Genomic DNA, 41,830 nt, shown 5'->3' on the forward strand with positions numbered 1-41,830 from the left:
GGCGAAGCGGGAGATGCCAGAGCGAAATCAGAGATCCTTCGCAAGCTCAGGATGATGGTGTTTTATCGTCGCTCCGCCTTCGGCGGCCACCCCCCAACCCCTCAGCGGTCGATCTTCAGCGGGGGCTCGATGCCTTCCGTGGTCGAGACGCGGGCATCCGGATTGTCGACGGGGGTGACGTTGAAATCACGCTCGGAGCCGTCGCGGGCGACGCGGATGAGCGTTTCATCCGTGGCGGTGAGGAAGAAGGAGGCGTCGAGGACGTCCTCGGGCGAAGTGATGCGATGGTTGCCGACCTGGACGATGACGTCGCCGACGAGGAGGCCGGCTTTTTCGCCGGGCGCATTGGGGAGAAGCTCCTCGATGCCGGCGGTGGAGCCATTCACCGGTTCCTCGAGGGGCTTGATACGGACACCGATCCAGCCGGGGCGCACATCGTGGAAACGCATGAAATCCTTGCGCACTTTTTCCGCAGCCTCGATGGGGAGAACGTAGGAAGCGTTGCCTGACTCGACGCGGCTGATGAGGACGCCGACGACTTCGCCGCGGGCGTTGACCAGTGGGGCGCCGCCTTCCCCGCGTTGCACGGGAATATTGGCGCGGATGTGGGTGGTGGCGAAGAAGCGGCCCTGGTACTTGAGATCGAAGCCGCCGACCGTGCCGAAAGCGGGGGTGAGCGGGAGATCCATCGGGTAGCCGATGGCGATGACCGGAGAGGCGACGGCGAGCTGGCGCGAATTGCCGGAGGTGAGGAAGGGCGTCTCGGCGTCGATCTTGAGGATGGCGATTCCGCTGCGGATATCGCTGACGAGCCGATGCGCGGGATAATGCGCGCCACCGAAAGCCACCTGGATGTCCTGGGTATCGCCGCCGACCGTATAGGAAGTGTAGAGCGTGCCGTTCGGATCGATAAAAAAGCCCGTGCCGGATAGATAACCGCGCTGGTCCGATGCCTCAATGCGGACGACCGCACTGCGGCACTTGCCGAAAATGGACTGCACCTCGCGCTGCAGGGCGTCGAAGACCGGTGCGGAGGTGGGAACGCCTGCGGGCGCGCCATCCGCAGCCCAAGCGCCGCTGCAGCCCAGCAATCCACCCGCCACCACCACGAACCAGGGACGCACGTGCTTAAAAGCTGTAAGCGGAAGACGGCTCATAAAGCACGGGGCGCGCGTCGATGATATAACGCGGCTGGTGAGCCACGGGCATATACCCGGGCTGAGCAGTCGGCAGGGACGGAGTATCGAGGTCGAACTGCGGCTTGGCGTTCTCGATGTTGAGCAGCTTGGGAGCGGCCGCGGCCACCAAGGTAGAACCACCGGCTTTCGCATAGCCGGGAGAGGGCGCCACGACGGTCCCACCGGAAGTCATCAAGCCAATCCCGGCGACGCCGACGACCATGACTGCGGCGAGTGCGCCTGCGTAAGAGAGATGCCCCATGCTGTGCTCGCTGAAGAAGGTCTGCAGGCGCTCGGCGGCGATCTTCCAGAGCGGGCGGCGGAGCAACTCGGAGCGCTGCCGGCGATGGATGTCTTGCAGGAGTCGATCGAAGTATTGCGGAGGCGGCTGTTCGAAGCGCTTGATCCGGAGCAGGGCAGAGAGTTGTTCTTCGGTCATGATGATGGCTCGGTTTTAGGAGTGAAACTCGGTGAGAAAATTTTGCAACTGGCGATGCGCGTAAAAAAGGCGTGAGCGAACGGTGCCCTCCGAGGTCCCAAGGATCTTCGCGATCTCCGCGTGAGGCATCCCCTGAATATCGAACATGGTGACCACTGCCCGGTGATCGTGAGACAGCTTTTGCATGGCCTCGTTCAACCTTTTCTGGAGTTCGCTGAGGTCGGCCTCGCGCACCGGGTCGCTGGTGGCGGTGAGCTCGATGAACTCCTTGTCGTTCTGCACGTTGGAATCGATGTCATCCAGGCTCAAGGTGTAGCGACGGCCGCGCTTCTTGAGGAAGTTGATGGTCATGTTCACCCCGATGGAGTGAATCCAGGTGTAGAAGGAAGATTTGCCGCGGAAACCGGCGATCGACCGGTAGGCCTTCGCCCAGATGTCCTGCATGAGGTCGTTGGTGTCCTCATGGTTGGAGGTCATGTTGTAGACCAAGCCGTAGAGACGCGGGCTGTACTTGACGACCAATTCGTCGAAAGCAGTCGCGTCGCCCGCTTGCGTGCGGGCGATCAGTTCGTCGTCTTGCTTGCGGCTCAGGTCATCCTGCATCGTCCGCCGCTTGGTATCAGGCTTCCCGGTCGAGGGGAATGCCGTTTCCGCAGGCGCGGGTGCTGGAGAAGGGCTGGCGGGCCACAGAGCCGAGTTGGGCAAAGCAGAAGCGAAGCTCATGAATGGGGGCGCCGCGAGGAGGCGCGGATGCGCACGGGGACCGGAGCCGGAGGAACGGGAACGGAAGCCGCCAGGACCAACAACACTGCGAGGAAGAGCAACGGGAGGATGGCAAGCATGCAGAGAGGGTAGACAGGCGGAGGGGTGCAGCGTTCAATATGAGGTGGGTTTACAGAGGGGAAGGGGCCCGTGGGAGGCTCCAACAACCGTCATCCTGAGCTTGCGAAGGACCTCTGATATCGCTCTGGCATCTGAAACGAGGATGGCAGAGAAACACTGCGCGTAGCCCGCCTTCACACGGGTGAGGAAAGGCAGAATTCAGAGGTCCTTCGCAGACTCAGGATGACGGGCTTTGGGGTCGCTCCGCTCCTTTCCTCCCTTCACACCTCCAGCACCTTCGGAAAGCTGGAGAGCAGGCGGTGGCCGGTCTTGGTGATGGTGATGACGTCTTCGTGACGCACGCCGCCGAGTCCGGGGATGTAGATGCCGGGTTCGACCGTGACGACCTGCCCGGGATGGAAGGTGGTGGCGGCGATGCGTGGGGATTCGTGGATCTCGAGCCCCAGGCCGTGGCCGAGGCCGTGAAAGAAGCCGCTCCAGCGGCCGTTGCGTTGTTCCGTGGGATAGCCCTGCGCGGTGAAGAATTCGCGGACGCTGTCCTGCACGGCTTTGCCGGGCTGGCCGGGCTTGATCGCGCCGAAAGCCCGCTTCTGGCCTTCGAGACAGGTGTCCCAGAGCTGGCGCTGGGCGTCGCTGGCCCGTCCGCGGACGACGGTGCGCGTGAGATCGCCATAGAAGCCGCTGGCCGCCGAGCGCGGGAAGATATCGAGGATGATGAGTTCGTGGGCGCGCAAGGGGCCGTGACCACGTTCGTGCGGGTCGCAGGCCTGTTCGCCCCCGGCGACGATGGTATTCGCGGGCACGCCGCCGGCGCGCAGGATGGCGGAGTCAATTTCGGCACGCAGGATCTCGGAGGTGAGCGGGCGGCCATTCCAGCGCAGGGCTTTCTTGGGGCCGATCTTGGAGGCACGCAGGACTTCGACGCCGCGCCCCATGCCCGCCTCGGTGATGGCGGTGGCCTGCCGCATCCACTTCAACTCATCGGCCGTCTTGTGCTCGCGCTCAGGCCAGAATAGACCGGGCTGCGGGACGAGCTTGATGCCGGCTTTTTCGAGGTCTCGGGCGAGGCCGAGCGGAAAGGAAGCAGGCACCGCGGCACGGCGGACCTTGCGCTCCTGGAGAAAGGCTACGGCGTGGGCGACGAAACTCGCACCTTTCTTCAAGCGCTTCGAGATGTCGGAGTAGGCGACGATCTTGTCGACCCGCGCCTCCTTGCGGCCGCGGTCGATCTCGAGGTCGCTGAGGACGATGGTGGTGCGCTGGCCCTGCTGGAGAAACAGGAACGCATCGGGCACGAAGAAACCGGTGGCGTAGAGCATATCGGCGTCGTGGTCGCTGGAGGCGATGATGAGTTTCGGGAGGGGTGCTTGGCTCATGGCGGTGGAAGATTAGGGGGCGCGCTCGCGACGGAGCTGGATGGCGACGAAGGCGGTGTCGGGCAGGATGAATTTGCGCAGTTCGAGCTCGACGGAACGCAGGGGAAAGCGGGCGAGTAACTCGGCGGCGATTTCCTGGGCGAGGGTTTCGAGGAGGTGCCGGGGGCGCGCGAGGCTCAGCGCTTTCACGCATTCGCAGACCGCGAAATAATCGACGGTGTTTTCGATACGGTCGTCGAGGAAGGGAATCGCGCGGATCGGCTCCAGAACAAGGCTGGCGGTGAGGCGCTGGGCCGCGGCGCGCTCTTCCTCGGGCACACCGATATGCGAGGAAAGCTCGAGGCTCTCGATGCGGATGCGGTCGGGCATGCAGGTCAGCCGAGGCGGAACTTGATCTCCCGCACGGTGCGCGTGCCGAAGCGTTTCTTGAGCTTGTCGAGGATGTCGCGCTTCCAGACGCGATCGAGTTCGAAATGGACGGTGGGTTGCAGGACGGAGATGTAGAGGACGCCGTCCTTGAGCTGATGCGGGGCGGAGTGCTTGGCGAAGAATTCGCCGACGATCTCGTGCCAGGCGGCGAGGACTTCGCTGGCCTTCAAGCGGTCGCCGAGGCCGAGGCTTTGCATGACCTTCTGCACGGCGTCCGCGGCGGAGACGGTGCGATCCGGGCGCTCGAACTTCACGGACTGCCCCCGCCATTCGGCGAGGGCACGGGCGCGGAGTTGCTCGGGTTTCATGGGGAGAAATTGTCTACCGGAGATTGGCAATTGCCAATCGGCAATAAAAAGCCCCCGCCTTGCGAGCGAGGGCTTTTGGGAAATGGGGTTGAGACCTCGGACTACTCGGCGCCGTTGCTGCCGATCGCTTCGACCGGGCAGCCTTCCATGGCTTCCTTGCAGAGGGCGGATTCGGCGTCGTTTTCCGGCTGTTTGTAGACGTAGCTATGGCCGCCGTCGTCGTTGCGGGTGAAATTGGCGGGCGCGGTCTCGCGGCACAGATCGCAGTCGATGCACTGGTCATCGACGTAAAAGCCGCCGGTGACGTTTTCGGGATATTTATTGGCAATGTCGGCCATAGTCTTTTTGTCCTTGGTTTTGGAGCGCGTGAAAATAGGGAGAGTGACCGGCAATGCAACGACTTTTTACGTACTTCCGCGCGGGGAAAGGGAGCGGAAAGGCAGAACATCCAACATCCAACGCCCAACATCCAACATCGAATGGTCGGAATGCCCACATCGCGGGTTGCCTTTCATTGGATGTTGGGCGTTCGATCTTGGGTGTTGGATGTTCTGTCTTTGCGACCAAACTCCGCCGTTGACCACCCCGGCGCAGCCTCGGATGCTAAGAACCTTATGACCGATAAATCTCCCGCCCCCTTGGTTGCCGCCGAGGGCTGGCACGTGTTGCACCTTTTTTATAAAGTCGAACAGGGCGCCTGGACGCTGCTGTCGCCGGAAGAGCAATTCACCGCCCGCACGCGGCTGAGCGATCTGGTGGCCGAAATCCGCGGCACGGAGGGCGCACAGGTGATGACCTTCGCCATGGTGACGCCGAAGGCCGACCTCGGCTTCATGCTGCTCTGCGCGGATTTGCACGCCGCGAACGCTTTTGAAAAGCGCCTGACCAATGCGCTCGGGGCGGATGTGCTTTCGCCGACCTACAGCTTCCTCTCGATGACCGAGCGCAGCGAATACACGACGAGCGAGGCGGAGTATGCGGAGACGCTGGTCAAGGAAGAGAACCTCGCGGCAGGCACGCCGGAGCACGACGCGAAGCTCACGGCCTTCCGCGAGCGGATGACTAAGTACATGAAGGATCGTCTCTATCCCGTGCTGCCGCCGTGGCCGGTGATGTGTTTTTACCCGATGAACAAACGGCGCGGGGAGCCCGGACAGAATTGGTACGCGCTATCCTTCGAGGAACGCAAGAAGCTCATGGGCGGCCATGCGAAAGTGGGGCGGACCTGGCACGGGAAGATTCTCCAGCTCATCACGGGCTCGACCGGGCTCGACGATTGGGAATGGGGCGTGACGCTGCTGGCGCACGATCCGCTGAACATCAAGGGCATCGTCTACGAGATGCGTTTCGATGAAGTGAGCGCGCAGTTCGCGGAGTTCGGGGAGTTCTTCATCGGGCTGCAATTGCCGCTGGAGGAGATCTTCGGGCGGTTGCAACTCTGACGCCTTTGGCGACGGTTGATTTTGCCAGCAGCGCGCCTTTGCGCGAGATTGCCTCCGATATGAAGACCGATCGCCCCCTTCGTCCGTATGTGCTCCTGGCACTGGCGTGGGTGGCGTTTGCCGTTTACGTGTGGTTGAGCGCGGGGCGGTTGCCGGATCGCGTGGCCACGCACTTCGGGGCGGACGGGATGCCGAACGGCTGGCAAACGCATGCCGGATACCTGGAGTTCACCCTGGTTTTCGGCGGGGTGCTTCCAGCGTTCGTGCTGGGGACATTCGCGCTCATCCGGCGCCTGAACGGCTGGGGGCTGAATATCCCGCACAAAGAGTATTGGCTCGCGCCGGAGCGGCGGCAGGAGACGTTTGATTTTGTGCAGCGCCAGGGCACCTGGCTGGCCTTGCAAATCATCGCGCTGATCGCGGGCATGCATTATTTCATCATCGCGGCGAATGCCCACGCGCCCGCACGATTGCCCACGGGATTCATCGTTTTGACCGGCGCCTTCCTGATCGCGACGATCGTGTGGGGCACGAAATTCATCCGTCATTTTTCCGGCAAGCCGCTATGAATGAAAAGCTCGCCCTGCTTCGTGCACAATTGCAGCAACATGCGCCGCTGGTGATCGCTTACAGCGGCGGGGTGGACAGCGCCTATCTGCTCGCGGAGGCGCATGAAACCTTGGGTTCGCAGGTGCTCGGGGTCATCGCGGACAGCGCGAGTCTGCCGCGGCAGGCGCTGGCCGAGGCGCTGGCGGTGGCGGAGAATATCGGCGCGCGGGTGGAAGTCGTGAAGACCGGGGAGCTCGACAACCCCGACTACGCGAGCAATCCGCCGAATCGCTGCTATTTCTGCAAAGCCGAGCTGTTCACAAATCTGGACGCGCTGGCCAGGGACCGTGGATTCCGCGCGATCGCCTATGGCGAAAATGCCGACGACATGAAGCACGATCGCCCGGGACGCAAGGCGGCGACCGAGTTTGCCGTGCTCGCGCCCTTGCGCGATGCGGGGCTCTCGAAGGCGGAGATTCGCGCGCTTTCGCGCGAGCTGGGCCTGCCCACCGCCGATGCTCCCGCCCAGCCGTGCCTGAGTTCGCGCATTCCGTGGGGCACGCCGGTGACGGCGGGCGCGCTGGACATGATCGAGCGCGGCGAGGCGAGCGTGCGTGCGCTGGGTTTTCGGGTGTTTCGGGTGCGGCATATCGTGAAGGAGAACGAGGCGGTTGCGCGGGTGCAGATTGCGCCGGAAGAGATGTCGCGCTTGCCCGCAATAGAACGCGATTTGACCACGGGGTTGCTGGCGGTCGGTTATGCAGGCGTGGAAATTGATCCGGCCGGCTATCGCTCGCCGGCGTAGCGGCGCAAGGTGATGGCCACTTTCGGAAGCCAGGGGCGCAACGAACCACCGACTCTGCGGGTGCGAACGCCGGCCGGCACGGCAGAGATCCTGCGCTCGCACCTTGGACGGCACAACCGGCGCGTGCTGGCATTCGCGGCAGCCACGTTGGTGGCGGCGCTGGCGGCGTGGGCGCTGCTCTATTTCGTGAGCTGTTGGATCATGGTGCTCGGATTCGCGGTATACGGCAGTCCGCGCACGCGCCTGCCGCATGGCTACTGGCTGCTCTATGCCGTGACGGCCTTGTGCGCGATCGGCTATGCGTGGATCGATCAACGACTCACGCCGAATGCCCGCCCGCGCGACAACAAGGGCCTCGTCGAAGTCGTGCTGGAATTTCTGCTCGCGGTCCCCAACATGACCCTCGCCGTGGGCGGCACACTGGCGGCCTGGCAGAGCTTAAGCGACGAGGATCTACTCGAGGCGGCGGATTTATTGCATCGCCTGGGTGAGGAGAAACGGGTGCCCATCTCGAGCGTCCGCCTGCAGATTCCCGACCCGGAGGCCGCGGTGCGGATTCTCTTCGCCCTCCAGATGACGGAAGTGATCGATGCGCACCGCGACGGGAATGAATTCTGGCTGCGGCTCAACGCCTTACGACCCGCCGGCTTGCGCATGGCTCCCGAGGGCCCGGCGGCCTCTTGAGCCCGGCTTACGCGCACGCGTAAGAGCCTTGCGCCACGTCGCACTTGCCAGTCGCCGCGCCCCCCGGCTACTCGTGTCCTCCCTCAACAAGCATTCCCCTCAATCTATGCCAGAAAAAATTGGTTTCGTCGGAGTCGGTCGCATGGGTGCAAACATGGCGCGGCGGCTGAAAGATGTCGGTTACACCATCGCCGCGGTCTATGACGTGCGCGCGGCGGCCGCCCAGGAACTCGCCAAGGAACTCGGCGCGGAAGCGACCGACAAACTGGCCCGGGTCACGGAGCTGAGCGACGTCATCATCACCGTCGTCACGGACGACAAGGCGCAGATCGCGATCTTCACGAACAAGAAGGACAACCTGCTCATGGGCGCGAAGGGGCGCGTGTTTGTGAACTGCGCGACGATCTCGCCGCAGACGCATATCGAGACGGAGAAGCTGGCCAAGAAAGCCGGAGCCGCTTCGCTCGAGGGCTGCATGGCGTCGTCCATCACCCAGGCGCGCAACGGGACGCTCTATCTCATGATCGGCGGCCATGAGGCGGTCTATGAAAAGGTGAAGCCGGTCCTGAACAAACTTACCGACGACGGCAAGCTGATGACCTACATCGGCAAGGCGGGCAAAGCCGCGCAAGTGAAGGCGCTGGTCAACATGGTGATGAATATCAACACTGCGGGTCTGGCCGAAGGCCTCGGCCTGGGCTCGTCGCTCGGCGTGGACCTGCCCATCCTCATGAAAGTCTTCTCGCAAACCGGCGCCAACTCGCGCGTGCTCGTGACCGACGGCGAGGACATGCTGAACCGCGACCATTCGTGCTTCTTCAGCGCCGCGCACGCGGCCAAGGACAGCGGCATCGCGCTCAAGCTCGCCAAAGAGCAGAATCTCAATGTGCCGCTCGCCGCGGCCACCTTCGCGCAATACACCAAAATGGTGAAGCTCGGCCTCGGCGAACTCGACAAGAGCGGCATCGCGGAGCTGACCTTCAAGGGCCGCGGGCCGAAAAAGAAACCCGCCGCAAAAAAGAAGCCGGCGACGAAGAAAAAGAAGTAGCTTTACCTCCTTTCTGCCGTGTCCCCGCCGCATGAAGTGGCGTGGCCTCGACGAATAAACCAAACCAAAACCCACCTAATTCATCATGAGCACTTACGTTCCTCTCATCAGCTCCGGCGTCGCCGGTCCGCTCGGCGCCCTGCACCTGCCCCGCCTGTGGCAGAAGTTGTCCCTGGAAGCCGCGGGCAAGCTCGCCGCCGGCTATCCCGGCTGCGGCAAAGGCTATGACGCCATGACCCTCGGCGCCCTCGGTCTCGACGAAGCCGCCACGAAGGCCTTCATCAAGTCCGACAAGCCCACCTATCCTCAATTCGAGGCGTGGGTGAAGAAGAATGGCAAGAGCGTCACCGCCGACGCCATCGCCAAGCACAATGCGGCCGTCACCGGCTACAATCACGACGACGCCACGCGCCAGGGCATCCTCAGCGCGAATGGGCTGCCCGATGGCTCGCCGAAAGACGCCGTGAACCTGAACAACCTCGACGATTGGTTCGAGTTCCACCAGGCGGTGCTGAAGTAAGCCACTGACCTTCACGAGCCGGCGGGGTGCAAACTCCGCCGGCTCTTTTCTTTCCACCCTCCACCCATCCCTCCTCCCACCTCCATGAACTCCGATTACCTCTTTCCCGCCCGGCTGAATCGCCGGGATTTCCTCAAGATGAGCGCGGCCACGCTGGCCGCCTCGACCCTCGCCGCCCGCGCCGAAGACGCGGCGCCGGTGAAAATCGGCGAAGGCCACTGGACCTACACGCTCGATCCCGCGTGGGGCAAGCTGCCCGAGGGCATGGAGTACGGGCTGGGTTGCGGTGTGGTGGTCGATGGCAAAGGCCGCATCATTGTCACCTCGCGTTCCCAGAGCCCCTGCGTAGCGATCTACGACAAGGCGGGCACGCTGCTCGAAACGTGGAGCAAGGATTTCGCGGACAAGGTCGGCTACCCCGGCACGGAGCAGGTGGCCGGCAGCGCGCATTGCATCTACTGGAGCAAGGAAGGCGCGGAGGAGTTTTTCTACTTCACCGAGAACGTGGCCGGCGGCAAAGACGGCGCACCGAAATACGGCGCCCGCGTCTACAAGACCGATCTCAAGGGCAAGATCCTCTATACCATCGGCAACGTGGAGAGCGAAGACGCCACGCACCAGAAGTTCGACTGGACCAACCCGACCGACGTGGCGGTCGCGCCCAATGGCGACATCTACGTGGTCGACGGCTACGGCTCGCAGAAGGTCAGCCACTTCGACAAGAGCTGGAAACATATCAAGACCATCGGCGTGAAGACCGATCCGAAGGAGAAAGGGCCCAAGGCGCCGAACGACACCTTCAATACGTGCCACGGCATCTGGGTCGATACCCGCAAGAGCACGCTGGAGATTTACATCGCTGACCGCGCGAACAGCCGCCTGCAGGTCTTCACCCCGGAGCTGGAATACAAGCGGACCCTCTCGGGCGACACGGTGCGGAATCCCTGCTGCTTCTATCAACACGAGGGGCATCTCTACGTGCCGGACCTCGCCGCGATGGTCACGATCTGGGACGACAAGGACACCTGTGTGGCCAAGCTGGGCGACGGCCGAGGCGCTCTGCCCGCCGGCACGAAGCCGAGCAAGGAGGTCGACCAGACCAAAGCCGACAAGTTCTTCGCGCCGCACGCCCTGACGGTGGACAGCGAAGGCAGCCTCTACGTCGTCGAATGGGTCGGCTGGGGCCGCGTGCGCAAGTTCCGGCATACCCCGGCGTAGGCCTCGCTTCTGGGGCGAGTCGGAAACGAAAAGTCCCGCTTGTGCCTGGCGACCGTCCGGAAAAAATCGGACCTTTACCAGCCTTGACTGGCCTTGATTCGCCTTGACCCGCCTCCGTTTTACTCTGGTCCGATCAAGGTCCATCAAGGCGGTTGGCCAGGTCGCGTTCACGGATGACCCGCTGCCCTCGCGAGCCACGCCCGGTTCTCTCGACGGAGCCTGAAGGTCGATTCGGCCCTGGTCCGCGCTCACTGCCTCCCTGAAAAAAAACTCGCACCTTAAATCGGCTTAAGGGGGCTTAAGGCACCTTAAATCGGCTCCCCCTTTTTCTCGCCCGGGACGGCTTGCCGAAGTAGGCGATCGGGCCGTGGCGACGGTAGTAGGGTCGTGGGAGTTCATGCGGGCCAGTATGGCATAACACGGAGCAAAATGTGCATGGCTCCATTGGCTCCATTGGCTCCATTGGCTCCATTGGCTCCATTGGTTCCATTGGCTCCATTGCGGAAAATTCACTCCGCGCACCTCAAAACAGAGGTCGCGGGAGCAAAATTCTCCCCAGCGCGTGAAGACACGCACCCTCCCCTGCGATCGCATTTACACCGGCGTGTCGGATTATGGACAGTGTCCATTTATATTACATATCTGTCCATATCGGAGACAGTATTGGGCGGCATTCGATCGCCTCTCCAGAGTAAAAGCGTTTTGGCACGGGGCTAGCAAATAGAGGGATCAACAACCAACCACTACCATGCTCTACGAAATCGATACTCACCAAATGGCCGCCTTCTCCATCGAACTGGAGGTCACTGACGAGCAACTCATGGCCCGCGTCCGCGGCGGCGACGAAGCGGCGCTGAGCACCTTGATCCGTCGGCACCAGGGCGTGCTTCGCACCGTCATCGCCCGGGTCGTGCACAACGATGCCGATGTCGACGATCTCGTGCAGGAAGCGATGATTGAAACTTGGAACCGGTGCCAATCCTACGATGAGAAAAAGGGCAAGGTGCTGGGCTGGCTGGTCACGATGGCCCGCCGCCGTGCCATCGATCGCGTCCGCCGCCGCCAGGCCTACGACCGGGCCGAGGAACGCCTGCGCTTGCACGTGGAGAGCAGCGGTCAGGCGACGGACGCTTCCGGCGCCGATGAAGAGGTCATGACCTCGGACCGCGCGAAGATCCTCGAGCAGATGTTGCACACCCTGCCTGAAGCCCAGCGGGAAGCAATCCAACTGGCCTTCTACAACGGACTGAGCCAGCGGGAAATCTCGGCGAAAACCGGCATTCCTCTCGGCACGATCAAGACCCGCCTGGAATTGGCCGTGCGCAAGCTGCGCGCGAGCGTGCTGGCCTTCGGCGCGGAAGATTGGGGTTTGGTTCGTTCCTAAGCGCGCGGATTGGCCTTCTTTGCCATGAAATTGCTTTCCCAATCGCCGGAGGCCGTCGCCCTCATTCTCGGCCTCTCCGCCTCCGAGGCATCGACCCTCCTGCAAGAACGCCGCCTGGCCGAGTTGCGCGAGCGGGAGGAACTCCAGCGGCGCACCGCCCGGGGCGGCTTGGGCGCCAGGAACCGCACCCGCCTGATGCGGGGCTGATTTTCTTCGTCGACTAATTCATTAGCTAAGTATCGGGGTGGCCGGGATTTCGCTCCCCCTTTGGCCGCCACGCGTGGTCGATGGGCAAATTCGCTATTAGGCAATACAGCAAATAAATACTTGCCACGCGATGGGTAAAACCGCGTAATCCGTCGTTAGTTAACTAAACGTGTTATGAACCCCCACGACGCCGCCGTTTCCCCGGAAACATGTGCTGCTCGGAGCACTGCCCAACGGCCGGGCAGCCAAAAAAACAAATTCCTGGCAGTCGGAGTCGCCGCCCTGGCCGCGGCAATCTGGCCGGTGACGGCGTGCGCGACCCCGCAACTGCTCGCTTACGAGTCGTACAATTATACGCCCGGCAATGCCTTTGGCCTCGCGGTCACGCCGACCACGGCGATGGGTTTCAACGGCAATTTTGAATTTCTCGGTGAAGACCTGAACATCGCGCCGGGCGCGAGCACGATTTCCGCGGGGAGCTTGAGCTACACGGATGGCAATTCCCTTTCGCTGGGCACCTCGAACAACCAATACAACAACGGCCACGGCCGCCTGTTGGAATCGTTCGACACCACCGGCGCTGGTGGATTCGCTCCCTACCTTGAGGGCTCCAACATCGGGGCCAACGGAACCACGCTCTACATCAGCTTTTTGTTGCGGGTCGCATCACCGACCGGCGGTTACAATGGCTTCGAGCTCTTCCGTGGGACGAGTGCCGATTCGGGGCGCATCCTGAGCGTCAACCAATACACCGGCCACGGTTCGGCGAACTACTATTTGACCGTGGGCGAGGGAGCGAACTCGAACGTGTTTGGCGGCACGCCGACGACGGACGCCAACCTGGGATTTACCAATACGAACGTGAATCTCTTCGTCTTGCGCATTGATTTCGGCGTGGGCGGCACCGACACCGTTTCCATCTACGCCAATCCGCTGCTGGGGACAGAACCCGGTTCACCGCTCGGCCAGGTCACGGCCAGCGATCTTTCTTTCGATCGCATCTCCAATTCGACCTTCTCCGGCGGAGCGGTGCAGATGCTCGACGAAGTGCGCGTCGGGACGACCTTCGCCTCCGTCACGCCAGCTCCCGAGCCGGGTGCGACCGTATTGTTGGGGGGTGTGGCGGTCGTGTTGCTGGGCGGAATGCGACGACGCTGCGCGGTCGGTTAAAGGCTGGCCAAAGTTAATTTCCGGATCACCGGCCCGGAGGGCCGCCGGAGATTAGCCGGTCGGCGTCAGCCACCGGAAGAGAAGACAACGACGCGCCCGCCCCGGATGGGGCGGAGGAAAGAGCGTCACCACAGGAAACGCTCGTCGTACTCCACGCCGCTGCGTTTTAGGAGCTCGACGTATTCCTCCTGAAATGTGCGGTGGCGATGATGCTCCGCTTGCTGATCGATGTACTGCTTCACGGCTTCGCGCTGCGATGGGCTCACGGTGAAGGCGCCATATCCTTCCTGCCACGCGAAACCACGCTGGCCGATTTCCTCATGCACCCACCGGGACGACACGGCCTTCACATCGCGCACGACATCCGCGAGGCAATGTTTGGCGCGCACGCCGAGGAGCAGATGAACGTGGTCATGAATGCCACCGATCGTCTCCGGGATCGCGTCGCCATTTCGCACCACACCGCCGAGGTAGGCGTGGAGACGTTCGCGCCAGGATGGAGCGATGATCGGCTCGCGGTCTTTTGTGCTGAAGATTACGTGGTAATGCAGGGCCAGATGCGTCGAGGGCATGGCGCTATCTTTTCCAGCGCCCCTGCCGGGGCGCACGCCGTTTTTTTGACGGGGTCCGGTGGCTGACGCCGACCGGCTAATCTCGGGTCAGCCCTCCGGGCTTGAAGTCATTTACCGGGATAGCGGGCGATTCGCGGGGCAAATTCCTCTTCCGAAGCGAACGCTGAGGTTCCGTCAAAACAAATGATGATTCGCCTCTTCTTGGGTTTCAATATCGTGGCCAGGGGAGCGGCGAGGACCACGGCATCGGGAGGAGCTTTGCTGAAAGACGCGCGCGGATAGTAGAGCCAATCGTAGCGACGCGGGGGGTTCGGATTGCCATCGCGGACGGCGAATTCTTCCGGCGAACCGTCCACATAAGTGGGAAAAAGCGTCGCCAGACTCTCCGGCATGGCATCGCCATGGTCGGCAGCATATAGCTGGAGCGCCAGCCGAAGCTGTTTGCCATTATTGATCGACACCATCGCGGCGCCTCGGGCGGGGGGTTGTGAAGAGGGTATAGCGAGCCCCCCTAGAATGAGGCCGACGAAAGCTGCCATTGCGATCCAAACCCAAGAGGATCGCTTTTCCGGCTTGATGGGTTCTTCGCTCATCACGACGCGACTGACTATTGAGCACTCAAGGCCCAGAAAGCCTCGTGCCAATACATAGCTTACACCGGCGTCGCGATCTCGCCTTTTTTCATCCCGGCGAGGAGGTAATCGCAGGCGCGCCAGGCGAGGGCGAGGATGGTGAGGGTGGGGTTTTTGTACGGGTTGCTGACGAAGACGCCGCCGTCGGCGACGAAGACGTTCGGGCAATCCCAGAGCTGGCCGTAGCTGTTGGTCACGCCGTCCTTGGGCGTGGCGCTCATGCGGGTGACGCCGATCTCGTGCTTCACGCTGCCGCCAGCGGTCATGGCCTTGGCGCCGTCTTTTTCCGGTGGGCGCGAGACTTTGCCGCCCGCGGCCTCGATCATGTCGGCGAAAGCCTGCTGGGCGTGGGCGATTTGTTTCACTTCGTAATCGTTCCACTGAAAATGGAAGCGCGGGACGGGGATGCCCCACTGGTCTTTTTTCTCGGGGTCGAGCTCCATGTAGCTCTGCTCGTTGGGGATCATTTCGCCGCGGGCGCTGATGCTGACAAACGAACCGTAGTAGCGGCGCGCCTCGGACTTGAGCTTGGTGCCGTAGAGGCTGCCGAGCAGGCCGCTGGTGGCCGCGCCCATGCTGGGCATGGTGCGTCCGCCGCCCCACGCCATGTAGTAGCCGCGCGGGAAGCCGAGCTTGCCGGCCTTGGCTTCGTTGTGTTTCACCCACGGGCCGTAGGTGTGCATGTTGGAAACCCCGTCCTCATTGTGGAGGGGCATGTTTTCCAGCGCGGGAATCTGGCCGCTGAGATCGCTGCCGGTGGAGTCGGTGAGCCAGCGGCCGAGGTGGCCGGTGGAATTGCCGAGGCCCTGCGGAAATTTCGCGGACTTGCTGTTCATGAGCAGGCGCGCGCTTTCGCAAGCGCTGGCGCCGAGAATGACGACGCGGGCGGCGGCGTGCTCTTCTTTGCCCGTGGCGGTGTCGATGAAATGGACGCCGGTGGCACGGCCCTGCGCATCGAGCGTGACTTCGCGGGCCATGGCGCCGGTGAGGACGTCGAGGTTGCCGGTGGTCATCGCGGGCGGGATGAGGACGGTGGTGCTCTGGAAGTTCGCGCCGATGGCGCAACCGCGTCCGCACGAAGTGGCGTAGAAGCAGGCGGCGCGGCCATTCAGAGGCTTGGTGAGGATGGCGAGGCGCGCGGGGATCACGGGCTGGCCGAGCTTTTTGCCGGCGCGCATGAGCAGATGCTCGTAAGCGCGCGGCTTGGGCGGGGGCAGGAAGTAGTCGCTATCGGGATTGTTTTCGAGGCCTTCCTTGGAGCCGAAGATGCCGACGAATTGATCGGCCTTGTCGTAATAGGGCGCGACGTCTTCGTAGCTGATGGGCCAGTCAAAGCCGAGGCCGTCGAAGCTCTTCGGCTTGAAATCGAACGGGCCCATGCGCAGCGACACGCGGCCCCAGTGATTGGTGCGGCCGCCGAGCATGCGCGCGCGCCACCACATGAAATTCTGGTCCGTCTTGTTGCGGTTCTGGTTGTCGCCGTCGACCCAAGTGCTGTCGGACTTTTTCTGCACGACATACGGTTCGCCCTTCACCACCCAACCGCCGATCGTGGCGTCGAAGTAGCCACCCGGTTTGTCGATGGTCTCCGCACCGCGCAAAGGGGCGTCGGCGTTGGTCTCGAACATCGGCGTCTCGGTGGCGGGATCGTATTTGCGGCCCGCCTCGAGCATGAGGACCTTGGCCCCGCCTTGCGTGAGCACGTGCGCGGCCATGCCCCCGGCGGCGCCGCTGCCGATGATGATGACGTCGTAGCGCGGGGCGCGGGTTTTGGAGGTGGTGAGGAAGGGCATGTGGAAAAAGTTCTTAGTGCTTAGTTCTTAGTTCTTAGTTCTTAGTCGTTCACGTGCGGATGCGGAATACTGAGCACTAAGCACTAAGCACTAGGAACTAGGAACTCAGAAAGGCGGAACTACGGCACCAGCGAATAAGCCGCAAGATGGCCCTCGTCCTTCACGTAGATCTTGCCGTCAGCGTAGGCCGGGCTGGCCCAGGTCTTGGCGCAGAGTTGCACGCGGCCGAGTTCCTCGTACTTCGACGGCTCGGCGCGGATGAGGATCAGTTCGCCAGTGGAGTTGAGGGCGAGGATTTTGTCGTTCACGGTGGTGAGCGAGGCGTAGTCGCCGAAGCCGGGCTGCGACCAGACCTGCGCGCCGGTGGCGAAGTCGAGGCACTCGATGTCGGCGTGGTCGCCTGGCCCGAGGGTGAAGAGGTATTTTCCGAGCAGCGTGGGCGTGCCGAGGATGGTCTTGCACGGCTTGTTTTCCCAGGCCTGTTCGGCGACGACGTCCGCGCCTTTTTTCACGATGTTGAATTTTTGCGTGCCGATGCTGGTGGAGGCGACGACCACGCTGTCCGGGCCGATGACGGGGGTGCAGGCGTGGCGCTTGGCGCCGGTCTTGAGCGGAATGCGCCAATAGATTTTGCCAGTGGCGACGTCGACGCCCATGAGCGCGTCGGCGGTGAAGTGCACGGCCTGGCGGACGCCCGCGAGGGTGCCGACTTGCACGGAGGAGTAGGCGGTGTTGTCGTTGCCCGCCTTCCACAGCTCCTTGCCGGTCATCTTGTCGTAGCAGACGAGCGTCGCGCCATTCGTGCTGCCCACGGGGACGAAGATGCGGGCGCCATCGATGCACGCGGAGCCGTTGTTGCCGTGGCGGCGCGAGGCGGTTTCCTTGGCCGCGGGATCGCCGCTCTTGTTGCCGATGAAGGTCGCGCCGTAGTCCGCGCCGAAGCTCACGCCCCAGATCTTTTTGCCATTGGCCATGGAGAGACAGCTAAACTCGCCGCCGCTCGATTGCAGATAAGCGCGGTCGCCATCGATGATCGGCGTGCAGCGCGGGCCGCCGCCGTAGGCGGGCGAGAACTCGACGGTGGGGCCGACGGGCGTGGCCCAGAGGACTTTGCCGGTGGCGGCATCGAGGCAATGGGCGATTTCCTGGTCTTTCTGCGCGTCGAGATAGACGACCTTGCCGCCGGCGATGACGGGCGAGGATTGCCCCGGGCCGGCGTCAATTTTCCACAGGACCTTCGGGTCGGTGGGCAGTTTGTCGAGGGTGTGGGCGGGGTCCTTGACGACGGCGTCACGGTTCGGCCCGCGCCATTGCGGCCAATCGGCGGCGTGGGCCGCGGCAACGACAAAAAAAGAGGCGCAAATGAGGCGGAGGGAGGTATTCATGGCGGGAGAGTTTTCATTACTAACCCCGCAACGGGCTGCTTCCCAAGATTTTTCCAGCTTGCGGAATATGATTCCATCTCTGGGTGGCTATGAAATAAATCGTGGTGAAGAAATTGGAGCCAGCGAATCACCCAGATCACACGAATTGAAAACGGCCCGATTCGTGTCATTCGAGTGATTCGCGGGCTCTTTTAACAGTCTCTTAAACGCCCCCCATGCCCCTCGCGCCCTCGCTTTTCGACCTCCAGATCAACGGCTTCGCCGGTGTTGATTTTCAGAACCCCGCGCTGACCCAAGGCGACCTGCGGCACGCCATCGACGCCCTGCGCACCGGGCAGACGCACCGCATCCTGCTCACCTTCATCACGGATGAAATGGAGGCGCTGGCGGGGAAATTCGCCCAGATCGAAAAGTATCGGGCGGCAGATGCGGTGCTGGCGGAAACGATCTGCGGGTATCATCTGGAGGGGCCGTTTCTGAGCCCCGAGGAAGGCTACCGTGGGGCGCATCCGGGCGAGTGCATGCGGGCACCGGACCTCGGGGCATTTCAACGCTTACAAGAAGCAGCGGGGGGAAACATCCGGTTGCTCACCGTCGCACCGGAATGGCCGGGGAGCGCGGAATTCATCGCGGCGGTCGCGGGAGAGCGCGTGGTGATCTCCCTCGGCCATACCAACGCGAGCGAGGAGCAAATCGACTCCGCCATTCGGGCTGGCGCGACGATGATCACGCATCTCGGTAACGGCACCCCGGTGACGCTCCCGCGCCACAACAACGTGATCCAGCGCCTGCTCGCCCGCGACGAACTGACCGCCTGCCTCATCCCGGACGGCGCGCATTTGCCACCCTTCACGGTGCGCAATTTCTTCCGCGCCAAGCCGCGCGATAAAGTCCTGTTCACGACGGATGCCATGGCCGCCGCCGGCGCGCCCCCGGGCCTCTACCGGATCGGACGGCTCGAGGTGGAATCGCGCGATGGCTTCGTGCGCGCGCCCGGCAGCGCGAACCTCGCGGGCTCCTGCCTGGCACCCGCGCAGGGCGTGGAAAACGCCGCGCAGTGGCTGGGCATCCCGACAGCGGAAGCGCGCGCGATGTTCTCCACCGGGGTGGCGGCGCACTTCGGAATCTGCTTGCCGGAGATCGAAATCCCGGGCAAGTGACCGTCCCTCAGTTTGGATAAATTTCCCATGAAAACCATCACATACGATTCTCTCGAAGTCCGCACCTACCCCACGCGGGAAGAACTCGGCGAGGCGGCGGCCTCGCTCGCGGAGGAGGCGATCGGCTCCGCTATCGCGGCACGCGGCGAGGCCCGTGTCATCTTCGCCTGCGCGCCTTCGCAGAATGAATTCCTCGCCGCGCTGGTGCGCCGCCCGATCGCGTGGGGAAAACTCGTCGTCTTTCACATGGATGAATATGTGGGCCTGCGCGCCAACAATCCGCGGAGCTTTCGCCATTTCCTGCGCACGAATCTGCTCGCGCACATCGATGCGCCGAAGGCCGTGCATCTCATCCAGGCGGAAGATGATTCGATGCGGGAAATCGCCCGCTACAGTCATCTGCTTTCGGAAAAGCACATCGATCTCGTCTGCATGGGTATCGGCGAGAATGGGCATCTCGCGTTTAACGATCCGCCGGTCGCGGATTTCAACGATCCACGGCTGGTCAAGATCGTGGAGCTCGACGAGGCGTGCCGCCACCAGCAGGTGAACGATGGCTGCTTTCCGAATTTCGAGGCCGTGCCCACGCGCGCACTCACGCTCACCATTCCCGCGCTGGTGAGCGCGACGCAGGTGTGCTGTTGCGCTCCCGGTGAGCGCAAGGCCAACGCGGTGCACGACACGCTCCTCGGTCCGATCACCAAGGAATGCCCGGCCTCCATCCTGCGGCGGCATCCGCACGCCATGCTGCACCTCGATCCCGCTTCCGCCTCCCATCTCACCGAATGAAAACACGCTTCGCTTTTGCCGGTTTCCGCCACGGCCACATCATCGACCTGCTCACCGGCGTGGAGGAACGGGAGGACACGGAAGTGGTCGCTTGCTGCGAAGAGGATGCCGCGACGCGCGAGGCGCTCGCCGAGAAGGGCCGCGTGCAGATCACGCACACGGATTTTGCCACGATGCTGCGCGACGTGGAGTGCGACGTCATCGCCATCGGCGACTATTATGCGAAGCGCGGCGAACTGGTCATCGCGGCGCTGCGCGCCGGCCGGCACGTGCTCAGCGACAAGCCGCTTTGCACTTCGCTTGCGGAGCAGGAGGAAATCGAGCGGCTCGCGGCCCAGCGCGGGCTGATCGTGGGCCTGCAGCTCGACAGCCGCGATTACGCCGCGTGGCGGAAGCTGCGGGAGATCATCTTGAGCTGCGAGATCGGCGAGGTGGCCAGTATTCATATCGATGGGCAGCACCCGCTGCTCCTCGGCACGCGGCCCGGCTGGTACTTCGAGGAAGGCAAGCACGGCGGCACGATCAATGATATCGCCATCCACGCGTTTGATTTCATCCCATGGATGACGGGCCTCCAGTGGGGTGAGTTTCGCGCGGCGCGGAGTTGGAATGCCAAGGCGCGTGAGTTCCCGCACTTTCACGACTGCGCGCAATTCCTCGCCACGCTCGACAATGGCGCCGGGGTGCTCGCGGACTTTTCGTATCTCGCGCCGGACACGCTCGGCTACCAGCTTCCGCACTACTGGCACATCCTCGTCCACGGCACACGGGGGCTGGCGGAGACGCATCTTTTTGCGAAGGAGATCTCGGTGATCAAGGACGGGAGCGCTTCCCCCGAATCGGTGCCGACCGGCCAGCCGCGTACGCGGGGGTATCTCGAGGATTATCTCCAGGAACTGCGCGGACAGGTCCCGGAGACCGGCTTCAGCTCGGCCGCGTGTCTGCGGGCTTCGCGGATGGCGCTGACGGTGCAGGCGAGCGCGCATTCATAGCGGACGGAACATGCGCATGTGTGGTCCGGCGGTGGGGATATCGAAAACTCCCGTGGTGGGCTTGAAGCCGTGCTGGGTGTAAAAGCCGACGGCGGGAGTGCGGGCGTTGCACCAGATCCAATGCGCACCGGCGGCACGTGCCGCTTCCATGCAGGCCTCGACGAGCGCATGGCCCGCGCCCTGGCCGCGCACTTCCGGCGTGGTCGCCATGCCGCGCACCTGGTAGGCCGGATCGAAATCGGGGCGATCGAGCAGGGACGCAAAATGGATGGTGGCGACGCCGACGAGCTTTCCATCGAGAAATGCGCCGAAGTGCCGCGATGATTCCGCTTCGTCGCCGGGAAAGATCGCCATCTCGCGCGGCAAGCCGGCGCGCAGAATGGCGTGGCGCAGCGAGAGCGTTTCCTCGGCGGTGATGGGGCGGACTTCGAAGTCGGGCATGGTCCGTCTACTTCCTACGGAAAGAAGTCCGCACTTCCAATCTCAGGCGGGCTCTTTTTTCGCCGCGCTCTCCGCGACTTGCTTCATGAACGGCGAGAACAGGTCCATCGGGATGGGAAGGAATGTGGTGGTGCTCTGCTCGCTGGAGATTTCCCGCATGGTCTGGAGGAAGCGCAGTTGCAAGGCGATGGGTTCGCCCGCCATGAGGCGACCCGCCTGCACCAGTTTTTCCGCCGCCTGGAATTCACCCTCGGCGTTGATGATCTTGGAACGGCGCTCGCGCTCACTCTCCGCCTGGCCCGCCATGGATCGTTTCATCGAGTCGGGGAGCACGACATCCTTGACCTCGACGGCGGTGACCTTCACGCCCCATGGCTCGGTTTGGCGATCGATGATTTCCTGGAGGTTTTGATTGATTCGTTCGCGCTGGGCGAGCAGTTCGTCCAGTTCCGCCTGCCCGATCACGCTGCGGAGCGTCGTTTGCGCGATGAGCGAAGTCGCTTTCAGGAAGTCTTCGACCTTGATGATCGCCGCTTCCGGATCGACCACGCGGAAATAGACCACGGCGTCGACGGTGACGGGGACATTGTCGCGAGTCATCATTTCCTGCTGGGGCACGTTGATGGTGACGACGCGCAAATCGACTTTCACGATGCGGTCGACGAGGGGGATGAGCAGGATGAGCCCCGGCCCTTTCGCGCCGAGCGATTTCCCCAGGCGGAACACGATGCCGCGCTCGTATTCGCGGAGGATGCGCACCATCTGGGGTAGGAAGAACGCGGCGAGAACGAAGATGGGGATCGCCCAGGAGAAAAGTCGAAAGAATCCTTCAATGAGAGGCATGGTGGTGCATTGGTTACGGGGTTGGTGAGTGCGTTGGCTGCATTTCCGAATGTTTGACCTGCACGGTGAGTCCCTCGATGGCGATGATCTCCACCCATTCTCCCTGTCCGATGGGCACCTCGCTCACAGCTTTCCAGTATTCACCGTCGAAAAATACTTTGCCGCCCTGCGCGTCGATCGGAGTGATCGCCTGCGCGGTCCGGCCCGGCATGCTTTCCCGCCCGACGCGCGCCGGCAGATACTGCGCCCGCAGCCCCTGGCCCACGACGAACAGGAAGAAGCCGGCGGTGACCAAAGTGCCCGGGACGATGTAACCGAGCGACAAGCGAAAGGCGGGTTCGTTTTGGTCGAAGAGCATGAGAGAACCAATGAAGAACGCGACGATGCCGCCGAAGGTGAGCACGCCGTGGGTGGGAGCAAAAACATCGATGGCAAACAAGCCCATGGCGAGCACCACGAGGGCCACGCCGGCGGTGTTCACCGGCAGGATGGCCGACATGTAGAGCGCCAGGACGAGGGCGATGGCGCCCAGGACGCCCGGCAGGATCACGCCGGGGTTGCTGAGTTCACCGATGATCCCGTACATGGCGATGAGCATGAGAAGGAACATGACCTCGGGCCGCCAGAGTTTTTGAAACAGATACTCGGACGCCGACATGTTGATCTCAACGACGCTGGCTCCGGCGGTGTGCAGTTGGCGACCGTTGATTTCGCGTCCATCCAACTGACGAAGCAGATCGTCCACGTCCTTCGCAACGAGCTCGATCACCTTCAACCCGAGCGCCTTTTCGGCGGTGATCGACGCGCTGTCTTTGACCGATGATTTGGCCCACTCGACGTTGCGCTGGCGCTTGGTGGCGATGGTTTCGATGTAGCTCACCGCGTAATTCTCCAGCTTCTGCTTCATCGTGTCGTCCGGCTTCGACTCGGTCGCGCCGCCGCCGCCCAGTTCCACCGGATGGGCCGCGCCGATCGTCGTGGTGGGAGCCATCGCCGCAATGTCCGACGCGAGCGTGATGAAGCATCCGGCGCTGGCGGCGGTCGCCCCAGAGGGCGCGACGTAGACGACGGTGGGCACGGGCGAGGCGAGCAATTGCTGGACGATCGTCTTGGTCGATTCGAGCAAGCCGCCCGGTGTGTCGAGCTGGATGATGAGACACTGGGCGTGTTGCCGATCCGCCTCGCGAATACCGCGTGTGATGTAGTCCGCCGTGGCCGGCCCGATGGCGCCATCGACGCGAATCAAGCCCACACTCTCGCCCCGCACCACCGTTGCCAGCAGGAAGACCAACAAGACTGCCGAAAGTAACCAACGGCATTTCATCGCACGGGAACCCTACCATGCTGGCGGGCTTCCACCAAATCGGTTTGCACCGAATTCCGTGCCGCGCGTTTAACGCGTGCGACCGTCGGCGCGGGCTTTGGTGAGGAGGTCGCTGAGTTCTTTCACCTTTTCCGCTTGTTGGTCGGCCACGTTCTTCGTCTCGGCGAGGTCTTCGGCCAGGTTGAAAAGTTGCAGGCTGCCACCGGCGCCGGTGTCGCGCACTGGGCGGTCGTTGTCTTCGAGCGTCACTTTTTTCGGCGGTGCTTTTTGCGCGATGATGAGCTTCCACAGGCCCTGGCGCACGGCCATCGGGCCGCCTTGCTCGATAAGCACATCGCGGCCGGTTTTCGATTCGCCGAGCAGGGCGGGCATGACGTTGAAGCTATCCGGCGCGGCGTCGGCGGGGAGCGATTGATTCGTCAGCGCGGCGAAGGAAGCGAGGAAATCAACCTGGCAGACGAGCGCGTCGGAGACGCCCGGCTTCACGTGGCCCGGCCAGCGCACGATGAACGGTTCGCGCGTACCGCCTTCCCAAGCGGTGTACTTTCCGCCGCGCAAGGGGCCGGCCGGCTTGTGTCCATCGAGCTTTTCGACCGCCTGGTCCTTGTAGCCGTCGTCGATCACCGGGCCGTTGTCGCTGGAGAGAATCACGATGGTGTTATCCGCCAGCTTGAGCCTGTCGAGCGCGGCGAGCACCTGGCCGAAGGTATCGTCCACCTGGTCGATCACGTCGCCGCGTGGGCCGAGTGGCGTCTTCCCCGCAAAACGCGGATTTGGTACCCGCGGCACGTGGATGTCGTGCGCGGCGAAATAGAGGAAGAAAGGCTGGTCCTTGTGTTGCTCGATGAAGCCGATCGCTTTCTTCGCCAGCGTGTCGGCGAGGGTTTCGTCGTTCCAACGCGCGGCTTTGCCACCGGTCATCCAGCCAATGCGCGAGATGCCATTCACAATGGTCATGTCGTGGCCGTGGCTGTAGAGCATCTTGAGCAGTTCGGGGTTCTCCTTGCCGGTGGGTTCGTCGCCGATCTTGTGCTGGTAATTGACCTGGATGGGGTCTTTCGGGTCGAGATTCGCGACGCGGCCGTTCTCGAGGTAGACGCAGGGCACGCGATCCCCGGTGGCGGGCATGATGAACGAGTAATCGAACCCGATCTCCTTCGGACCGGGCTTGATGTCGCCGTTCCAATCAAGCCCCCCTTTGTCGCCGAGGCCAAGGTGCCACTTGCCGATCGCGCACGTGGCGTAGCCCGCCTTTTGCAACATGGACGGGAGCGTGGTGCGCTGGGGATCGATGATGAGCGCGGCGTCGCCGGGCAACACACCGGTGCCGGGTTTGCGCCAGGCATATTCGCCGGTGAGCAAGGCGTAGCGGGACGGGGTGCACGTCGCGGCGGCGGCGTGGCCATCGGTGAAGCGCAGGCCCTCGCGGGCAAGGCGGTCGATATGCGGCGTGTGCACGGTGGTCGCGCCGTAGCAGCCGACGTCGCCGTAACCGAGGTCGTCGGCGTAGAGGATGATGATATTGGGCTTGCCGGCGGCTTGCGCGAAGGAGGCGAGGCCGAGTGCGATGACGGAGAAGATGACAGGAGAAAACTTCATGAGGGGTGAACTTTGTATAACCGATTCACCTTCGGGATGTTGCCAAAAATTCGCCGAATCAATGAACCGCCGAGACGCGGAGTTGGCAGAAAGACGATGCATCTTCAACTCTCCGCACCTCTGCGCCTCCGCGGTGAACCACCCCGCCGACGATTAGCGAAGCGGCGCTCTTTCTTATTCCCAAGCCCGGCGCCTTCCGCTTGTTTTGGCGGCGTGTTTGCCCCCGAGTCCTCCCATCGCGCATGAGTCCGCTGGTCCTGCTGTTGATCGGCATCACCATCGTGGTCGGCGGCATCCTCACGCTGCGCTTGCATGCGTTCCTGGCCTTGGTGCTGGGGGCCTTCGCCGTGGCGTTGCTCACGCCGCAGCCGGCCTTGCAAACTTACGCGGCGACCCGCGTGAAAAAGACCGAGTGGTCCGCGGAAGTGGCGAAGAAGTTTCCCGACAAAGCGGCGACGGCGCGCGTGGCCGAGGAGTTTGGCCGCACTTGCGCGACCTTTGGCCTGCTAATCGCGATGGCTTCGATTCTCGGCGAGGCGATGCTGCATTCCGGTGGCGCGGAAGCGATCGCCACCGCCTTGCTCCGCGCCCTCGGGGCGGCGCGGGCGCACTGGGCGTTTTTCCTGACGTCATTTTTCCTGACGATCCCGGTCTTTTTTGAAACGACCTTTTACCTGCTCTCGCCGCTGACCAAGGCCGTGGCGCGCGAGACGAAAAAGAATTACCTGCTGCTGGTGATGTGCACGGTGGCGGGCGGAACGATCACGCATTCACTCGTGCCGCCGAGCGCGGGACCGCTCTTCGTCGCGCAGGAACTCGGCGTGCCCCTGCCCCAGATGATGGGCATGGGGTGCCTGATCGGCTTTGGCGCGGCGCTCTTCGGCTGTGCTTTCGCGATGTGGTCGAATCGCCGGCACACACTCGAAGTGCCTCCGGAAGATGCGGCGGCCGTGGAGAGCGCCTTGCACCGCACACTGCCGCCGCTGGCGCTGTCGCTCATCCCGGTCACGCTGCCCGTTTTCCTCATCGCGCTCTCCGCGTGGGTCAATTCGCCGAAGCCCGCGCCGGGCGTGTTCGCCGCCGTGGTCCGCGTCCTCGGCGAAAAGGAAATGGCGCTGACCCTCGGCGCGTGCTGCGCGCTGCTACTGCTCGCCTGGAAGCGCGATCGCGCGGCGACCAACAAGGCGGTGGGCCACGCCCTGACCGGTGGTGCGACGGTGCTGCTCATCATCTGCGCGGGCGGAGCGTTCGGCGGCGTGCTGCGGCAAACGGGCATCTCCGAAGTGCTCGGCTCGATGCTCGCAGGCATGCAAACCTTTGCGCTGCCCGCGCTGTTCCTCATCACCACGCTCGTCCGCACCGCGCAAGGCTCGGCGACGGTCGCAATGATCACCTCGGCGCCAATTGCGAAGGCCTTCATCGACAACGGCTCGGCACACGTGCATCCGGTGTATTTCGCGATCGCGATCGGCTGCGGCTCAAAGCCATTTCCGTGGATGAACGACGGTGGCTTCTGGATCATTTCGCGCCTGAGCGGGTTGCGCGAAGACCAAACCTTGCGCACTGTCTCGCCGATGATGTCCCTGCAAGGCGTGGCTGGTCTCGTGATTACGATGATCGTCTCCTGGCTGTGGCCGATGCGGTAATCGCGCCCGCCGGCCAACTTTCCAGAATCACCGGGGTTTCTTCGCGCCATGCTCCTTCTCCCGCTTCTTCGATTTGCTCTTGGTGTCCTCCTGCTCATCGGTTCGCTATCCGCCGGGATCGCGGCTGTTCCATTGGCGCAGGATTACACGGTCATCTATCACAATCCCGATCCGGAGTATTACGTCGAAGGGCCGGGACTGGTGCGCCTGGACGATGGGACATTCGTCGCCGTGGTGCCGGTCGTGCCGCGGGAACAGTGGAGCCAGGAGCGCCGCGCCGCGCACAGCGTCGTGCACATTTTCCGCAGCGGTGATGGCGGCAAAACGTGGCAGTCGCTGGCGGATTTGCCATACTACTCGGCCGCGCCGTGGGTGGATCGCGGCACGCTCTACCTCTTCGCGAACAAAGCCGGGGCGGGAAAAGCGCGCAACGAGAACCTCATTCTCCTCCGCAGCAGCGACGGCGGCAAGACGTGGTCGGAGCCGGTGACGCTTTTCAAGGGCAACTACTGGAACTGCCACACCGGCATGGTGCAGCGCGACCACCACATCTACTGGGCGATCGACGACATGAGCTACGGGATGAATCGCGGCCCACGCCTCGTCGCCGGCGATCTCTCGGGCGATCCGATGGATCCGCACGCGTGGCGCATTTCCGACGCCGTGACATTTCCCGGCGCGCCGGAGCAACTCTGGAATCCGAAATTTGCCGCACAGCCCAGCCAATATCTCGAGCCCAACTTGATCGACGTGAACGGCCGCCTGCGCGTGCTCGCGGCGGTAAAGATCAAGCGCCCGACGACCTCGAACCTCTGCGCGGTGCTCGATGCGGCCGACGATGGCACGAAGCTGGACCTGAAGTTTACCCAATACACGGGCATGCCCGGCGGGCATCTCAAGTTCTGTGTTCTCCGCGACGAACCCTCGAAGCTGTTTTGGGCCACGTCGAATCTCTCGGCGGACAACCAGGGCGCCTTCGATTTCGAGAAGCAGGCCATCGAGAGCGGCCATTTCAAGGCAGCGGCCAGCGACCGCCGTTTCCTCATGCTGTCCTACAGCGTGGATGCGATGAACTGGTTTCCGGCCGGCTGCGTCGCGCAGGCAGCGAAACTTTCGCAGTCGTTCATGTACGCGCGGCCGGTGGTGGACGGCGACGACCTGGCGATCATCGCGCGCTCCAGCGTCAACGCGCCGAACCAGCACGACGCGGACAATTGCACGTTTCATCGCGTCCGCGATTTCCGTCACCTGGCGTTGAATCTCTATCCCGAGCCCGAAACGAAATAGACGCTGCGAAGGTGAGCCTCGCCTTCGCGGACGGACGCGCTACATTCGGCGCACATACTCTATTACCATGACTGGCAACCCGACTCTCTCGCCGAAGACATTCACCGAAGCAGGCCGCGTCATGCCCGGCGAGGCCATGACCGTGCAGGGCACGGTGAACAAAACGGCGATCCTCCTGCTGCTCACCACCGTCGCCGCGGCCTACACGTGGCAGTTGTTTTGGAAGGGCGAGACAGCGTTCGCCAATTTGTGGCTCATGGGCGGCGCGATCGGCGGGCTCATCATGGCGATGATCACCATCTTCAAGAAGGAATGGGCCGGGGTGACCGCGCCGGTTTACGCGGTGTTCGAAGGGCTCTTCATCGGCGGCATTTCCTCACTGTTCGAAAAGCAGTTTCCCGGTATCGTGATCCAGGCGGTGATGCTCACTTTTGGAACGCTCGCGGCGCTGCTGGCGGCATATACCATGGGACTCATCCGGGCGAGTAGCGGCTTCCGGCGCGGCATCTTCGCGGCCACCGGCGGTATTGCCATCCTCTATCTCGTTTCAATGGTCCTCGGCCTCTTCCATATTCAGATTCCGCTGATCTTCGGTGCCGGTCCCGTCGGCATTCTTTTCAGCGTCGCGGTGGTCATCATCGCCGCGCTCAATCTCGTGATCGATTTTGATTTCATCGAGAGCGGCGCCCAGCAAGGCGCACCGAAGTATCTCGAGTGGTACGGCGCGTTTGGGCTGATGGTGACGCTGATCTGGCTCTACATGGAGATTCTGCGCCTGTTGTCGAAACTCAATCGACGCTGAGGCGCGGGAATCAGCACAGACAGGCGGGCGGCAGGGTAATGAGTTTGGCAGATAGTTGCACGTGGGGCGCAGGGCTGCGCCGATTCATGGAGCGTGATTACTATCATCTTCATCATCCTGATCCTTATGCTCATCGGCACCCTGCCCACCTGGCCGCACAGTTCACGATGGGGCTATGGGCCGAGTGGCGGCTTGGGCACGATCCTTGTGATCCTGCTCGTCCTCTATCTTCTGCACGTCATTTAGCCGCCTCTCGCGGGTCGCGGGCGCCGAATTGATTCGGCATTAGCCATTGTGCTTTCCGCAGGCTGGCGTAATGGGAGGATGTGGAAACCACCCCGGAAAGTGTATTAGCTGAAACCCGCACCGCCAAAGACTACTACCGGGATCATCGTGGGCGCGTGATGGTGGTCTGCGCGAAGGAAGGGCAGGCGCTGGAAAGCCGGCATTTCTTTACCGTGGAATCAGTCGGCACGCTGCCCAACGGTCTTCTCATCACCGGGCTCTTCGAGCACAATCGCCGCGAGCGGTTGCGCAGCGAAGGCATCCGCCTGGCGACGGACGGGGAAATTGCCTCGCGCAACGGCTGACAAAACGGGTCAGGGATGGGGCGCGGCTTTGACGCCGAGTTGATCGAAGAGGAAGGCGAAGACGTCGGACTGCTGGGCAATGCGCTCGGTGAGCGCGGTGCCCATGCCATGGCCGGAATCGCTGCTGAGGCGGACCAGAATCGGGAGTCCGGAGCTGGTGGCGGCCTGGAGACGGGCGGTCATCTTGCGTGAGTTGGCAGGGTTCACGCGACCATCGGTTTCACCAGCGAGGAAAAAGACGGCGGGATACTTCGTGCCGTCGACGACGTGGTGATATGGCGAATAGGCGTAGAGCGCCTGGAATTGCGCGGGATCTTTCACCGTGCCGAATTCGGTGACGTTGAAGGCGCCATTGGGGTCGAGCTCGACGCGCAGCATGTCGTAGATGCCCACGTGCGAGACGACGGCGCGAGCGAGGTCGGGATGCTGCGTGAGGAATGCGCCCATGAGCAGACCGCCATTGCTGCCGCCCTCCACGGCAAGTCGCGCGGGTTGGGTGTAGCCGCGCTCAATGAGATGCCGCGCGCAGGCTGCGAAATCGTCGAAGACATTCTGCTTGCGAGTGAGATTCCCCCCGGTGTGCCACTCCTCGCCGTACTCGCCGCCCCCGCGAATGTTGGCCACAGCCATGACACCGCCACGGTCGAACCAAATGCGATCGGTGTAGCTGAATTCGGGCCGCAGGCTGATGCCATAGCCGCCGTAGGCGGTGAGGAGCGTGGGGTTGGTGCCATCGAGCTTGATGCCTTTGCAGCGCAGGATATTGACGGGGACTTTCGTGCCGTCCTTGGAAACGGCAAACTCGCGCACCGCCTCGATGTCGCTGAAATCCACCGGAGAAGTCCTGGCCAGCGCGGTCTTGGTGATGGCCCCGCTCACGCCTGGCGCGGGATCGTACAAATACCACGCGCTCGGCTCGACGTAGCTCGTCTTCAGGAGAAGGATGCGGTCGTCATCGGGGCGATCTTCCAGCGGCAGGACGGCGTCCACACCGGAGTTGGCGGGGATGGGAAGCTCGACGCCATTTTGGCCCGCGAGATCGAAACGCCGCAGACGGGAGGGACCCCCGACCAGATCGGAGACGTAGAGCCACGAAGCGGTGAGTGCGAAATTCTCGATCACGGCATCGCTCTCGGGCACGACGATCTTCGCGTCTTTTAAGGTCGCGGCACCCTCCAGCGGCAGGCGCAGGATTTTTCCGCGAGGTGCCTCCTTCACCGAGCGCAGGTAGAGCGTCGCGTTGTCGCAAGCCACCGCCGCCTGCTTGATGCCATCTTCGAAATGAGTCACCTGGCGCCAGATCGCACGGTTGGCATCGCGTAGATCGCGCACATAATGGGCGAATTCGCCGCCGTCGCCATTCGCCACGGTCGCGAGCAGCCAGCGGCCGTCGCGCGAAGTCTCGAGCTCGATCTCCGCGATACGGGGAAAATCTTTTCCGATGGAATACTGGTCGGTGCTCTCCGGAGTGCCGAGCCGGTGCACGTAGAGCTGCTGATAGAAATTGAGATCGGCCTCGGGTTTTTCCCCGGCGCGCGGAAAGCGCGTGTAGTAAACCGACTTTCCATCGGGCGCCCACGCGACGTGGCCGCCGGCGGTGGGATACTGCACGTGCGGGATCTTATCGGGCAGCGCCTTGCCGGTCTCGGTGTCGTAGAAATAAAGCGCGCCATCTTCGCTGCCATTCTCCGAGAGGCTCACGGCCACGAACTTCCCGTCCGGAGAAGGCACGTACCAATCCATCGCCACCTGACCTTTCGGCTTGAGCTCGTTGGGATCGATCACGACTTTTTCCGAGGCCGGGTATCGCGTGAGGAAAAGCGACACTACAATCGACCGAAAGCTTTAGCCGAGGGTGGTGACTTTCTCGTCCATCGCCCGGCGCAACGCCACGCCAAGACGGCGGGCCGAGCGTAGGGTGGGGGTGATGATTTCCAAACCATCGCCCGACACAACGAATCGACCACGGCGCTCGCTGACTTTCACGCGCTCTTTAATAGGGTTTCCGATTTTCATGACACTCCTGAATCGGCTCTCCGTCAGGGAGTGGCCCCACGGCATTGCCCGGGATCGGCTCCGTGTGTGTTACAGCCGCTAGGCCAGCGCGGCCTTCAAAACGCCCATGGTTTCCCGCTGGCGTTGATGGACGAATTCCAGCGCCTTCGCGGCTTTGGCCTTGGCGGCGGCGGGATCCTTGGCCATGGCCACGACAGTGGGCACGAGGCGCGCGACTTCCTCTGGCACGTCCATGTCGAAGAGCCAGTCGCCGAGCCCGATGTCGCGCCACATGAGGCCCTTGAAGGTCTGGTCGACGAAGCGGCAGACGATGGCGGGAATGCCGTTGCCGATGCACATGATCGGGCTGTGCATTTCCAGGCCGAAGAGACCGGCGGAGCGGACGTAGGTGCTCAGCGCTTCATCGGTGAGCCAGTAATCCTTGCGCCAGACGACGCGCGATTTCACGTCCTCGGGCAATGGATCCACAAGCATGACCTTGCCGATTTCCATCTGGCTTTGGTCCTCGGGACAGACGAGCACTTTCATGCTGGTTTCGCGCACCACGGCCGCGATGGCGGCCCGCAGCGGAGCGTGGTCGTGCTCCTTCATCTCCTCGTTGCGTTTGTTTTTGACCTCGTCCTCGGGCTTCATCGGCTTCCCGTGGATTTTCCAGTAGGGCGTGAAGCGGAGTCGGGGAATGACGCAGATAAATTTTCCTTCCTCGAGTCCATTGGCGCTGAGGAAGGCGGTGGCGGCAGCGTCGTTTCGCAAGTCCACGGCGAAGGCGCCATCCGGCCCGTACTCCATGATCGGGCACTTGAGGCCTTCCTGCTTGGCCCACTCGAGGGAATGGCCATCGCGGAAATAGGTGAAGCGGGCACCATCGATGAGCTTGCGGCTCTCGGGGCTGGGCACGGTGGTGAGGCTAATGCCGTAGATGCCATACGGCTTGCCCGTTTCGGCAACCCACTGACCGAGGTGCTTCTGCGCGACGAAGCCGGAGCCCGAGCCGTGCAGGAAAAAATCGCACTCCGTGAAGGCGGTCTTAATTTCCTCCGGCGCCTTGACGACGATGAGCTTGGGGAAACGGCGGCGCAGCAATTCCTCGACGCCGTCGCCGATATTACTGGGCCAGAGGCGCACTTCCGCGTCGGGCAGGTATTGCTCGAGCAGGTGCAGGATGCCGGGCGTGTGGCCGATGTCGCCGATGTTCACCGTCTGCCAACCGGAGCGGAGGAGGATGCGCGCGGGGCGTTTGTCCGCGGCGTGGACGGAGGCGCGAAGGGCGGCGACGAAACTGAGCTGGAGGAAATGACGGCGATTCATAAGGGGGAGCGAGTATGGGCGATGAATAAATGCGATGCTACGCTCGATAGCGGGGCATCTCGGACCATTCGTCCGTCGACCCGACACGGGGGTCGTAGCTCGGATCATCCGAGCCGACGATTTGTCCGCGGCGATTCACCCAGTAAAAACGGTACTGCGTGGAAAGCTCGATGGGGCGTCCGTTGTCGTAGGGATTCGTGTAGGTGTGCACCGCGCCGAGGTTTTCGCGGAATTCAAAATTGCGCCGCTCGTCCGAGGCCCAGCGATCATTCGTCACCTGCTGCCATTGGTCCTGGGTGTAGTCGTTCACCGCGCGGAAATGCTGGCCGAGCTCGACGGAGTTGCGAAGATTATCCGCGGCGACCTGACCGGCCATGAAAGTCTGTGAACCCGCCGGGCCCACCTCGGTGGCGAGTTGCGGCAGCCATCCGCTGAATTGCGGCCACGCTTCGGCGCGCGCGCCCGCGAGAGTCATCGAGGCATTGCACTGCCCGTAGCCGAGCGTGACGTTGCTCAAAGCCACGCCGTGACAGGGGATGCCGTTGACCGTGTAGGTGATTTCAAACATGCCGGCGCTCGTGCCCCCCGGCGGCGGCTGCATCGGGCGGCCATTGAGAAAACCGGTGACCTGCATTTGCTGCATGTGCATCGCGTAGTGGACGAACTGATCCGGGGAGAAGGCTTGCATCATGCCTACGAGACCCACGGTCATGATGGCTGCACGCTGGTCCGGCGAAGTGAGACACAGCATGTTGGAGTTCTCCTGCACCTGCCAGCCCGCCGGCAGGGCGAAGCGGAAGAAGCGCCCGGCAGTTCGTTGAATAGCGCCCGGTCCTCCAGCCTGGCCGGGATAGGGCATGGACACGGGCATCGGTTGCGGCGGCTGTTGCGGATTCCCGGGACCGAACGGCGGCGGACCATGAAACGGAAAGTTCATGAGGACTTGAAATACGCGTTCCGGCGCTGTTTGGAAAGCCGCCGATTACCTGGCCTGGACGCGCCTTCGATATTCGGAGACGTCGACCATGCGAAGCTGAACCAAAGCCCGCTTGGTGTCAGCGCTGAATTGCGCCACGCTCCCGCCCCGCCTATAAACACCTCCCTTTCCTCATGACCACCCGCCGCACTCCCGAACAACTCCGCAGCTTCCGCTGGTTTGGCCCGAATGATTTGCGCACCTTCGGCCAGCGTTCGCGTTTAAAGCAGATGGGGCTGGGGCCGGAGGATTGGGTGGGCAAGCCGGTGGTCGCGATCCTCAATACCTGGAGCGAGATCAATCCCTGCCATCTGCACTTCAAGATCCTGGCGGAAAACGTGAAGAAGGGCGTGCTCCAGGCGGGCGGTATGCCGATCGAAATTCCCGTGCTGTCGCTGGCGGAGAATTTCATGAAGCCGACGACGATGCTCTATCGCAACCTGCTCGCGATGGAGACGGAGGAGGTATTGCGCAGCCATCCCATCGATAGCGCGGTGCTGCTCGGCGCGTGCGACAAGACGACGCCGGCGCTGATCATGGGCGCGCTCTCGGCCGCGCTGCCGTTCCTCTTCGTGCCCGGCGGGCCGATGTTGCGCGGGCAATGGCGCGACCAGACGCTCGGCTCGGGCACGGACGCGTGGAAGTATTGGGCAGAGTTGCGCGCGGGGAAAATCACCCAGGAGGATTGGTGCGAAATCGAGGACGGCATCGCGCGTTCGCACGGCCATTGCATGACGATGGGCACGGCCAGCACGATGACGGCGATCACCGAGACACTCGGGCTCACGCTGCCGGGCGCGTCCTCCATTCCCGCGAGCGATGCGCGGCACTGGCGCATGGCGGCGGAGACGGGACGACAGGCGGTGGAGAACGCGTGGACCGACCTGAATCCTTCGCTCTTCCTCGGGAAGTCCGCTTTTCGCAATGCCATCGTCGCCGACATGGCGGTGGGCGGCTCGACGAATGCCATCGTCCACCTCATTGCGATGGCAGGCCGCGCGGGGGTGAAGCTGCCGCTGGAGGATTTCGACACGATCTCGCGCACGACGCCGCGCCTGGCCGACCTGCGGCCCGCGGGACGTTTCCTGATGGAAGATTTCTATTTCGCCGGCGGCCTCCCCGCGACACTGGCACAGGTGGTCGATTTGCTCGATGGCGATTGCCTCACGGTGAATGGCAAGACGCTGCGCGAGAATGTGGCCGACGCGAAGATCTGGAACGCCGAGGTCATTCGCTCGCGCGAAAACCCGCTCTCCCCGGAAGGCGGCACCGCGGTGCTGCACGGCAATCTTTGCCCGGACGGCGCGGTCATCAAGCACAGCGCGATGGAGCCGCGTTTTCTACAGCATCGCGGCCCGGCCGTGGTCTTTAAAAACTATCCCGACCTCGCCAAGCGGCTCGACGATCCCACCCTGCCGATCACCGCGGACAGCGTGATGGTCTTGCAAGGCGCTGGTCCGATCGGCGCGCCGGGCATGCCGGAGTGGGGCATGCTGCCGCTGCCGAAGCGCCTGCTCGAAGCTGGAGTGCGCGACCTGTTGCGCCTCTCGGATGCGCGCATGAGCGGCACGAGTTACGGGGCGTGCATTCTGCACGTCGCGCCGGAAGCAGCGGTCGGCGGCCCGCTCGCGCTGGTGCAGGATGGAGACATCATCGCGCTCGATGTACCCGCGCGCACGCTCACGCTCGAAGTCTCCGACGACGAACTCGCCCGCCGCCGCGCGGAATGGAAACCCGCGCCGCGGCATTACGAACGCGGTTACGGCGCGCTCTTCCTCAATGAGGTCACGCAGGCCAATGAAGGCTGCGACTTTCGCTTTCTCCACGCGAACGGCCAGCCCACGCCAGAGCCGGCGATTCACTAGCACGCGTCACGCGCTGACAGTTTTGCGGGCACCTTGTGAAATTTTCCGCAATGGAGCCAATAGAGCCAATGGAGCGATGCACATTTTTCTTCGAGTCATGCGACACTTCTGTGCATGAATACCGACGAATTTAGAGCGGCTGCCAAAAATAGCTGCCGGAGCACGGGCCCAGAGGGCCCCTGGAGATTAGCCGGTCGGCGTCCGCCACCGGAAACGATTTTCCATCAGTATCTGCCCCGGCGGGGCAACGGAACTCTGCCGCCCCGCTGGGGCGAAGCCGTGGCGGTTTCTGTTCCGGTGGCTGACGCCGACCGGCTAATTTCCGTAACGCCTCCGGCGTCCAAACGATTCCGATCCGGCAATGACTTTTGGCACCGCTCTCACTCCGCCCGCCATGGCAAGATCGCCCACTTTCCAACGGCCATCCGACAGAAACCCGATGCACGTCTCGCCGCCGGCGAACGCAGCCAGCGCCTCGCGCAATGGCTCAATGCCCCGCCAAAGCAGCCCAAGTCAGGAAAAGCGGGTGCCAATCAAGCCGACTTAAGGTAAATCAAGGTGATCAAGGTCCGAAAAATTTGGCGGCATGGCCGGGAAACCCGCGCCCCAGCCGAGGTAAATCAAGGTGTCCGGAGCGAAGAAAGCAAAACCGATTTAAGGTGCCTTAAGCCCAGTTAAGGTGATTTAAGGTGCGAGTTTTTTTCCAAGGGGGCCGTGAGCGCGAACTAACCCCGAAACCGCTCTAATCCCCGGTAATCGGATCCTCGAGGATCAGGTCCGCAAGGGCCTCGAAATCGACCGGCTTGGCGAAGTGGTAATTGAAGCCGGCCTCGCGCGAGCGAATCCGGTCCCCTTCCTGCGCGTAACCTGAGATGGCGACGATCGGCGTGCGGGCGAAGCCCCCGGCGCGCAGTCGGCGGGCCACTTCGTAGCCGTCGAGACCGGGCAGGCCGATGTCGAGCAGCAGGAAATCGGGCTGAAACTCCTGCGCGATTTTCAACGCGGCGACGCCATCGAAAGCGGTCGCCACCTCGTGCCCCCGCAAACTCAGCAGCCGTGCGAGCGAGACCACGGTGTCCTGGTTGTCGTCCACGAGTAGGATGCGCCGCTGGCGGCCGGTGGATTCGCGATGGGCAGGTGATTGGGGAAGCACGGTCGACTCAGGGACAGAGATGGTGGGCATACGAACGGTAAATGTGGAGCCCCGTCCAACTCCTTCGCTCGATGCAAAAATCGTGCCTCCGTGCAGTTCGACGAGCTGGCGGCAAAGATTGAGCCCGATGCCAAGGCCACCGGTGGCGCGATCGAGCGAACGATCGCCCTGCGCGAAGAGCTCGAAGATATGCGGCAACATCCGCGGGGTGATGCCGATGCCGGTGTCGCTCACGATGATCACGGCTTCGTGGCCTTCCTGCCTTGCATCGATGTGCAGCTCGCCTCCCTTGCGCGTGTACTTGATCGCGTTGGTCAGCAGGTTGGTGATGATCTGCTCGAGCCGCGTCGGGTCGGCATTCACGAAAATCCGGGCGTCACTGTCGAGCGCAAGCGAGAGCTCGTGCCGGCGCTCATCGAGAAAGGGGCGTGCCGCCTCGACCGCGCGAAGGATTGCTTCGCTGACGTCGACGGGATGCTTGCGCAGGTCGATCTTGCCCGCCGTGATGCGGGCGACGTCGAGCAGATCGTCCACGAGGCGGCTCAAATTGCCCGTCTGACGCTCGATGACACTGCGCGCCAATTCGGTCGCGCCGTGATCGTCGCCGGCCACGCTCCACAAGCGCACGGCGTTGGCGATGGCGGAAAGCGGATTGCGCAGTTCATGCCCGAGCATGGCGAGGAATTCGTCCTTGCGCCGGTCGGCATTCCGCAAGGCCTCCTCCGCCTGGTCGCGTTCCGCGCGCCGGGTGCGAATGGCGGTGGTCATCTCGTTGAAGTTGGCCGAGAGGGTGCCGAATTCGTCGGTGGATTTAATCGGGACCGCCGTTTCATAGTCGCCCTCGGTGATGCGCGAGGCCGCCTGCGTGAGCTCGCGTAGCGGCCGGGTAAAGCGCCGCGCGAGGACATACGCCGCGACGAGGCCCATCGCCATGATGACGATCCCCGCCAGCACTTCGAGCTGCACCACCCGCAGGATCGGCAGATAGGCTTCCTTGGCATCCATTTTCACCACCAATCCCCACCCGCCATAGCCGATCGGCTGCCCCGCCGCGACCACTGGCACTCCGCGATAGTCGGGAACTTTCATCAGTACTTCGCGACCTTCCGCGGCCGCCTTCAGCGCGGGGGCGGCATCCACGGGCACTGCACTGACCTTGGGGCTGTTGCGCGGTGGAAATAGGAACCGGATTTGCGGGCCTTCGCGCAGTCCCAGGATGGCGTCGCCGGTTTCGCCGAGTCCCGTGGGATCGCGCAGAGCCTTGGCCAATTCCGAGATGTCGTTCATGACCAGCAGCACACCGTAGACACGGTGGGGCGCGGTGCGTGCCCGGACGGGGGCGGAGATCATCGCCACATAACGACCCTTGTCGCGCTGCGGCATACCGAAATAGGTATCCGACAACCCCGCCTTGAACGAGGCGTAGCTGGTCACATCGCGACCGACCATCGCCGGGCTGGTGGAGAGCACCACGCGCCCCGAACTGTCGGCGAGGGAAACGCCGATGACGGGTTTGACCAACATGCGATCGAGGGTCTGCTGCGAGCCTTCGCGATTTTCCCGGGAAGCCTCCCCGTTGGCCAGCTCATACAAAAAACCGCGCAACTCGCCGCGGTCGGTATTGAGTTCGGACCGCTGTCGCAACTGCACCACCTGGGCCTTCACCATGTCGCGCCGGCTCGACGCCACGGAGATCAGGTGGTTGTCCACCGTTTTGCGCAGTACATTCTGCCAGAAGATACCGTTGGCCACGACCATCACGGCCACCAGGAAAGCCAGCGTCACACCGACGAGGAGCGTGAGCTTGAAAACGAGCGGGATGCGGCGATGCCAGGGGCGGGGCGGGATGGGATGCGGCTCCAGCACGGTCGCCGCCGGGGCGTCATCGAGCGCGGCGAGCGATGGCTCGGCGGCAGGATGATTGGCTATCGAATCGCTCATGTGGAGATCGGTCGGCGGTGGATCAGGCGTTCGATCCTAGTGCGAAGCGCACCCAGCGGCAACCGTGCGTTGCATCCCCGCGACAGCCACGTTTATTTCCCCGCTGTCGCTGGAAGGCGAGAGTTCCCGCTTGCCGGAAGGCGCGGGAAAGGGTGGAACATTGCGCAGCAACCTCCGATGAAGACGACGCCCATTTCCCCAGCCGACCTCCAAGCCTCCGTCATTTCCGTGCCGCCGCTCTGCCGCGACGCGCAGCTCCGGCCGCATGCCGCCGAGAACGCCAGGCTCATCAAGCACATCGAGTCCGGTGGGGTGACGACGCTCCTCTACGGCGGCAACGCGAACTTCTACAACATCGCCCTCAGCGAATTCGAAGCCGTGCTCGACCAGCTCGAAGCCGCGGCGGGCCCCGACACGCTCATCGTCCCCGCCTTCGGCCCCTACTTCGGCACGGCCATGGACCAAGCGGCGATCCTCGCGAAGAAGAAGTTCCCCACGGCGATGCTGCTGCCCACGGTCGCGGTGAGTTCGCCGAAGGGCGTGCAGGCCGCGGTGATGAAGCTCGTGGAGAAGTACGGCAAGCCGATCGTCCTCTACATCAAGGACCAGGGCTACGTGACGCTCGACGTGGTGAAGGCGCTCGTCGCCGCCGGCGCGATCTCGTGGATCAAGTATGCCGTCGTCCGCGCCGATCCCGCGCAGGATGATCTCCTCGCCGGTCTCGTGAAGACGGTCGATCCAAAGCTCATCGTCAGCGGCATCGGCGAACAGCCGGCCATCGTCCATTGGCAGAAGTTCGGCATCCACTCTTTCACCAGCGGCTGCGTGTGCGTGGCGCCGCGGCGTTCGCAGGAGATGCTCAACGCCCTGCGCGCGGGCGATACGGCGAAGGCCGACGCCATCCGCGAGCGCTTCAACTCCCTCGAGACCCTGCGCAATACCTACGGCCCCATCCCCGTCCTGCATCATGCGGTGTCCCTCGCCGGCATCGCCGAGACCGGGCCTGCCTTGCCCCTCATCGCCGACCTCGGGGACGACGTGCTCGACGAGGTCCTGCCGGCTGCCCAAGGGTTGCTGGCTTGGAACAAAGCGTGATTTAGCCCCCTGAATAGCAAGAAATTGGCAATGGAGCCAATGGAGCCAATGGGCCCCACTGAGCCAATGCAGCCAATAGGGCCAATGGAGCCACTAATGCGCTCGCCCCGCCGCTATCGCTTGCGTTCGTAACGGGTCAGCGCCTTGCTCACTCGCTCCCGCGCTCCCGCGCGCCCGCTGCCCCGTCGCGAGCGCGCTATCCCTGGCGCGCCTGCAGTAGAGCGGCTGGGTCAGACGTCGGCCATCCACCCGCGCCCATCTACAAATCGAACGGCTTTCCCAGCTTCTCCGCGGCGTTCAGGATCGCGTCGAAATCGTTCACAAATTGCCGGTATTCCGCCGGCTGTTCGTCAAACAGCTTCTGCCTCTCCTCTTCCGTTTCCCTCCAAGTCATACCGCCCGCCGTCCCAATTGCCTTCGGATTACGCCGATAAGTCGCGTGCCACGACCGCAACACGAACCGCCGGCCATGGCTCTCAAAGGCGATGACGACCGCCGGGTGGTCCGGCCCATGATAGCTCACCTCCCGTCCCGCGTAGCGCTCTCCGTGCTCCGTCCACAGCTTCTCGAGGAGATCTTTCATCGCGGGGGAATCATCGTGCAAATCGCAGAACGTCCGGCGGTATTTCTCCAGGCCCGCGCCGACCGGATCGCGGTTGATCACCAGGCGCATTCCCGCCGCCACCGGTGCCTTTCCCTTCTTCGCCTCACCCGCCGGCAACGCTACGCCGGCCACGTGAAAACAACCCACGTAAGGATCCGGTTCCGTCCACGGCACGCTGTAGCGCTTCCCGGTCCGCACACATTTCGAGATGCCAAATGTTTCTCCATCCTCGCCCGTCTGGAGCAGATAGTAGTTGCCGCTCTGCGACCGCAAAAGCTGCTTCTTCACCGGATTCCACGGTATGCCATCCAGGGGCTGCGCCGCCTTCAGTCCGGTAACGAGCGCCTGCTCCTTCCCCGACAAGGCATGAAACCCCATCGCGACCAGATTCTGATCGCTGCTCTGATTCTTGCCGACCGGCCGCACCTCGCTGATCTGCGTGATGGCATCGGACTCCGCAAACTGCGCGGGCCATAGCTCTTCGTGAAAACCGCCGAGCACGAGCATGAGGATCAGCACCCGGCAGGCGGCTCTCCAAAAAGGTTTCCTCTCGACCCTCAACGGTAAATCAAGCTCGGCCATCACTGACCATTACAGGTCGCGTTTCCTCGGTCGTCAACTTTGGTTGGGCGGCGGCTCGCGGTAAGGCGCTGTGCGGCTGTGCGGCTGCGAAGCTGCGAGGTATCGGAAGGAGGAGGGTGGCGGCGGGCTGGCCAGCAGCGGAGCGTCCCCAAAAAGGCCGTCATGCTGAGCTTGCGAGTCTCGCAAAGCCTCGGCTCGCAAGCTCAGCATGACAGTTGGTTTTGGGGCGCTCCGCTACTGGACGGCGCGGCGCGCCGTCCCCCACCCATCCCCTACCGGCCCCACCCCTAAAAATCCCCCTATTGTTCCCCGCCCCGGCGTGTTCTCTTATGGACTGCCCGTCCGCCCGAAGAACATGCCTCGCCTGCACCTTCCCAGCTTCCTCCCCGCCCTGGCCTTCGCGGCCTTCGCGGCCTTCGCGTGGCCGTGCGGCGCCCTGGCGCTGACCGCGGATGAGCAGAAGCAGTCGGCGGCTGTTCCTGCGGCGAAGGGGGCGGCTCAGGCTCCGGCAGACGACGTCCTCTTCCGCCGCGAGGTGATGGCGGTGATTTCCAAGGCGGGCTGCAATGCCGGCGGATGCCACGGCAATGCCACGGGCAAGGGTGGGTTCAAGCTTTCGCTGCGCGGACAGGACCCGGATCTCGATTGGCAGGCGCTGACCCGCGACCAGGCGGGGCGGCGGGTGAACCTCATTCAGCCGGAAAACAGCCTCATCCTGCTCAAGGCGACGGCTTCGCTGGCCCATGAGGGCGGGCAGCGGTTTCCTATCGATTCCCCGGAATACGCCATCCTGCTCCGCTGGTTGCGCGGGGGCGCGCCGGATTCCGGGATCAAG

Annotated in this window: 41 protein-coding genes and 1 pseudogene; 21 read left to right on the plus strand and 21 right to left on the minus strand. The window is 63.2% G+C overall.

What is annotated here, in order from left to right; translation table 11 throughout:
- Positions 1-101: 101 nt before the first annotated feature.
- From ABJF10_RS03645 to ABJF10_RS03675, 7 genes are all read right to left on the minus strand, one after another.
- Positions 102-1,124: a S1C family serine protease gene (locus ABJF10_RS03645; protein ID WP_348543160.1), complete on the minus strand. Its 1,023-nt coding sequence runs from the start codon at positions 1,122-1,124 to the stop codon at positions 102-104.
- 4 nt (positions 1,125-1,128) lie between these two features.
- Complete coding sequence (locus ABJF10_RS03650) at positions 1,129-1,617, minus strand: hypothetical protein (protein WP_348543161.1); 489 nt, start codon at positions 1,615-1,617, stop codon at positions 1,129-1,131.
- A gap of 15 nt (positions 1,618-1,632) precedes the next feature.
- The gene (locus ABJF10_RS03655) at positions 1,633-2,340 is read right to left on the minus strand and encodes a sigma-70 family RNA polymerase sigma factor (RefSeq protein WP_348543162.1); all 708 of its coding nucleotides are present in this window, start codon (positions 2,338-2,340) and stop codon (positions 1,633-1,635) included.
- A 380-nt stretch (positions 2,341-2,720) separates the two neighbouring features.
- Entirely contained in the window at positions 2,721-3,836 is a 1,116-nt protein-coding gene (locus tag ABJF10_RS03660) for a Xaa-Pro peptidase family protein (protein ID WP_348543163.1), read from the minus strand.
- A 12-nt stretch (positions 3,837-3,848) separates the two neighbouring features.
- Positions 3,849-4,205 (minus strand): dihydroneopterin aldolase, encoded by a 357-nt coding sequence (locus ABJF10_RS03665; RefSeq protein WP_348543164.1) that lies wholly within the window; start codon positions 4,203-4,205, stop codon positions 3,849-3,851.
- A 5-nt stretch (positions 4,206-4,210) separates the two neighbouring features.
- Positions 4,211-4,573: a DUF721 domain-containing protein gene (locus tag ABJF10_RS03670; RefSeq protein ID WP_348543165.1), complete on the minus strand. Its 363-nt coding sequence runs from the start codon at positions 4,571-4,573 to the stop codon at positions 4,211-4,213.
- Between the two features lie 101 nt (positions 4,574-4,674).
- Positions 4,675-4,911, minus strand: coding sequence for a ferredoxin (locus ABJF10_RS03675; RefSeq protein ID WP_348543166.1), 237 nt, complete (start codon positions 4,909-4,911; stop codon positions 4,675-4,677).
- 276 nt (positions 4,912-5,187) lie between these two features.
- Here ABJF10_RS03675 and hemQ point away from each other — a divergent pair, with 276 nt between their 5' ends.
- The 10 genes from hemQ to ABJF10_RS03725 all read left to right on the plus strand — a co-directional run bounded on the left by hemQ (position 5,188) and on the right by ABJF10_RS03725 (position 13,600).
- Complete coding sequence (gene hemQ / locus ABJF10_RS03680) at positions 5,188-6,015, plus strand: hydrogen peroxide-dependent heme synthase (protein ID WP_348543167.1); 828 nt, start codon at positions 5,188-5,190, stop codon at positions 6,013-6,015.
- A 59-nt stretch (positions 6,016-6,074) separates the two neighbouring features.
- A complete protein-coding gene (locus ABJF10_RS03685) occupies positions 6,075-6,584 on the plus strand; it encodes a DUF1648 domain-containing protein (protein ID WP_348543168.1) in 510 nt (169 codons plus the stop codon).
- A complete protein-coding gene (larE, locus tag ABJF10_RS03690) occupies positions 6,581-7,369 on the plus strand; it encodes an ATP-dependent sacrificial sulfur transferase LarE (protein ID WP_348543169.1) in 789 nt (262 codons plus the stop codon). The genes ABJF10_RS03685 and larE overlap by 4 nt, the downstream gene beginning before the upstream one ends.
- 12 nt (positions 7,370-7,381) lie before the next feature.
- Positions 7,382-8,053: a hypothetical protein gene (locus ABJF10_RS03695; RefSeq protein WP_348543170.1), complete on the plus strand. Its 672-nt coding sequence runs from the start codon at positions 7,382-7,384 to the stop codon at positions 8,051-8,053.
- Positions 7,977-9,101, plus strand: a complete 1,125-nt coding sequence (locus ABJF10_RS03700) for an NAD(P)-dependent oxidoreductase (protein WP_348543171.1) — start codon at positions 7,977-7,979, stop codon at positions 9,099-9,101. Before ABJF10_RS03695 ends, ABJF10_RS03700 begins: the two co-directional genes overlap by 77 nt.
- An 85-nt stretch (positions 9,102-9,186) precedes the next feature.
- Positions 9,187-9,621 carry a DUF5069 domain-containing protein gene (locus ABJF10_RS03705; protein ID WP_348543172.1) on the plus strand — a complete coding sequence of 145 codons (435 nt, stop codon included), beginning with the start codon at positions 9,187-9,189 and terminating at the stop codon, positions 9,619-9,621.
- An 84-nt stretch (positions 9,622-9,705) separates the two neighbouring features.
- Positions 9,706-10,839, plus strand: coding sequence for a twin-arginine translocation signal domain-containing protein (locus ABJF10_RS03710; protein ID WP_348543173.1), 1,134 nt, complete (start codon positions 9,706-9,708; stop codon positions 10,837-10,839).
- Between the two features lie 748 nt (positions 10,840-11,587).
- Positions 11,588-12,223 carry a sigma-70 family RNA polymerase sigma factor gene (locus ABJF10_RS03715; RefSeq protein WP_348543174.1) on the plus strand — a complete coding sequence of 212 codons (636 nt, stop codon included), beginning with the start codon at positions 11,588-11,590 and terminating at the stop codon, positions 12,221-12,223.
- A gap of 24 nt (positions 12,224-12,247) precedes the next feature.
- Positions 12,248-12,430: a hypothetical protein gene (locus ABJF10_RS03720; RefSeq protein ID WP_348543175.1), complete on the plus strand. Its 183-nt coding sequence runs from the start codon at positions 12,248-12,250 to the stop codon at positions 12,428-12,430.
- Positions 12,431-12,604: 174 nt separating this feature from the next.
- On the plus strand, positions 12,605-13,600 hold the full coding sequence (locus ABJF10_RS03725) for a hypothetical protein (protein WP_348543176.1): 996 nt from the start codon (positions 12,605-12,607) through the stop codon (positions 13,598-13,600).
- Between the two features lie 125 nt (positions 13,601-13,725).
- Here the strand turns inward: ABJF10_RS03725 and tnpA are convergent, their stop codons facing one another.
- The 4 genes from tnpA to ABJF10_RS03745 all read right to left on the minus strand — a co-directional run bounded on the left by tnpA (position 13,726) and on the right by ABJF10_RS03745 (position 17,982).
- Positions 13,726-14,172 (minus strand): IS200/IS605 family transposase, encoded by a 447-nt coding sequence (tnpA, locus tag ABJF10_RS03730; protein WP_348543177.1) that lies wholly within the window; start codon positions 14,170-14,172, stop codon positions 13,726-13,728.
- Between the two features lie 107 nt (positions 14,173-14,279).
- Complete coding sequence (locus tag ABJF10_RS03735; protein ID WP_348543178.1) at positions 14,280-14,768, minus strand: hypothetical protein; 489 nt, start codon at positions 14,766-14,768, stop codon at positions 14,280-14,282.
- Between the two features lie 56 nt (positions 14,769-14,824).
- Entirely contained in the window at positions 14,825-16,597 is a 1,773-nt protein-coding gene (locus ABJF10_RS03740; protein ID WP_348543179.1) for a GMC family oxidoreductase, read from the minus strand.
- Positions 16,598-16,716: 119 nt separating this feature from the next.
- Complete coding sequence (locus ABJF10_RS03745; RefSeq protein ID WP_348543180.1) at positions 16,717-17,982, minus strand: PQQ-binding-like beta-propeller repeat protein; 1,266 nt, start codon at positions 17,980-17,982, stop codon at positions 16,717-16,719.
- Between the two features lie 215 nt (positions 17,983-18,197).
- Here ABJF10_RS03745 and ABJF10_RS03750 point away from each other — a divergent pair, with 215 nt between their 5' ends.
- From ABJF10_RS03750 to ABJF10_RS03760, 3 genes are read left to right on the plus strand one after another with little or no spacing between them, the layout of a single operon-like run.
- Positions 18,198-19,142, plus strand: a complete 945-nt coding sequence (locus ABJF10_RS03750; RefSeq protein WP_348543181.1) for an N-acetylglucosamine-6-phosphate deacetylase — start codon at positions 18,198-18,200, stop codon at positions 19,140-19,142.
- A 27-nt stretch (positions 19,143-19,169) separates the two neighbouring features.
- The gene (locus tag ABJF10_RS03755; protein ID WP_348543182.1) at positions 19,170-19,931 is read left to right on the plus strand and encodes a glucosamine-6-phosphate deaminase; all 762 of its coding nucleotides are present in this window, start codon (positions 19,170-19,172) and stop codon (positions 19,929-19,931) included.
- A complete protein-coding gene (locus ABJF10_RS03760) occupies positions 19,928-20,923 on the plus strand; it encodes a Gfo/Idh/MocA family oxidoreductase (protein WP_348543183.1) in 996 nt (331 codons plus the stop codon). Before ABJF10_RS03755 ends, ABJF10_RS03760 begins: the two co-directional genes overlap by 4 nt.
- Here ABJF10_RS03760 and ABJF10_RS03765 read toward each other — a convergent pair.
- From ABJF10_RS03765 to ABJF10_RS03780, 4 genes are all read right to left on the minus strand, one after another.
- Entirely contained in the window at positions 20,918-21,364 is a 447-nt protein-coding gene (locus ABJF10_RS03765; protein WP_348543184.1) for a GNAT family N-acetyltransferase, read from the minus strand. The genes ABJF10_RS03760 and ABJF10_RS03765 overlap by 6 nt on opposite strands.
- A 42-nt stretch (positions 21,365-21,406) precedes the next feature.
- Positions 21,407-22,126 carry a slipin family protein gene (locus tag ABJF10_RS03770; protein WP_348543200.1) on the minus strand — a complete coding sequence of 240 codons (720 nt, stop codon included), beginning with the start codon at positions 22,124-22,126 and terminating at the stop codon, positions 21,407-21,409.
- A gap of 94 nt (positions 22,127-22,220) precedes the next feature.
- A complete protein-coding gene (locus ABJF10_RS03775; protein ID WP_348543185.1) occupies positions 22,221-23,531 on the minus strand; it encodes a nodulation protein NfeD in 1,311 nt (436 codons plus the stop codon).
- Between the two features lie 69 nt (positions 23,532-23,600).
- Complete coding sequence (locus ABJF10_RS03780; protein WP_348543186.1) at positions 23,601-25,130, minus strand: arylsulfatase; 1,530 nt, start codon at positions 25,128-25,130, stop codon at positions 23,601-23,603.
- A 242-nt stretch (positions 25,131-25,372) separates the two neighbouring features.
- Here ABJF10_RS03780 and ABJF10_RS03785 point away from each other — a divergent pair, with 242 nt between their 5' ends.
- The 5 genes from ABJF10_RS03785 to ABJF10_RS03805 all read left to right on the plus strand — a co-directional run bounded on the left by ABJF10_RS03785 (position 25,373) and on the right by ABJF10_RS03805 (position 29,455).
- A complete protein-coding gene (locus tag ABJF10_RS03785; RefSeq protein WP_348543187.1) occupies positions 25,373-26,776 on the plus strand; it encodes a GntP family permease in 1,404 nt (467 codons plus the stop codon).
- Positions 26,777-26,824: 48 nt separating this feature from the next.
- Positions 26,825-28,063 carry a sialidase family protein gene (locus ABJF10_RS03790; protein ID WP_348543188.1) on the plus strand — a complete coding sequence of 413 codons (1,239 nt, stop codon included), beginning with the start codon at positions 26,825-26,827 and terminating at the stop codon, positions 28,061-28,063.
- Positions 28,064-28,130: 67 nt separating this feature from the next.
- Positions 28,131-28,865, plus strand: a complete 735-nt coding sequence (locus ABJF10_RS03795) for a Bax inhibitor-1/YccA family protein (RefSeq protein WP_348543189.1) — start codon at positions 28,131-28,133, stop codon at positions 28,863-28,865.
- A gap of 93 nt (positions 28,866-28,958) precedes the next feature.
- The gene (locus tag ABJF10_RS03800) at positions 28,959-29,111 is read left to right on the plus strand and encodes a DUF3309 family protein (RefSeq protein ID WP_348543190.1); all 153 of its coding nucleotides are present in this window, start codon (positions 28,959-28,961) and stop codon (positions 29,109-29,111) included.
- Positions 29,112-29,191: 80 nt separating this feature from the next.
- Complete coding sequence (locus ABJF10_RS03805) at positions 29,192-29,455, plus strand: hypothetical protein (protein WP_348543191.1); 264 nt, start codon at positions 29,192-29,194, stop codon at positions 29,453-29,455.
- A gap of 9 nt (positions 29,456-29,464) precedes the next feature.
- Here ABJF10_RS03805 and ABJF10_RS03810 read toward each other — a convergent pair whose 3' ends face one another.
- The 4 genes from ABJF10_RS03810 to ABJF10_RS03825 form a co-directional block, all read right to left on the minus strand.
- Positions 29,465-31,282, minus strand: a complete 1,818-nt coding sequence (locus ABJF10_RS03810; protein ID WP_348543192.1) for a prolyl oligopeptidase family serine peptidase — start codon at positions 31,280-31,282, stop codon at positions 29,465-29,467.
- 18 nt (positions 31,283-31,300) lie between these two features.
- Positions 31,301-31,471, minus strand: coding sequence for a hypothetical protein (locus ABJF10_RS03815; RefSeq protein WP_348543193.1), 171 nt, complete (start codon positions 31,469-31,471; stop codon positions 31,301-31,303).
- Between the two features lie 78 nt (positions 31,472-31,549).
- The gene (locus ABJF10_RS03820) at positions 31,550-32,779 is read right to left on the minus strand and encodes a polysaccharide pyruvyl transferase family protein (protein WP_348543194.1); all 1,230 of its coding nucleotides are present in this window, start codon (positions 32,777-32,779) and stop codon (positions 31,550-31,552) included.
- Between the two features lie 37 nt (positions 32,780-32,816).
- Positions 32,817-33,716 (minus strand): hypothetical protein, encoded by a 900-nt coding sequence (locus ABJF10_RS03825; protein ID WP_348543195.1) that lies wholly within the window; start codon positions 33,714-33,716, stop codon positions 32,817-32,819.
- A 173-nt stretch (positions 33,717-33,889) separates the two neighbouring features.
- On the opposite strand from ABJF10_RS03825, the gene araD reads away from it, so the two are divergent.
- Entirely contained in the window at positions 33,890-35,620 is a 1,731-nt protein-coding gene (gene araD, locus ABJF10_RS03830) for an L-arabinonate dehydratase (RefSeq protein ID WP_348543196.1), read from the plus strand.
- 742 nt (positions 35,621-36,362) lie between these two features.
- Here araD and ABJF10_RS03835 read toward each other — a convergent pair.
- Positions 36,363-38,714: an ATP-binding protein gene (locus tag ABJF10_RS03835; protein WP_348543197.1), complete on the minus strand. Its 2,352-nt coding sequence runs from the start codon at positions 38,712-38,714 to the stop codon at positions 36,363-36,365.
- Between the two features lie 177 nt (positions 38,715-38,891).
- On the opposite strand from ABJF10_RS03835, the gene ABJF10_RS03840 reads away from it, so the two are divergent.
- The gene (locus ABJF10_RS03840) at positions 38,892-39,809 is read left to right on the plus strand and encodes a dihydrodipicolinate synthase family protein (RefSeq protein WP_348543198.1); all 918 of its coding nucleotides are present in this window, start codon (positions 38,892-38,894) and stop codon (positions 39,807-39,809) included.
- A 259-nt stretch (positions 39,810-40,068) separates the two neighbouring features.
- Here ABJF10_RS03840 and ABJF10_RS03845 read toward each other — a convergent pair whose 3' ends face one another.
- Positions 40,069-40,995, minus strand: coding sequence for a hypothetical protein (locus tag ABJF10_RS03845; RefSeq protein WP_348543199.1), 927 nt, complete (start codon positions 40,993-40,995; stop codon positions 40,069-40,071).
- Between the two features lie 355 nt (positions 40,996-41,350).
- On the opposite strand from ABJF10_RS03845, the pseudogene ABJF10_RS03850 reads away from it, so the two are divergent.
- Positions 41,351-41,830: pseudogene (locus ABJF10_RS03850) on the plus strand (hypothetical protein); the annotation flags it as partial.

It is taken from the genome of Chthoniobacter sp., assembly GCF_040003245.1.
In the GTDB taxonomy this organism is placed as follows: Bacteria; Verrucomicrobiota; Verrucomicrobiia; order Chthoniobacterales; family Chthoniobacteraceae; genus Chthoniobacter.

Bases quoted from the DNA above. Each gene is read 5' to 3' on its own strand.
- ABJF10_RS03675 (WP_348543166.1), bottom strand. From the start codon at position 4,911: ATGGCCGACATTGCCAATAAATATCCCGAAAACGTCACCGGCGGCTTT.
- ABJF10_RS03650 (WP_348543161.1), bottom strand. From the start codon at position 1,617: ATGACCGAAGAACAACTCTCTGCCCTGCTCCGGATCAAGCGCTTCGAA.
- ABJF10_RS03790 (WP_348543188.1), top strand. From the start codon at position 26,825: ATGCTCCTTCTCCCGCTTCTTCGATTTGCTCTTGGTGTCCTCCTGCTC.
- larE (WP_348543169.1), top strand. From the start codon at position 6,581: ATGAATGAAAAGCTCGCCCTGCTTCGTGCACAATTGCAGCAACATGCG.
- ABJF10_RS03775 (WP_348543185.1), bottom strand. From the start codon at position 23,531: ATGAAATGCCGTTGGTTACTTTCGGCAGTCTTGTTGGTCTTCCTGCTG.
- ABJF10_RS03795 (WP_348543189.1), top strand. From the start codon at position 28,131: ATGACTGGCAACCCGACTCTCTCGCCGAAGACATTCACCGAAGCAGGC.
- ABJF10_RS03755 (WP_348543182.1), top strand. From the start codon at position 19,170: ATGAAAACCATCACATACGATTCTCTCGAAGTCCGCACCTACCCCACG.
- ABJF10_RS03765 (WP_348543184.1), bottom strand. From the start codon at position 21,364: ATGCCCGACTTCGAAGTCCGCCCCATCACCGCCGAGGAAACGCTCTCG.
- ABJF10_RS03700 (WP_348543171.1), top strand. From the start codon at position 7,977: ATGAATTCTGGCTGCGGCTCAACGCCTTACGACCCGCCGGCTTGCGCA.
- ABJF10_RS03720 (WP_348543175.1), top strand. From the start codon at position 12,248: ATGAAATTGCTTTCCCAATCGCCGGAGGCCGTCGCCCTCATTCTCGGC.
- ABJF10_RS03760 (WP_348543183.1), top strand. From the start codon at position 19,928: ATGAAAACACGCTTCGCTTTTGCCGGTTTCCGCCACGGCCACATCATC.
- ABJF10_RS03785 (WP_348543187.1), top strand. From the start codon at position 25,373: ATGAGTCCGCTGGTCCTGCTGTTGATCGGCATCACCATCGTGGTCGGC.
- araD (WP_348543196.1), top strand. From the start codon at position 33,890: ATGACCACCCGCCGCACTCCCGAACAACTCCGCAGCTTCCGCTGGTTT.
- ABJF10_RS03740 (WP_348543179.1), bottom strand. From the start codon at position 16,597: ATGCCCTTCCTCACCACCTCCAAAACCCGCGCCCCGCGCTACGACGTC.
- ABJF10_RS03840 (WP_348543198.1), top strand. From the start codon at position 38,892: ATGAAGACGACGCCCATTTCCCCAGCCGACCTCCAAGCCTCCGTCATT.
- hemQ (WP_348543167.1), top strand. From the start codon at position 5,188: ATGACCGATAAATCTCCCGCCCCCTTGGTTGCCGCCGAGGGCTGGCAC.
- ABJF10_RS03745 (WP_348543180.1), bottom strand. From the start codon at position 17,982: ATGAATACCTCCCTCCGCCTCATTTGCGCCTCTTTTTTTGTCGTTGCC.
- ABJF10_RS03705 (WP_348543172.1), top strand. From the start codon at position 9,187: ATGAGCACTTACGTTCCTCTCATCAGCTCCGGCGTCGCCGGTCCGCTC.
- tnpA (WP_348543177.1), bottom strand. From the start codon at position 14,172: ATGCCCTCGACGCATCTGGCCCTGCATTACCACGTAATCTTCAGCACA.
- ABJF10_RS03825 (WP_348543195.1), bottom strand. From the start codon at position 33,716: ATGAACTTTCCGTTTCATGGTCCGCCGCCGTTCGGTCCCGGGAATCCG.
- ABJF10_RS03835 (WP_348543197.1), bottom strand. From the start codon at position 38,714: ATGAGCGATTCGATAGCCAATCATCCTGCCGCCGAGCCATCGCTCGCC.
- ABJF10_RS03670 (WP_348543165.1), bottom strand. From the start codon at position 4,573: ATGAAACCCGAGCAACTCCGCGCCCGTGCCCTCGCCGAATGGCGGGGG.
- ABJF10_RS03820 (WP_348543194.1), bottom strand. From the start codon at position 32,779: ATGAATCGCCGTCATTTCCTCCAGCTCAGTTTCGTCGCCGCCCTTCGC.
- ABJF10_RS03750 (WP_348543181.1), top strand. From the start codon at position 18,198: ATGCCCCTCGCGCCCTCGCTTTTCGACCTCCAGATCAACGGCTTCGCC.
- ABJF10_RS03685 (WP_348543168.1), top strand. From the start codon at position 6,075: ATGAAGACCGATCGCCCCCTTCGTCCGTATGTGCTCCTGGCACTGGCG.
- ABJF10_RS03770 (WP_348543200.1), bottom strand. From the start codon at position 22,126: ATGGTGCGCATCCTCCGCGAATACGAGCGCGGCATCGTGTTCCGCCTG.
- ABJF10_RS03845 (WP_348543199.1), bottom strand. From the start codon at position 40,995: ATGGCCGAGCTTGATTTACCGTTGAGGGTCGAGAGGAAACCTTTTTGG.
- ABJF10_RS03695 (WP_348543170.1), top strand. From the start codon at position 7,382: ATGGCCACTTTCGGAAGCCAGGGGCGCAACGAACCACCGACTCTGCGG.
- ABJF10_RS03655 (WP_348543162.1), bottom strand. From the start codon at position 2,340: ATGAGCTTCGCTTCTGCTTTGCCCAACTCGGCTCTGTGGCCCGCCAGC.
- ABJF10_RS03780 (WP_348543186.1), bottom strand. From the start codon at position 25,130: ATGAAGTTTTCTCCTGTCATCTTCTCCGTCATCGCACTCGGCCTCGCC.
- ABJF10_RS03710 (WP_348543173.1), top strand. From the start codon at position 9,706: ATGAACTCCGATTACCTCTTTCCCGCCCGGCTGAATCGCCGGGATTTC.
- ABJF10_RS03815 (WP_348543193.1), bottom strand. From the start codon at position 31,471: ATGAAAATCGGAAACCCTATTAAAGAGCGCGTGAAAGTCAGCGAGCGC.
- ABJF10_RS03660 (WP_348543163.1), bottom strand. From the start codon at position 3,836: ATGAGCCAAGCACCCCTCCCGAAACTCATCATCGCCTCCAGCGACCAC.
- ABJF10_RS03725 (WP_348543176.1), top strand. From the start codon at position 12,605: ATGAACCCCCACGACGCCGCCGTTTCCCCGGAAACATGTGCTGCTCGG.
- ABJF10_RS03665 (WP_348543164.1), bottom strand. From the start codon at position 4,205: ATGCCCGACCGCATCCGCATCGAGAGCCTCGAGCTTTCCTCGCATATC.
- ABJF10_RS03715 (WP_348543174.1), top strand. From the start codon at position 11,588: ATGCTCTACGAAATCGATACTCACCAAATGGCCGCCTTCTCCATCGAA.